This is a genomic window from Burkholderia sp. FL-7-2-10-S1-D7 (assembly GCF_001524185.1).
Taxonomy (GTDB): domain Bacteria; phylum Pseudomonadota; class Gammaproteobacteria; order Burkholderiales; family Burkholderiaceae; genus Burkholderia; species Burkholderia diffusa.
The window spans coordinates 57,672-115,342 of sequence record NZ_LOWY01000072.1 but is presented as its reverse complement, the minus strand read 5'-3'; the positions used below and the strand labels follow the sequence as shown (position 1 = coordinate 115,342).

Annotated in this window: 48 protein-coding genes and 1 riboswitch (2 of these 49 cut by a window edge); of the genes, 24 read left to right on the top strand and 24 right to left on the bottom strand. The window is 68.4% G+C overall.

Annotated features, from left to right (window positions below):
• Positions 1–556, bottom strand: the 5' portion of a protein-coding gene (locus tag WS75_RS22000) for a 3-hydroxyacyl-CoA dehydrogenase NAD-binding domain-containing protein (protein WP_059683127.1). Its footprint begins 362 nt before the window's first position; the window shows 556 of its 918 coding nt (coding positions 1–556); the start codon lies at positions 554–556; its stop codon lies off the left edge, out of view.
• 239 nt (positions 557–795) lie between these two features.
• On the opposite strand from WS75_RS22000, the gene WS75_RS21995 reads away from it, so the two are divergent.
• Positions 796–1,236, top strand: coding sequence for an Hsp20/alpha crystallin family protein (locus tag WS75_RS21995; protein WP_059683125.1), 441 nt, complete (start codon positions 796–798; stop codon positions 1,234–1,236).
• Positions 1,237–1,263: 27 nt separating this feature from the next.
• The gene (locus tag WS75_RS21990) at positions 1,264–1,692 is read left to right on the top strand and encodes an Hsp20/alpha crystallin family protein (protein ID WP_059683123.1); all 429 of its coding nucleotides are present in this window, start codon (positions 1,264–1,266) and stop codon (positions 1,690–1,692) included.
• Positions 1,693–1,805: 113 nt separating this feature from the next.
• Here the strand turns inward: WS75_RS21990 and WS75_RS21985 are convergent, their stop codons facing one another.
• Positions 1,806–2,108, bottom strand: coding sequence for a TFIIB-type zinc ribbon-containing protein (locus WS75_RS21985; RefSeq protein WP_059683121.1), 303 nt, complete (start codon positions 2,106–2,108; stop codon positions 1,806–1,808).
• 84 nt (positions 2,109–2,192) lie between these two features.
• Positions 2,193–2,948, bottom strand: coding sequence for a TerC family protein (locus tag WS75_RS21980; RefSeq protein ID WP_059683119.1), 756 nt, complete (start codon positions 2,946–2,948; stop codon positions 2,193–2,195).
• Positions 2,949–3,056: 108 nt separating this feature from the next.
• Here WS75_RS21980 and WS75_RS21975 point away from each other — a divergent pair, with 108 nt between their 5' ends.
• Entirely contained in the window at positions 3,057–3,950 is an 894-nt protein-coding gene (locus WS75_RS21975; protein WP_059683117.1) for a LysR family transcriptional regulator, read from the top strand.
• Between the two features lie 128 nt (positions 3,951–4,078).
• Positions 4,079–5,218, top strand: a complete 1,140-nt coding sequence (locus WS75_RS21970) for a DUF2242 domain-containing protein (protein WP_059683114.1) — start codon at positions 4,079–4,081, stop codon at positions 5,216–5,218.
• Positions 5,219–5,489: 271 nt separating this feature from the next.
• On the opposite strand, the gene WS75_RS21965 is transcribed toward WS75_RS21970, so the two are convergent.
• Positions 5,490–6,410, bottom strand: a complete 921-nt coding sequence (locus tag WS75_RS21965) for a pyridoxal-phosphate dependent enzyme (RefSeq protein WP_059683113.1) — start codon at positions 6,408–6,410, stop codon at positions 5,490–5,492.
• A 171-nt stretch (positions 6,411–6,581) separates the two neighbouring features.
• On the opposite strand from WS75_RS21965, the gene WS75_RS21960 reads away from it, so the two are divergent.
• A complete protein-coding gene (locus tag WS75_RS21960) occupies positions 6,582–7,493 on the top strand; it encodes a LysR family transcriptional regulator (RefSeq protein WP_059683111.1) in 912 nt (303 codons plus the stop codon).
• 504 nt (positions 7,494–7,997) lie between these two features.
• Positions 7,998–9,203, top strand: a complete 1,206-nt coding sequence (locus WS75_RS21955) for an MFS transporter (protein ID WP_059683234.1) — start codon at positions 7,998–8,000, stop codon at positions 9,201–9,203.
• Positions 9,204–9,300: 97 nt separating this feature from the next.
• Here WS75_RS21955 and WS75_RS21950 read toward each other — a convergent pair whose 3' ends face one another.
• The 9 genes from WS75_RS21950 to WS75_RS21910 all read right to left on the bottom strand — a co-directional run bounded on the left by WS75_RS21950 (position 9,301) and on the right by WS75_RS21910 (position 20,360).
• Positions 9,301–10,731: a purine-cytosine permease family protein gene (locus WS75_RS21950; RefSeq protein WP_059683109.1), complete on the bottom strand. Its 1,431-nt coding sequence runs from the start codon at positions 10,729–10,731 to the stop codon at positions 9,301–9,303.
• 315 nt (positions 10,732–11,046) lie between these two features.
• Positions 11,047–11,724, bottom strand: a complete 678-nt coding sequence (locus tag WS75_RS21945; protein ID WP_059683232.1) for an SOS response-associated peptidase family protein — start codon at positions 11,722–11,724, stop codon at positions 11,047–11,049.
• Between the two features lie 167 nt (positions 11,725–11,891).
• Positions 11,892–12,521, bottom strand: coding sequence for an NAD(P)H-binding protein (locus WS75_RS21940; protein WP_059683107.1), 630 nt, complete (start codon positions 12,519–12,521; stop codon positions 11,892–11,894).
• Between the two features lie 293 nt (positions 12,522–12,814).
• Complete coding sequence (gene lpdA, locus WS75_RS21935; protein WP_059683105.1) at positions 12,815–14,206, bottom strand: dihydrolipoyl dehydrogenase; 1,392 nt, start codon at positions 14,204–14,206, stop codon at positions 12,815–12,817.
• Positions 14,207–14,211: 5 nt separating this feature from the next.
• Positions 14,212–15,549, bottom strand: a complete 1,338-nt coding sequence (locus WS75_RS21930) for a dihydrolipoamide acetyltransferase family protein (RefSeq protein WP_059683103.1) — start codon at positions 15,547–15,549, stop codon at positions 14,212–14,214.
• A gap of 1 nt (position 15,550) precedes the next feature.
• Positions 15,551–16,594 carry an alpha-ketoacid dehydrogenase subunit beta gene (locus tag WS75_RS21925; RefSeq protein ID WP_059603485.1) on the bottom strand — a complete coding sequence of 348 codons (1,044 nt, stop codon included), beginning with the start codon at positions 16,592–16,594 and terminating at the stop codon, positions 15,551–15,553.
• A gap of 2 nt (positions 16,595–16,596) precedes the next feature.
• On the bottom strand, positions 16,597–17,829 hold the full coding sequence (locus WS75_RS21920; RefSeq protein WP_059683101.1) for a 3-methyl-2-oxobutanoate dehydrogenase (2-methylpropanoyl-transferring) subunit alpha: 1,233 nt from the start codon (positions 17,827–17,829) through the stop codon (positions 16,597–16,599).
• A gap of 411 nt (positions 17,830–18,240) precedes the next feature.
• On the bottom strand, positions 18,241–18,867 hold the full coding sequence (locus WS75_RS21915; RefSeq protein WP_059683099.1) for a flavin reductase family protein: 627 nt from the start codon (positions 18,865–18,867) through the stop codon (positions 18,241–18,243).
• Between the two features lie 344 nt (positions 18,868–19,211).
• A complete protein-coding gene (locus WS75_RS21910; RefSeq protein ID WP_059683097.1) occupies positions 19,212–20,360 on the bottom strand; it encodes a porin in 1,149 nt (382 codons plus the stop codon).
• A gap of 1,036 nt (positions 20,361–21,396) precedes the next feature.
• Between WS75_RS21910 and WS75_RS21905 the strand changes: the two genes are divergently transcribed.
• The 7 genes from WS75_RS21905 (at position 21,397) to WS75_RS21875 (ending at position 28,623) form a co-directional block, all read left to right on the top strand.
• The gene (locus WS75_RS21905) at positions 21,397–22,422 is read left to right on the top strand and encodes a LacI family DNA-binding transcriptional regulator (protein ID WP_059683094.1); all 1,026 of its coding nucleotides are present in this window, start codon (positions 21,397–21,399) and stop codon (positions 22,420–22,422) included.
• A gap of 64 nt (positions 22,423–22,486) precedes the next feature.
• Positions 22,487–23,515: an ABC transporter substrate-binding protein gene (locus WS75_RS21900; RefSeq protein WP_059683092.1), complete on the top strand. Its 1,029-nt coding sequence runs from the start codon at positions 22,487–22,489 to the stop codon at positions 23,513–23,515.
• A gap of 16 nt (positions 23,516–23,531) precedes the next feature.
• Entirely contained in the window at positions 23,532–24,356 is an 825-nt protein-coding gene (locus WS75_RS21895) for an ABC transporter permease (protein ID WP_059683091.1), read from the top strand.
• A 10-nt stretch (positions 24,357–24,366) separates the two neighbouring features.
• Positions 24,367–25,263, top strand: a complete 897-nt coding sequence (locus WS75_RS21890; protein WP_059683088.1) for an ABC transporter permease — start codon at positions 24,367–24,369, stop codon at positions 25,261–25,263.
• A gap of 24 nt (positions 25,264–25,287) precedes the next feature.
• Positions 25,288–26,319: an ABC transporter ATP-binding protein gene (locus WS75_RS21885; RefSeq protein WP_059683086.1), complete on the top strand. Its 1,032-nt coding sequence runs from the start codon at positions 25,288–25,290 to the stop codon at positions 26,317–26,319.
• A gap of 38 nt (positions 26,320–26,357) precedes the next feature.
• Positions 26,358–27,182: a phosphodiesterase gene (locus WS75_RS21880; protein WP_059683084.1), complete on the top strand. Its 825-nt coding sequence runs from the start codon at positions 26,358–26,360 to the stop codon at positions 27,180–27,182.
• A gap of 241 nt (positions 27,183–27,423) precedes the next feature.
• Positions 27,424–28,623, top strand: a complete 1,200-nt coding sequence (locus tag WS75_RS21875) for an MFS transporter (RefSeq protein ID WP_059683230.1) — start codon at positions 27,424–27,426, stop codon at positions 28,621–28,623.
• Between the two features lie 21 nt (positions 28,624–28,644).
• On the opposite strand, the gene WS75_RS21870 is transcribed toward WS75_RS21875, so the two are convergent.
• A complete protein-coding gene (locus WS75_RS21870; protein ID WP_059683082.1) occupies positions 28,645–29,829 on the bottom strand; it encodes an EamA family transporter in 1,185 nt (394 codons plus the stop codon).
• A 379-nt stretch (positions 29,830–30,208) separates the two neighbouring features.
• Here WS75_RS21870 and WS75_RS21865 point away from each other — a divergent pair, with 379 nt between their 5' ends.
• Entirely contained in the window at positions 30,209–30,409 is a 201-nt protein-coding gene (locus WS75_RS21865; RefSeq protein WP_082729692.1) for a hypothetical protein, read from the top strand.
• A 42-nt stretch (positions 30,410–30,451) separates the two neighbouring features.
• On the opposite strand, the gene WS75_RS21860 is transcribed toward WS75_RS21865, so the two are convergent.
• From WS75_RS21860 to WS75_RS21850, 3 genes are all read right to left on the bottom strand, one after another.
• On the bottom strand, positions 30,452–31,240 hold the full coding sequence (locus tag WS75_RS21860; RefSeq protein WP_059683079.1) for a molybdopterin-dependent oxidoreductase: 789 nt from the start codon (positions 31,238–31,240) through the stop codon (positions 30,452–30,454).
• 29 nt (positions 31,241–31,269) lie between these two features.
• Positions 31,270–31,902, bottom strand: coding sequence for a cytochrome b/b6 domain-containing protein (locus WS75_RS21855; protein ID WP_059683077.1), 633 nt, complete (start codon positions 31,900–31,902; stop codon positions 31,270–31,272).
• An 88-nt stretch (positions 31,903–31,990) separates the two neighbouring features.
• The gene (locus WS75_RS21850) at positions 31,991–32,242 is read right to left on the bottom strand and encodes a pentapeptide MXKDX repeat protein (RefSeq protein ID WP_059603444.1); all 252 of its coding nucleotides are present in this window, start codon (positions 32,240–32,242) and stop codon (positions 31,991–31,993) included.
• A gap of 258 nt (positions 32,243–32,500) precedes the next feature.
• Positions 32,501–32,617: riboswitch (TPP riboswitch) on the top strand.
• A 124-nt stretch (positions 32,618–32,741) separates the two neighbouring features.
• Between WS75_RS21850 and thiC the strand changes: the two genes are divergently transcribed.
• From thiC to WS75_RS21825, 5 genes are all read left to right on the top strand, one after another.
• On the top strand, positions 32,742–34,673 hold the full coding sequence (thiC, locus tag WS75_RS21845; protein ID WP_059683075.1) for a phosphomethylpyrimidine synthase ThiC: 1,932 nt from the start codon (positions 32,742–32,744) through the stop codon (positions 34,671–34,673).
• Between the two features lie 255 nt (positions 34,674–34,928).
• Positions 34,929–35,144, top strand: a complete 216-nt coding sequence (locus tag WS75_RS21840) for a glycine zipper 2TM domain-containing protein (protein WP_059449419.1) — start codon at positions 34,929–34,931, stop codon at positions 35,142–35,144.
• A gap of 209 nt (positions 35,145–35,353) precedes the next feature.
• Positions 35,354–35,602: a hypothetical protein gene (locus WS75_RS21835; RefSeq protein ID WP_059683072.1), complete on the top strand. Its 249-nt coding sequence runs from the start codon at positions 35,354–35,356 to the stop codon at positions 35,600–35,602.
• A 142-nt stretch (positions 35,603–35,744) separates the two neighbouring features.
• Positions 35,745–36,671, top strand: coding sequence for a DMT family transporter (locus WS75_RS21830; RefSeq protein ID WP_059683070.1), 927 nt, complete (start codon positions 35,745–35,747; stop codon positions 36,669–36,671).
• A gap of 439 nt (positions 36,672–37,110) precedes the next feature.
• Positions 37,111–38,391: an EAL domain-containing protein gene (locus WS75_RS21825; protein WP_059683068.1), complete on the top strand. Its 1,281-nt coding sequence runs from the start codon at positions 37,111–37,113 to the stop codon at positions 38,389–38,391.
• Positions 38,392–38,446: 55 nt separating this feature from the next.
• Here the strand turns inward: WS75_RS21825 and arfB are convergent, their stop codons facing one another.
• Genes arfB through recC form a run of 4 tightly spaced genes read right to left on the bottom strand, consistent with a single transcriptional unit; the run spans position 38,447 to position 48,154 of the window.
• Positions 38,447–38,851 (bottom strand): alternative ribosome rescue aminoacyl-tRNA hydrolase ArfB, encoded by a 405-nt coding sequence (gene arfB, locus WS75_RS21820; protein WP_059683066.1) that lies wholly within the window; start codon positions 38,849–38,851, stop codon positions 38,447–38,449.
• Complete coding sequence (locus WS75_RS21815; RefSeq protein WP_059683064.1) at positions 38,848–41,112, bottom strand: AAA family ATPase; 2,265 nt, start codon at positions 41,110–41,112, stop codon at positions 38,848–38,850. The genes arfB and WS75_RS21815 overlap by 4 nt, the downstream gene beginning before the upstream one ends.
• Complete coding sequence (gene recB, locus WS75_RS21810; protein WP_059683062.1) at positions 41,109–44,819, bottom strand: exodeoxyribonuclease V subunit beta; 3,711 nt, start codon at positions 44,817–44,819, stop codon at positions 41,109–41,111. The genes WS75_RS21815 and recB overlap by 4 nt, the downstream gene beginning before the upstream one ends.
• Positions 44,816–48,154 carry an exodeoxyribonuclease V subunit gamma gene (gene recC, locus WS75_RS21805; protein ID WP_059683061.1) on the bottom strand — a complete coding sequence of 1,113 codons (3,339 nt, stop codon included), beginning with the start codon at positions 48,152–48,154 and terminating at the stop codon, positions 44,816–44,818. The genes recB and recC overlap by 4 nt, the downstream gene beginning before the upstream one ends.
• Positions 48,155–48,335: 181 nt before the next feature.
• On the opposite strand from recC, the gene WS75_RS21800 reads away from it, so the two are divergent.
• A complete protein-coding gene (locus WS75_RS21800) occupies positions 48,336–50,627 on the top strand; it encodes an FUSC family protein (RefSeq protein WP_059683059.1) in 2,292 nt (763 codons plus the stop codon).
• 306 nt (positions 50,628–50,933) lie between these two features.
• Positions 50,934–52,301 carry an amino acid permease gene (locus WS75_RS21795; protein ID WP_059683057.1) on the top strand — a complete coding sequence of 456 codons (1,368 nt, stop codon included), beginning with the start codon at positions 50,934–50,936 and terminating at the stop codon, positions 52,299–52,301.
• Between the two features lie 160 nt (positions 52,302–52,461).
• Here WS75_RS21795 and WS75_RS33750 read toward each other — a convergent pair whose 3' ends face one another.
• The gene (locus tag WS75_RS33750; RefSeq protein ID WP_011884072.1) at positions 52,462–52,623 is read right to left on the bottom strand and encodes a hypothetical protein; all 162 of its coding nucleotides are present in this window, start codon (positions 52,621–52,623) and stop codon (positions 52,462–52,464) included.
• 242 nt (positions 52,624–52,865) lie between these two features.
• Between WS75_RS33750 and WS75_RS21790 the strand changes: the two genes are divergently transcribed.
• The 3 genes from WS75_RS21790 to WS75_RS21780 are packed head-to-tail and all read left to right on the top strand — an operon-like array spanning position 52,866 to position 56,353.
• A complete protein-coding gene (locus tag WS75_RS21790; RefSeq protein WP_059683054.1) occupies positions 52,866–53,909 on the top strand; it encodes a Fe(3+) ABC transporter substrate-binding protein in 1,044 nt (347 codons plus the stop codon).
• Positions 53,899–55,575, top strand: a complete 1,677-nt coding sequence (locus WS75_RS21785; RefSeq protein ID WP_059683052.1) for an ABC transporter permease — start codon at positions 53,899–53,901, stop codon at positions 55,573–55,575. Before WS75_RS21790 ends, WS75_RS21785 begins: the two co-directional genes overlap by 11 nt.
• Positions 55,576–55,579: 4 nt before the next feature.
• The gene (locus WS75_RS21780) at positions 55,580–56,353 is read left to right on the top strand and encodes an ABC transporter ATP-binding protein (RefSeq protein ID WP_059683050.1); all 774 of its coding nucleotides are present in this window, start codon (positions 55,580–55,582) and stop codon (positions 56,351–56,353) included.
• A gap of 80 nt (positions 56,354–56,433) precedes the next feature.
• Here the strand turns inward: WS75_RS21780 and WS75_RS21775 are convergent, their stop codons facing one another.
• Together WS75_RS21775 and WS75_RS21770 are read right to left on the bottom strand one after the other, a co-directional pair.
• Positions 56,434–56,904, bottom strand: coding sequence for an Lrp/AsnC family transcriptional regulator (locus tag WS75_RS21775; RefSeq protein ID WP_006754321.1), 471 nt, complete (start codon positions 56,902–56,904; stop codon positions 56,434–56,436).
• A 286-nt stretch (positions 56,905–57,190) separates the two neighbouring features.
• A protein-coding gene (locus tag WS75_RS21770; protein ID WP_059683049.1) for an NAD(P)-dependent oxidoreductase crosses the window boundary here: on the bottom strand, positions 57,191–57,671 show its 3' portion. 161 nt of this gene lie beyond the right edge of the window; only the last 481 of its 642 coding nucleotides appear in the window; its start codon lies beyond the right edge, outside the window; its stop codon occupies positions 57,191–57,193.

Here is a 57,671-nt window from a genome sequence, read left to right as displayed (position 1 = left end):
CGAGGCGGTTCGCGACGTGGCCGGTCATCTCCTTGTTGAGCACGATGGTCTGCTTGCCGAGCGCGTCGTAGAAATCCTTCACGCGCGCGATCACGTCCTGGCCGGTCGCCTCGCCGCCGACCAGCTCGACGAGCGGGATCAGGTGCGGCGGATTGAACGGATGCGCGATCAGGCAGCGTTCCGGATGCTTCGCGCATGCGGTCTGGATATCGGACGTTTTCAGGCCCGACGAGCTCGACGCGATCGGCACGTGCGCGGGCAGCACGTCGTCCATCTGCCGGTAAAGCGCACGCTTCAGGTCGAGCCGCTCGGGGCCGTTCTCCTGCACGAAGTCGACACCGTCAAGCGCACGCACGAGATCGGCATCGAACGACAGCCGCGCGGCAAGTTCGGCGGCCCGCTCGCCGAGAAACGCAGTCAGCGCGTCGCGCAGCCGCACGTCGGCCTGCGGCGCCGGGTCGGTCGCGACGACGTCGAAACCCTGCGTCAGATAGAAAGCCGTCCAGCTCGCGCCGATCACGCCGGTGCCGACGATCGCGATACGTTGAATGTCCATGTGCGTCCCGTCTCCGAGGTCAGTTGATGCGCGGGGATTGTCGCATCGATTCGCGGCGTCGCGCTGCGGCGACTCAACGTGCGATTGCCCTCTTGAAATCCGTTTCGACGACCTCTAATTACGCGGTGCCGGGCAGCGCCGGTATCGCGCCGCCCCGTTTCAATCCAGCGGAAAACCGCGCGGCGCCTTGTCGTCAGCGCCCGCTGCGTATTCCGCGCTTCACGTGCAGGAGGACCATCATGAGCGATCTCTATTTCGGCAACGACCTGTTCGACGAATTCGCCCGCATCCAGCGCCAGATGGCGGGCCTGTTCGGCGGACTTCCGACCGGCATCCGCGAGGGCCGGCCGAGCGCATTCCCCGCGCTGAACATCGGCGCGACCGACGACACGATCGAAATCGTCGCGTTCGCGCCCGGCATGGCCGCGGCGGACTTCGACGTATCGATCGACAAGGATCTGCTGACGATCAGCGGCGAGCGCAAGCCCGTGCCGCAGCAAGCAGGCGAGGACGTGCGCACGTATGCGCAGGAGCGCTTTCACGGCAAGTTCCGCCGCGTGGTCGAGCTGCCGCAGAACGCCGATCCCGACAACGTCAGCGCCCGCTACGAAAACGGCTGCCTGCTGATTCGCGTCGGGCGTCGCGAAGAATCGAAGCCGCGCGCCATCACCGTCCAGTAACCTCGGAATCACCTTCAGGAGAACGACATGAATACGAACCAGACCCTGACCGAACGCCAGCCCGGCACCCCGTCCGCTGGCGCGACCGCCACCGCCGCCGCCGAGGACGCATCGCGTCGGCCCGCGATCGTGCCGGCCGTCGACATCGTCGAAGATTCGCAGTGCGTCACGCTGCGCGCCGACCTGCCCGGCGTGCCGCGGGAAAACCTCGACGTGAAGGTGCACGACAGCACGCTGACGATCGAAGCCGAAGCACGCATCGACACGCCGGCCGAGTTGCGCGTGCGGCATGCGGAAGTTCGCGCGCCGCGCTTCGTGCGCACGTTCGTGCTGAGTGCGGACCTCGACACGTCGAGGATCGACGCGAACCTGCGCGACGGCGTGCTCACGCTGACGATTCCGCGTCGCGAAGAAACCCGCCCGCGCCGTATCGACGTGAAAGCCGGCGACGCATAAGCGTCTCGCTCCGGTACTGCCCGAGGCCGTACCGACGATGAACAAGCCCCGCCAGGCAATGCCTGTGCGGGGCTCGTTTCACGACGCGCGGCACGCGGCGGGTGCCGGCGGCCTCAATCGAAATCGAACAGGTCGAACACCGACTTCTTGCGACGCCGGCCGTCGTGCCGGTAACGCTCGTCGTGCGAGCGCCCGTCGCGCCCCCAGCCATCGTCGCGACCACGTTGCGCAGGCGCATCGGGTGGCGCCGGCGCGGCGGCGCGGTGTGCCGGCGCGTCATCGGTTTCGCGGGCGATCAGCTTGTCGAGTTCGCCGCGATCGAGCCACACGCCGCGGCACGTCGGACAGTAGTCGATCTCGATCGACTGGCGCTCGGCCATCAGCAGGTCGGGCGTCTTGCAGACAGGGCATTTCATCGCATCTCTCCTTTGCGGGCGAATGTCGTCCGGATTCCGTATGACGCGCGCGAGCCGGCCACTGCCGGCGTCACGCGCGGTGGCTCAGTGGCCTTGCGTGCGTGCCGCGCGCTTCGCCTTCGCACGCCGCGCCAGCATGTTCATGCCTTCGACGAAGGCCGAGAACGCCATCGCCGCGTAGATGTAACCCTTCGGCACGTGCGAACCGAACCCTTCGGCGATCAGCGTCATGCCGATCACGACCAGGAACGACAGCGCGAGCATCACGATGGTCGGGTTGCGGTCGATGAAGCGTGCGAGCGGCTGCGCGGCGAACAGCATCACGCTCACCGCGACGATCACCGCGACGAACATGATCGGCACGTGTTCGGTCATGCCGATCGCGGTCACGATGCTGTCGATCGAGAACACGATGTCGAGCATCACGATCTGGCCGATCGCGGCCCACATCGTCAGGCCGACCGCGCCGCCGGCACCGCCCGCGCCTTCACCGTCGTGCGACACGTGGTGATGGATCTCGGTGGTCGCCTTCCACACGAGGAACAGACCACCCGACAGCAGGATCATGTCGCGCCACGAGAACGCATGGTCGAACAGCGTGAACACCGGTTCGGTGAGGCTCGCGATCCACGCGACGCTGCCGAGCAGCGCGAGGCGCATCACCAGCGCGAGCGCGATACCGAGGCGCTGCGTGCGGGCGCGCTGCGCTTCGGGCAGCTTGTTGCTGAGGATCGAGATGAAGATCAGGTTGTCGATGCCGAGCACGACTTCCATCACGACGAGCGTGAGGAGCGCGGCCCAGACGGCGGGGTCGGCGGCAAGCGTCAGCAGGTAGTCCATGAAAAGGGCCGATACGAAAGTGGAAAGCCAGATGATATGCGGCCACGAACTTCGTAAAAATCAGAGAGAATCTGATTTTTGGTTCGGTTTTTCCGAAATTACGATCCGATGCTCAATTTCCGACATCTGTACTATTTCTGGGTCGTCGTGAAGGAAGGCGGCTTCGCGCGCGCGGCCGCGCGGCTCGACATGGCCGTGCAGACGATCAGCGCGCAGGTGCGCGAACTCGAGAAGGCGCTCGGGCACCAGTTGCTGCGCCCCGCCGGGCGCGGCGTCGCGATGACCGACGCCGGCCAGGCCGCGTTTGCGCGCGCGGAAGCGATCTTCGAGCTCGGGCGGCTGATTCCCGACGAGGTGCGCGCGGCGGCCAGCCAGCCGACCGTGCGGCTCGCGGTCGGGCTCGCCGACGGCATCTCCAAGCTCGCCGCGCACGCGATCCTCGCGCCGGTGCTCGACACGCCCACGCTGCGGCTGCTGTGCCACGAGGGCGAGCACGATGCGCTGCTCGCGGAGCTCGCGCTGCATCACCTCGATCTGGTGCTGGCCGGCCAGGGTGCGCCGTCGGGGTCGAACCTGCGCGTGACGAGCGAGCGGCTCGTCGCGTCGCCGGTCGACTGGTATGGCCCCGCGACGCTCGTCACGCCGGCCGCGCGGCAGCGGTTTCCGCAGTGCCTCGCCGACCTGCCCGTGCTGCTGCCGACCGCCCATTCCGCGCTGCGCTCGCGCCTCGACCTGTGGCTGGAAGGCGAACGGATCGTGCCGCGCGTGGCCGGGGAGTTCGAGGACAGCGCGCTGATGGCCGTGTTCGCGGCGCGCGGCCTCGGCGTGTTTCCGCTCAGCGAACTCGGCGCGAACGACGCATCGCTGCTGCGTGGGCTCAGGCGGCTCGGGCGCGCGGGCGACGTGACCGAGGAGATCCACGCGATCCGCTCGCGGCGCGGCGAACACCATCCGCTGACGTCGCAATTGCTGGCCGCGGCGCGCGGCGCGCCGGCCGCCTGAAGCGAGCGCGACATCAAACGAAACTATAATGACGCCCCGGCCATACGAGATTGCCACGCGCATCGCACTGCCCCGCCGCTGCGCCCGCAGCCCCGCGCGGCATCTCGCCGAGCCTTCTGAAAGACGCCATGCACAACCGATTTCGCCTGTTTTCCGTTTCGTGCGCGCTCGCGGCCGCGACCGTGCTGGCGGCGTGCTCGTCGCCGCCCAAGCCGATCTACCAGCAGGAGCAGTTCGACGCGACGTCCAGCCCGTACGCGCATACGTTCCATTCGAAATCCGACGCGACCTGCGAGGCCGCGCGGCGCGCGCTGCTGAGCCAGGGCTACGTGGTGTCGTCGTCGCGTAACGATGCGGTCGACGGCAGCAAGAATTTCCAGCCGAACAACGACATGCACGTCGTGATCGAGTTTCACGTCGTGTGTGCGGACGCGAATGCCGACGGCTCGTCGAGCATCGCGTACGTGAACGCGGTGCAGGATCGCTATACGCTGAAGAAGTCGAATACGTCGGCGAGCGTCGGCCTCAGCGTATTCGGCTCGCTGTCGCTGCCGATCGGGTCGAGCGACGACGCGCTCGTGAAGACCGCGAGCGAGACGATTCCCGCCGGCGTGTTCTATGAGCGCTTCTTCAATCTCGTCGAGCATTTTCTGAAGATCGATCCGGCCCGCCGCGATCGCGCGACCGTCAAGGCCGCCGAGAAGGAACCCGTCACGCCGCTGCCCGAACCCGCGCCGACGCCGCAGGGCGAACCGATGAAGATGACGACGCCGGTCGTGCCGACGCCGCCCGCCGCGCCGGTGCCGCTGTCGGCACCGGGCGTCGCGCCGGCTTCGGGCACGTCGGCCGCGCCTGCTTCGCCTGCTGCGGCATCGGCTGTGGTCGCGCCGGCGGCGATGCGGGGTGGCGTGCCGACTTCGCCCTCGGCGTCAGCTTCGGCACCTGCGTCGGCTTCGGCCGCAGTCCCGGCTTCCTCCTCGGCATCGGCTCCGGCACCCGCTACGGCGGCTGTGCCTGCTTCGATGCCGGCTCCGGCACCTGCCTCCGTTCGAACGCCCGCGTCTGCCTCGGCACCGCCCTCATCGACGCCCGCCGCTGCCACGCGGGCTGCACCGACATCGGCATCGGCCGCGCCTGCCCCGGCAGCCGCCGCACCTGCCCCCGCGAACGCTGCTCCGGTATCGGCGGACAAGGCGGCCGCGCCCGCTGCCGCCGATCCAGTCGCCTCGTCCGCACCGACCGGTGCCAGCGCGCCGTCCGCGAACTGATCGCGCGACCGTCTCTCCGCGCCGTGCGCCCGTCGCGCGCGGCGCGCCATGTGCACCCTTCCCCGCCGCGCCACGTGATCGTCGTACACCCGAAGGCCGGTTGCGCATGCGCGCCGTAACGTAACCGGCGATCGCGTGCAGCCCGTCGCGGCGGACCGCATGAATGCCGGAGCGTCGGACGCCCGCGATCATTCCCGCCGCGCGATCACGCCGTCGTTACGTCTTCGCCCGCATCGCCGCCCGGCAGCGCCGCGGCACGCGCGCTGCCGCGTTACCGCAACGTCGCGCTCAGCGTCTGCAACTGCTCGGCCGTCACCGTTACGCCGCCGCACACGATCACCGCGATATCCGACGCACAAGCCAGCACCGGCACCGACTGTTCGAGCGCGGCCAGCGCGGCGCCGCACGCCGGCTCGACGACGATCCGGTGCTCATCCACGAACCGCAGCGACGCAGCCACCGCCTGCGCATCCGACACGACGACCGGATGGATCGCGTGCCGCTTCGCCCACTCAACCGCCGCGTCGCACGGCCGCTTCGCGCCGAGCGACGTCGCGATGCTCGTGATCGCCGGCAATTCGACCGGATGCCCCTGCGCGACCGAGCGCGCGTAGCTGTCCGCGCCCTCCGTCTCGACCGCGACGACCGGCACGTCGTGCCAGCCGTTGCGTGCGAGCCCCTCGAGGACGCCGCACAGCAGCCCGCCCCCACCGACCGCGAGCACGACCGCGTCGGGTTTCGGGCCGGCCGCCGCCATCTCGTCGATCATCGTCGCATGCCCCTGCCACAGCACGGGGTCGTCGAACGGATGCACGAACGCGTCGTGCGCGCCGACGGCCGACAGCGCGTAAGCGTTCGCCTCGACCCAGCTCGCGCCGTGTACGACCAGCTCCGCGCCCTCCGCGCGGATCAGCGCCCGCGCGCGGGCCGACGCGGTTTCCGGCACGGCGACGAGCACCGGCACGCCGAGCTCGCGACCGCAATACGCAACCGCGATGCCCGCATTGCCGCCCGACGACGACACGAACCGGCGCGCGCCGGCCGCATGCCGCGCTTCGCACACCGCGCCGATGCCGCGCAATTTGAACGAACCGGACGGTTGCAGCGCGTCGAGCTTCAATCGAATGTGCTTGCCGAGACGGCGCGACGCGATTTGCGAGCGGACATAGGGGGTCTGGATATGAAGCGGCATGGTGCGGAGCACGGTCGGGACAAAGGGAACGCACGCGGCCCGTGACAGGCCCGGCAACGTCGATCATCGTACGGCACACCCGCCATGCTTTTCCAATACCATCGAATGGTGCTTGCTATGCTTGGCAGGCATATCCACCGAATCAAGGCCGACAACCGGAGTCGACACCGCATGCGCCAGATCGAACTGCGTCACCTGCGTTACTTCGTGGCCGTCGCGCAAGCCGGCAGCGTGATGGCCGGCGCCCGCGCGGCCGGCATCGTCCAGCCTGCGCTGTCGCGGCAGATTCGCGAACTCGAGGACGCGATCGGCACGCCGCTGCTGATCCGCCGCGCGACGGGCGTCACGCTGACGGTGGCCGGCGCGAGTTTCCTGCAGGATGCGACGGGCCTGCTCGCGACGTTGCAGGACAGCCGCGAACGCGCGTTGCGCAGCGCGTCCGGCCAGCTCGGCGAGCTGCGCCTCGGCGCGCTGCCGAACTGCCTGCCGCTGCCGGTCGTCGCGAACGTGCTGAAGGCGTTTCGCGACGCGTGTCCGGACGTGAAGCTATCGATCGCGCCGATGCTGTCTGCCGAACAGGCGGCAGCGCTGACGCGCGGCCAGCTCGACGGCGGCATCATGGCGTGGCGCCGAGACGAAGCACCGCATCTGTCGGGCGTGCGGCTGCTGAGCGACCGCTTCGTGCTCGCGATGCCCGCGCCGCCCGGCGGCCGCTTCCGCGCGCCGCGCACGCTCGCCGACGTCGCACACGAGCCATTCGTCTGGTTCGACGCGCAGCGCTCCGCCGCGCACCACCGCTTCCTGATGGCGCAGTGCGAACAGGCCGGCTTCACGCCGCGCATCGCGCAGGTGGGTAGCGACATCCCGACGCTGATCGGTCTCGTGGCGGCCGGCATGGGCTGCGCGTTCGTGCCGGAAAGCGCGTCGCCGACATGCCCGAGCACGGTCCGGCTCGTCGCGCTCGACGAACTCGCGAGCCGCTTCGATATCGAGTTCGTATTCGACGGTGCGGCGGTGCCGGCGTCTCCCGTCGTCGCGCGGTTTCTCGAAGCGGTGCGCGACGCGGCCGGCCAAGCGGAATGATCGATCGCCGGCATGCGCGATCCGCGCGCCGGCGGTGGATTCCGCCTCGTCGCATGGCAGTGGATTCAGCCGGCTTCGTCGTTATCGCGCACTCAACATCCGCTCGGACGGACGAAAAATCTTTCAGATCGAAGGCGAATGACGCCGTCACGTCAGAATTGTTAAATTGGCACGAAAAGAGGCCGTTAAACGTCATTTCGAAAGCCTATGCCCCGAAATATACTGCGCCCGCATCCAACCCTCGTGCCAAAGAGCGGATGCTTTTCGCCCCGGTCACGGTCCCCCTGTGACCGGGGCTTTTTTCGACGGCGAGCCGCGCCGACGAATCGCTGAAACCTGCTCCCCACGGGCCGCACACGCATGCCGCCTCGACTCCGCATTGTTGATATCGAATCAAGATAGTTTCGCCGGAGCGCGGCTTTTTCCGCAAAAGCAATGCAGGCACACTTCACCCTGTCCGCAATGGCCCGGTGCCGTTGCCCAATGCTTGCAGGAGCGCATCGCGTGAACAGCACGACTTCTTCCCCTTCCCGCCCGGGCAGCAGCGCCGCGCTGCCGCTGCTGGCGCTCGCCGCCGGAGCGTTCGGCATCGGCACGACCGAGTTCTCGCCGATGGGCCTCTTGCCCGTGATCGCCGACGGCGTGCACGTGTCGATTCCGCAGGCAGGCATGCTGATCAGCGCGTATGCGATCGGCGTGATGGTCGGCGCGCCGCTGATGACGCTGCTGCTCGCGCGCTGGTCGCGTCGCTCGGCGCTGATCGCGCTGATGTCGATCTTCACGATCGGCAACCTGTTGTCGGCCGTCGCGCCGGACTACACGACGCTGCTGCTCGCACGGCTCGTCACGAGCCTCAACCACGGCGCGTTCTTCGGGCTCGGCTCGGTGGTCGCGGCGAGCCTCGTGCCGCGCGAAAAGCAGGCCAGCGCGGTTGCGACGATGTTCATGGGCCTCACGATCGCGAACGTCGGCGGCGTGCCGGCCGCGACCTGGCTCGGCCAGATGATCGGCTGGCGCATGTCGTTCGCGGCCACCGCGGCGCTCGGCCTGATCGCGATCGCCGGCCTGTTGGCCGCGCTGCCGAAGGGTGAAGCCGGCAAGATGCCGAACCTGCGTGCCGAATTGTCCGTGCTTACGCGCCCTGTCGTGCTCGGCGCGCTCGGGACCACGGTGCTCGGCGCCGGCGCGATGTTCACGCTGTACACGTATGTCGCCCCGACGCTCGAACACCTGACCGGCGCGACACCCGGCTTCGTCACCGCGATGCTCGTGCTGATCGGCGTCGGCTTCTCGATCGGCAACATCGCCGGCGGACGCCTCGCCGACCGCTCGCTCGACGGCACGCTCATCGGCTTCCTCGTGCTGCTGATCATGACGATGGCCGCGTTCTCGCTGCTCGCCCGCACGCATGTCGGTGCCGCGGTCACGCTGCTCGTCTGGGGTGTCGCGACGTTCGCGGTGGTCCCGCCGTTGCAGATGCGCGTGATGCGTGCCGCACACGAAGCGCCGGGCCTCGCCTCGGCCGTCAACATCGGCGCGTTCAATCTCGGCAACGCGCTCGGCGCGGCAGCCGGCGGCGCGGCGATTTCGGCCGGCTTCGGCTATGCGGCGGTGCCGCTCGTCGGCGGGCTGATCGCCGCGGCAGCGCTCGCGCTGGTCGCACTGCAGATGATCCAGCGCCGCCGCGCGCCGGTCGCCGCGCGTTCGTAAGCGCACGGCGATCCGCACGGTGCCGGTGCGCGGCACCGCAATCGGGAAACGCCCGCACCGGGTGCCGGCACGCGGGCGACGCGATGCGTCAGTCAGCTCAGCGCTGAACCTCGCCGCGTTCGAGCGGCAGGATCAGGCGCTCGGGGATGCTGCGTCGCGATGCACGCGCACCGACGTAGTACAGCACGGCCGGCACGACGAGGCCGAGGATCCACGAGATGTCGGTGCCGCCGAGCGCGTCGACGAGCGGGCCCGTGTAGATATGCGTCGACATGAACGGCAGCTGCACCAGGATGCCGACCACGTAGATCGTGATCGCCATCACGTTCCAGCGGCCGTAGCGGCCGTCCGGATCGGACAGCGCCGGCACATCGTAGCGCGAGCGCGTGAAGCAGTAATAGTCGACCAGGTTGATCGCGCTCCAGGGCGTGAAGAACGCGAGCAGGAACAGGATGAACGCGGTGAATTCCTTCAGGAACGAATGGCGGCCGGCGAGCGCGATCAGCGTCGACACGCAGATCATCCCGAAGATGTACCCGAGACGGCTGCGTGACGACACCGCGCCCTTGCCGCGGAAACCGCTGACGATCGTCGCCATCGACATGAAGCTGCCGTACGCGTTGAGTGCCGTCACCGTCACCTTGCCGAACGCGATGGTGAAATACAGCAGCGCAGCCACGGCGCCCGTCGAGCCGAGGCCGACGATATACGACACCTCATGGTGCGCGAACTGGCTGCCGGCCAGCGCGGCCGCGAACACGCCGAACACCATCGCCGCCTGCGCGCCGATCACCGAGCCGAGGCCAACCGCGAGGAACGTGGCGACCGACGACGTCGAGCGCGGCAGGTAGCGCGAATAATCGGCGACGTACGGGCCGAACGCAATCTGCCACGACGCGGACAGCGACATCGACAGCAGGAAGCTCGCGAGCGAGAAGTGCCGGTTCGCGAGCAGCGCGCCGACGTCGTGGTTCGCGAACAGCTGCGCGAACATGTAGACGAAAGCGACGATGCCGATCACGCTCGCGATCCGGCCGACGAAGTGGATCGCACGATAGCCGAACACCGTCAGCACGACGATCACGGCCGCGAACAGCAGGATGCCGGCCGCGTCGTCGACGTGCAGCAGTTGCGCGACGGCCTGCCCGGCGAGCACCGAGCCGCTGGCGGAAAAACCGATGTACATCAGGCACACGAGCACGATCGGGATCATCGCGCCGTAGACGCCGAACTGCACGCGACTCGAGATCATCTGCGGCAAGCCGAGTTGCGGCCCCTGCGCGCCGTGCAACGCCATCACCGCGCCGCCGACCAACTGGCCGAGCAGCAGCGCGACCAGCGACCAGAACACGTCGCCGCCGAGCACGACCGCCAGCGCCCCCGTGACGATGGCCGTGATCTGCATGTTCGCCGACAGCCACAGCGTGAACTGGCTCAGCAGGCCGCCGTGGCGTTCGGCGTCGGGAATGAAATCGATCGAGCGTACCTCGATCAGACCACCGGCTTTTCCACTGGGATTCGTTGACACGGGAAAATCTCCAAGATACTGAGGATCGCAAATGGTTTGGACGAGACGGGGAACGTGCCGCGCCGCCCTTTCGACTCGTCGGGTGCGGCGCGCCGTGGATCGCCGTGGCACGCGCCACGCACGGTCCGCACGCGGGCGCGCAGCCGGCACGACCCGCGCCGAGAGTGCCAGCGGATCATCTTGTATATACAACATGACTGAATATCGGTGATTACCCGGTGTCTGGCCGTTTTACGGATCGCCCGGGAAAACGGAGTGCATCCGATGGTCGGCGGCGTCAGTTGCGCGTATGAAAAATGCAGGGAAAACGAAACCTCAGGTGCCGGCGGGCGACGCCTGATCGGATGCGGCGACCATGTCGCCGGCGGGAAGGAGAGTCAGCATGCGACGCGCAGCCTCGACGTCGCGCGCATGCAGCCATTCGTCGTAGTCGTCGCGGCGCAGGATCACGACGCCCCGCTTCTCGTCGCCGGGCCGATGCATGCGCGCGAACACCGAATGATCGTCGGCATTGACCGTGAGCATCGTCATGCCGATGCGCTCATGGCCATCGGCGGTTTCGTAACGCCGCCAGAGGCCGGCGACGCAGCACGGTTGCCAGCCGTCGACGCCGATCCGGTGCCATACGTTGCGGCCCGTTTCGTAGCACGGCTCGAAGATCCAGCGCGCCGGAATCAGGCAGCGCTGGCCGTTGCGCCAGGCGTTGCCGTAGAGTCGTGACGAACCGACCGTTTCCGCGCGCGCGTTCACCGTATCGAGCTTCTTGCGCTTACGGCCGTTCTCGTCGAGACGCTCGGGCTGCATGAACTTCGGCCAGAAGCCGAACACCGCGCTGACGACCGCGAGGCCGTCGCCGTCGGCACGCGCGATGGGTGCCGCGTAATCCGGATATACGTCGGGCTCCCACGGATCGCGACGATACAGGTCGCCGATGCCGATCCTCAGCTCGCTGATACCCGGGTCTTCATCAGGGGCGCGGTAGTGGGTGCACACGGTTGGGCAGACGATGGACGCGATGTCTTCATCGTAGGTCAGCACGCGCGCCGCATGTCCGCTATTGCGTGGTGTGGCGAAACAGTCTTACAACAGTTCGGCCCGCCAGCGCAGGCCGCTCGTTCGTTCATCCGTGCCGTCGGCGGCGCATCGTCGCCCGTTCCGGTTCAGGCCAACCGTTCCGATCCGATCACATGCACGCCCGGACGCGCCTCGAGCGCGGCGTCGAGCAGCGCGCGGGCAATGCGCGGCGCGGGATTCACGCGCCACTTGCGCGGCAGCAGCGGCCCGGCCGCGCTCAACGCAAGCACCAGCATCCGTTCGCCGAACCGGAATTCGTCGCGGCTGCCGCCGATCAGGCCGGGGCGCACGTAGGTAAGCGACGCGAACCCGATGCCCGCGAGCGCGCGCTCGACCTCACCCTTCACGCGGTTGTAGAAGATGCGCGAGCCCGGATCGGCGCCGAGCGCGGAATTCAGCACGTAGGTCGGCGTGCCGGACCGGTGCGCGAGACGCGCGACCGCGAGCGGATAGTCGTGATCGACGCGGCGAAATGCGGCCTGCGAGCCCGCGACGCGCATCGTGGTGCCGAGCGTGCAGATCACCGCGTCGGCCTGCCACCAGTCGGCCGCCTCGGGCAGATGATCGAAGTCGACCTCCGGCGCGCGCATCTTCGGATGCGGCGACAACGGCCGGCGCGCGAGCACGACGACCTGGTCCACCCGCGCATCGGCCAGCGCGGCTTCAAGGACATGACGCCCGACGAGTCCGGTCGCGCCGACGAGCAACAGTTTCATGGCAAGTCATTCCGTGTGAGGCCGATGAATCGGCGTGGAACCGACACGATGAACGGTCCGCGCGAGAGGGTCAACCGCAACCCGCATCCCGCCCGCCACGCGCGCGTTCCCGCCAGCCTCGGCACGCTCGGCGCAACACCGGTCCAGCGCTTGTCCGCCTGCGAAAACGACGACATGTCGCTGAACCCCAGTTCCGCCGCGATTTTCCTTGATCGACAGCCGCCCTTCGGCGACCAGCGCCTGCATGCGCGTCTTGCGCACCGCATTCGAGGTGTCGCGGAAGCGCGCGGAGATCACACATGCAGCGCATGCCCCAGCGCGCGCAACGCCGCCTCCTGCATCGCTTCGCCGAGCGTCGGATGCGCGTGGATCGTGCCGCCGATGTCTTCGAGCCGCGCGCCCATCTCGAGCGACTGCGAAAACGCCGCGGCCAGTTCCGACACGCCGCGCCCGACCGCCTGCCAGCCGACGATCAGATGCGTGTCGCGCCGCGCGACGACGCGCACGAAGCCATCGGTCGCCTGCAACGTCATCGCGCGGCCGTTCGCCGCGAACGGGAACGACGCGCTGATGCAGTCGACGCCGGCCGCCTTCGCGTCGTCGGGCGACCAGCCGGACGTGACGACCTCGGGATCGGTGAAGCACACGGCCGGGATCGACGCCGGCGTGAACTTGCGGCGGCGTCCGGCGATCAGTTCGGCCACCATCTCGCCCTGCGCCGTCGCGCGATGCGCGAGCATCGGCTCGCCGGTGACGTCGCCGATCGCCCATACGTTGCGCATCGACGTCCTGCATTCGTCATCGATGCGCAGCGCGCGGCCATTGCGATCGAGCGGCAGCGATTCGAGCCCGAAGCCGTCGACGCGCGGCCGGCGGCCGACCGCGACCAGCACGCGGTCGGCCGGCAGCGTCTTCTCCGCGCCGTCGGGCGCCTGCACGCGCACGGCGCCGTCGCTCGCGAGGCCCAGCACCTTGTGGCCCAGCCAGAGCCCGACGCCGAGCCGCGCGAGCGAATCGGCGACCGGCTTCGCGAGTTCCGCGTCGTATGCGGGCAGCACGCGTTCGGCCACCTCGACGATGCCGACGTCGACGCCGAGCTTGCGATAGACGAATCCGAGTTCCAGCCCGATGTACCCGGCGCCGACGACGATCAGCCGCTTCGGCAACGACGCGGGCGACAGCGCCTGGGTCGACGACACGACGTGGCCGCCGAACGGCATCGACGGCAGCGCGACCGGTTCCGAACCCGACGCGACCAACAGGTGCTCGCATGCGATCCGTGTCGTGTGGTCGCCGGCGACGACGTCGACCGTCTTGCCGTCGACGACGCGCGCCTCGCCGTGCAACACGCGCACGCCGTGCTTCTTCAGCAGCCCACCGACGCCGCGCGTGAGCCGCTCGACGATGCCGTCCTTCCACGCGACGCTTTTCGCGATGTCGATCTCCGGCGTGCGCACGCGAATCCCGAGCATCCCTTCGCCGGCCTGCCCGCACGCCTGCTCGAACGCGTCGGCGACATGGATCAGCGCCTTCGACGGAATGCAGCCGATGTTCAGGCACGTGCCGCCGAGCCGTTCGCGCTCGACCAGCACCGTCGGAATGCCGAGCTGCCCCGCGCGAATCGCGGCGACGTAACCGCCCGGCCCGCCGCCGATCACGAGCAACGTGGTGTGTTCGTTCTTCATCGCGCTCACTCCACGAACAGCAGCGCCGGGCGCTCGAGCAACCCGCGCACGGCCTGGATGAATTCGGCCGCATCCGCGCCGTCGACGACGCGATGGTCGAACGACGACGACAGGTTCATCATCTTGCGCGCGACGATCGCGCCGTCTCGGATCATGGGCCGCTCGACGATCCGGTTCACGCCGACGATGCCGACCTCGGGATGATTGATGACCGGTGTCGACACGATGCCGCCGAGCGCGCCGAGGCTCGAGATCGTGATCGTCGAGCCGGTCAGTTCGTCGCGCTGCGCGCGGTTCGCGCGCACCGCGTCGGCGAGCCGCGCGATTTCCGCCGCGATCGACCACACGTCGCGCGCTTCCGCGTGACGCAGGACCGGCACCGTGAGACCGTCGTCCGTCTGCGTCGCGACGCCCACGTGCACCGCGCCGTAGCGAGTGACGACACCGGCTTCGTCGTCGTAGCGCGCGTTGATCTGCGGGAAGTCGCGCAGCGCGATCACCATCGCGCGAATCAGCAGCGGCAGCAGCGTGAGCCGGCCGCGCGTGTCGCCGTGGCGCCGGTTCAGCTCGGCGCGCAGCGCTTCGAGCTCGGTGACGTCGAGCTCCTCGACGTAGCTGAAGTGCGGAATGCGGCGCTTCGCTTCCTGCATCTTGCGCGCGATCGCGCGCCGCAGGCCGATCACCGGCACGTCGGTTTCGTCGTTGCGCTCGTCGTAGCCGCGCGCCTGGGATCCGCGCGCCGCGCCGCCGCCCGTGCGTGCGTACGCATCGAGGTCCGCATGCAGGATCCGCCCGGCTTCGCCGGTGCCGCGCACGTAGCGCAGCTCGATGCCCATGTCCCATGCGCGCTGGCGCACCGCCGGCGACGCGAGCGGCCGTTCGCCCGGCGCGAGTGCCGCGCGGGGCGGCACCGCGTGTTCCGCGCGGCGCGGCTCGGCCGGCACGCGGGACGCGGCAGGCGGCGTCGCCTTCGGTGACGCATGTGTTTCGGATCCCTCATCGATGGACGACGGCTCCGCACGCACATCGACCGCCGCCGGCGACTGCGTCACCTCCGCGCCGGCATCGCGCGCCTTCACGCCCGGCTTCAGGTTGCCGTCGCCTTCGACTTCGAGACGGATCAACTCGCTGCCGACCGCCATCATCTCGCCGATTCGCCCGCCAAGCTCCAGCACCTTGCCGGCCACCGGCGACGGAATCTCCACCGCCGCCTTGTCGGTCATCACATCGGCGAGCGGCTGGTCTTCGGCGATCGTCTGCCCCGGTTGCACGTGCCAGGCCACCAGCTCGACCTCGGCAATCCCTTCGCCGATATCCGGCATCTTGATGACATGAATCCCCATCTCAGGCCTCCATCACGCGTCGCAACGCTTCGCCGACCCGCGCCGGGCCGGGGAAATACGCCCATTCCTGCGCGTGCGGATACGGCGTGTCCCAGCCGGTCGTCCGCTCGATCGGCGCTTCCAGATGGTAGAAGCAGTGCTCCTGGACGAGCGACACCAGTTCCGCGCCGTAGCCGCAGGTGCGCGTCGCTTCGTGCACCACCACGCAGCGGCCGGTCTTGCGCACCGACGCGACGATCGTGTCGAGATCGACCGGCCACAGCGTGCGCAGGTCGATCACTTCCGCATCGATGCCGGTCTCCTCGGCGGCGGCCAGCGACACGTGCACGGTCGTGCCGTACGTCAGCACCGTCAAGTCGTTGCCGGGCCGCACGACGGCAGCCGTATCGAGCGGCACCGTGTAATAGCCTTCCGGCACCGCGCTGCCCGGATGCTTGAGCCACGACGTGACGGGACGCTCGTGATGGCCGTCGAACGGCCCGTTGTACAGGCGTTTCGGTTCGAGGAAGATCACCGGATCGTCGTTCTCGATCGAGGCGATCAGGAGTCCTTTCGCGTCGTACGGATTCGACGGCATCACCGTACGCAATCCGCAAACCTGCGTGAACATCGCCTCCGGGCTCTGGCTGTGCGTCTGGCCGCCGTAGATGCCGCCGCCGCACGGCATCCGGATCGTCATCGGCGCCGTGAACTGGCCCGCGGAGCGATAGCGCAGCCGCGCGCCTTCCGACACGATCTGGTCGGACGCCGGGTAGAAGTAGTCCGCGAACTGGATCTCGCAGACCGGCCGCAATCCATACGCGCCCATCCCGACCGCGGCGCCGACGATCCCGCCTTCCGAGATCGGCGTATCGAACACGCGCGACTTGCCGTACTTGGCCTGCAGCCCCTCGGTGCAGCGGAACACGCCGCCGAAGTAGCCGACGTCCTGCCCGAACACGACCACGTCGTCGTCGCGGCCGAGCATCACGTCCATCGCGGAGCGCAGCGCCTGGATCATCGTCATCGGCTGCGCCGATGCCGTCGTCGTTTCATGTTGCGCCATGATCAGGCTCCCAGTTCCTGGCGCTGGCGGCGCAGATGCGCGGGCAGCTCCTTGTACACGTCGTCGAACATCGAGGCCGGCGACGGAATCCGGTCGTCGGCCAGCGTCCCGAACTTCTCCGCCTCCTTCTGCGCGGCCATCACCTCGGCCTCCAGCTCGGCCGTGAGCGCATCGTGCGCGCTGTCCGACCAGATGCCCTTCGCGATCAGGTGCTGCTTGAAGCGGGCGATCGGATCGCCGAGCGGGAAATGTGCCCAGTCGTCGCTCGGCCGGTATTTGGTCGGATCGTCCGACGTCGAGTGCGCGCCGGCGCGATAGGTCACCCACTCGATCAGCGTCGGGCCGAGATTGCGGCGCGCGCGTTCGGCCGCCCAGGTCGATGCCGCGTAGATCGCGAGGAAGTCGTTGCCGTCGACGCGCAGCGAAGCGATGCCGCAGCCGACGCCGCGCCCGGCGAACGTCGTGCCCTCGCCGCCCGCGATCGCCTGGAACGTCGAGATCGCCCACTGGTTGTTGACGACGTTCAGCACGACCGGTGCGCGATACACGTGCGCGAACGTCAGCGCGGTGTGGAAGTCGGATTCCGCGGTCGCGCCGTCGCCGATCCATGCGGACGAAATCTTCGTGTCGCCCTTGATCGCCGACGCCATCGCCCAGCCGACCGCCTGGATGAACTGCGTCGCCAGATTGCCCGAGATCGAGAAGAAGCCGGCTTCGCGGTCCGAATACATGACCGGCAGCTGGCGCCCCTTCAGCGGGTCGCCTTCGTTCGACATCAACTGGCAGATCATCCGTTCGAGCGATACGTTGCGCGCGATCAGGATGCTTTGCTGGCGGTAAGTCGGGAAGCACATGTCGCCATGACGCAGCGCCATCGCATGCGCGGCGCCGATCGCCTCTTCGCCGAGGCTCACCATGTAGAAGGAGATTTTCTTCTGACGCTGCGCGATCATCATGCGCGCGTCGAAGATGCGGGTCTTGAGCATCGCGCGCATCCCCGCGATCAGGCGCGCATCGTCGAGGTCCGGCGCCCACGGGCCGAGGGCTTCGCCGTGGTCGTCGAGCACGCGCACCAGGCTGCGGGCGAGATGGGCGGTATCCGCCGGCGCAACGTCGATCGGCGGGCGGCGAACCGCGCCTGCCGGCGATAGATGCAGATAGGAAAAATCCGTCTTGCAGCCCGGACGCCCGGTGGGCTCCGGCACATGCAGACGCAATGGCTCTGACAGGCTCATCGTGTCGTCTCCACGCTCGATTGTGTCTCACGCTGATGGAAGCGCGCGGCCGGTTGCCGGCTCACGCGCGAGCTGGCGCACGGATAAGCGCGCCAACCTTGGAAATTTATGCCTTATGGCGCGAAACGTCGATGGCCAACCCGCTCGTTGCGGGTGAGCAGATTTGCCATGGCGGGGTCGATGGACGATCGATGCTGGCGGCGGCGTGAACGCGCGCCGCCCGTGCTGCGCTGCGTCAACGGCCGGTGAAGCGTGCGTGTCGAGGCCGGACCGATCGGCACACCGCGGTCATATCGGACGATACGAAGCAAAAGACCCCGCGAAATCCTGGATCCCGGCGGGGTCTCGGTGCGTCGGGGCGCTTGCGCGCCAGCTTGGCCGGCTGGCCGACTGGCCCCGGCGGACGATGAATCACGCGTCGGGGCGCGCGATGTCGAAGCGGCTGCCGGGCGTCACGTGCACGTAGGCCGATGGGCCGCCGGCGCGCAGGATGATGCCCGCGCCGAACGTGTCGAAGATGCCGTCCTTCAGCAGGTCATGACGAATATGCACGGCGATGACCTCGCCGAGCACCAGCGTCGCCGGTGTCTCGACGCCGCGGTGATCGCGCAGCCGGATCACGTCGGTCACCTTGCATTCGAAATTCACGCCACTTTCCGCCACGCGCGGCACGTCGACGAGGCGCGACGCAATCGCGGTCAGGCCGCCGAGTTCGAATTCGTTGACGCCATACGGCACCGCGGCACAGGTCTGGTTCATCCGCTCGGCAAGGTCGCGCGTCGCGAGGTTCCAGACGAACTCGCCGGTCTCCTGCACGTTGCGCAGGCTGTCCTTCGCGGCGATGCTCGAAAAGCCGATGATCGGCGGACGATAGTTGAACGCGTTGAAGAAGCTGTACGGCGCGAGGTTGAGCGTGCCGTCCGCGCCTCGGGATGAAATCCAGCCGATCGGGCGCGGACCCACGATCGCGTTCAGCGGGTCGTGCGGCAGCCCGTGGCCTTGCGACGGTTCGTAATAGTGGTAGTTCAAATCGGTCATGGCGGGTGGTGTTGAGGCAGGTAAATGGTGTTGAAAGCGCTCGGCGCACGTGCGTGTGCCGGTGACGCACCTGCGTGCGGCGCGACGTGTGTCCCAAGTATCACATGGCCTCACGTTCGTCGCAGCGAAGGGCGCCGCGGGCAGCGTTGCAACGCCGATGCGGGCGGCACGCCCAATGAAAAACCCGCGAGTGCATGGCGTCTCGCGGGTCTCGCCGAGGCCGGCCTCCACACGATCCACCCGTCCGGCACCACTGCAAGAGTAGAACGGCCCGCGATCCTTCACGCTATCGCATGCGGGCCGATGCGGTGACCGGCGAACGGTGCCCGCGAACAGCAGCCATGTCAGAAATGATGCAGTAGCGCGACACGCACGACGTACTGGTTCGGGCCCGACGAGATGTCGGCCGCGCCCGGAACGTACGCGTAGTCGAAGTCGGTCCCGGTGTGTGCGTTCATCGCATGCTGATAGACCCCTTCCACGAATACCGACGTGCGCTTCGACATGTCGTAATTCAACTTCGTGCTCAACTGATGCCACTTCGGATTGAACGAGCCGACCGTCGAGGCGACACGAGCCTGCGTATAGGTGTAAGCCGCGCCGAGGTACAACGCGGGCGTGAAATGATAGAGCCCGTTGACCTCGAAGTTATCGAATTTCCACGCGTTCCATGTGCCGCCGGCCGGCTGCGTCGTCCCGGTGAAATACGCATTGGACGTCGGATCGTACACATCCGCGTGCGAGTATGTGAACCCGACGAGCGCATTCGCAAACGCGTAGTTCACGCCGATGCCGATGTTCTGCTGCGACGACGCATCGAACGTGTTGTCGCCGGTGATCGCGCCGGTCGTATCGGCATTGTGCGCGTTGTTGATCTTCAAATACGACGCGCCGACCGTCAGCCCGCCCTGCTGGTATTGCAGCGCGGCGCCATACAGACGATTGTTCGCAAAGCCGCCCGCCTGATTGCTGAATCCGTACATGGCTTCCGCGGTAATCCCGTGCCATACGGGCGACACGTATTTCACCGAGTTGTTCACCCGGAACGAGTAATCGGTGTTGTCGTTGTCGTAGGGATGCGCAAACAGATAGCCCGTCCAGTTTCCATTCGCGGTGAGCGGCGAGAAAATGTCGACGCTCGGATCGTACTGGCGGCCGAGCGTGACGGTGCCGTAACGCTCCGACGCGATGCCGACGAAAGCCTGACGGCCGAATTCCCGGCCGCCCTGGCTCATTTTCCCGTTGTTGACGTCGAAGCCGCTCTCGAGCGTGAAAATGGCCTGGTAGCCTCCGCCGAGGTCCTCTGTACCCCTGATGCCCCAGCGGCTGCCGTAATCGTAGCCGCTTTGCAGTTGCACGGTACCGTGGCCGCGTGCGTTGCTCGTGTAGTTGATACCGTCCTCGATCTTGCCGTAGAGCGTCACGCTGCTTTGTGCATGCGCGGCGGTGGCAAGCAACGCGGCGGGCACGATGATCCCCCAACGCTTGTTCATGATGATTTACCCCCCAGGTCTCTCGTTTGCTGGTCGCAATGCTTGCGCGCTGCGAATGCGTGCCGCGCCGAGGTATCCCGCGATGCGACGGGCGCAGTGTAATGAGCCGTTTTTCTACTGTTAGTGACCGGCAGCGGAAAGGTGCTCTCCGGAACGGAGACTATTTTTCGGCACGGAAACCGGATAGCACGGTGGTAAAGACCACTTCATCGGGGGCGGCGACGTGCGACGCGTAACAGCTCATGCCCATATGCCGGCATACACCCGCATGCCCTCGGACGTGAATGGCACCCGAGCAGGACCCGAAAACAAAAAACCCGCGAGAAACGTGTTTCTCGCGGGTCTTCCGAACTTCATGGCATCGCAGTGAAGCGAATCTGGTGCCGGGGACCGGACTTGAACCGGCAAGCCAATTAAGGCGGCGGATTTTCGTCACACTGCTTCTTTCAAAGCCGGCGGCGTCGAAACGAAGCCGTTCGTGCGCTGGACTATGCCTTCGCCGTCGCGCGCGGGCGTGATCGCCGCCCGTGCGCCTTAGGCGCCCCCCGTCTAGTCTCTACACCTTCCTCGCTTGAGCTGTACCGCGAGGCTTGGCTCGGCGTTGCCTCGATGCGCACATCAGGGGTTTCGCCGAATTTGAAGGGTTCTGCACCGACCGTTTCCGGCCGGGCACTCAATCGTTTAAGTCCGCTATGTTTACCAATTTCATCACCCCGGCAAAAGGGCGGACGCGATTCTACCATTGCTTGCACATGCGTTAGCGGATTCACGCGCATTGCATCGCGACGCAGCATGTCGGCCCCCGCCGTCTGCGCCCCGATTTATCCGCCGTCATCGACATCGACGCGACACCTTGATCGATTTCGTCCCGCGCCGCAGCATCCGCCGATACAATCGAATCCGCCCCGCTCGCCGGGCGCCAAACGTCAGATGTTTGTATCGTGCCGCTCGCGAAACAGACGTCTCGCGCGTCATCGCGAAGTCACAAACGTTTTCGATAATTTCCCTGCCGAAAACGTTTACATCGCGTAACTTCATGACCCCGACCATCAAGGACGTCGCCGCGCTCGCCGGCTTCTCGATCGCCACCGTCTCGCGTGCGATCAACGCGCCGCACACCGTCAGCCCCGCCACGCTGGCGACGATCCGCACCGCCATCGACACGCTGCAGTTCCGCCCGAGCCCGCTCGGCCGGCAGTTGCGCGGCGAGCGCACGCGGCTCGTCGGCGTCGTCGTGCCGACGCTGTCGAACCCGGTCTTCGCCGACTGCCTGCAGGGCATCGACGAACTCGCGACCGCGGCCGGCTTCAAGCTGATCCTGATGACGACCGAATACGATGCGGCACGCGAGCGCCATGCGATCGAGACGCTGCGCGAACAGCGCGTCGAGGGGCTGATCCTGACCGTCGCCGACGCGGACACGCATCCGCTGCTCGACATGCTCGACCGCGACGGCCCGCATTACGTGCTGATGCACAACGACACGCAACGCCGCCCGTCGGTGTCGGTCGACAACCGCCGCGCCGCCTATGACGGCGTCCGTCTGCTGACCGCGCGCGGTCATCGCCGCGTGCTGATGCTGGCCGGCTCGCTCGCCGCGTCGGATCGCGCACGCCAGCGCCATCTCGGCTACGCGCAAGCACTCGAGGAAGCCGGCGTCGCGACGCTGCCGCCGGTCGAAGTCGACTTCAACGCGGCCGAGTTGCCCGATGCTGTGCTCGCGCACCTCACCGCGCAGGCCACGCGCCCGACCGCCCTCTTCTGCAGCAACGACCTGCTCGCGATGGTCGTCATGCGCGGCCTGCGCCGCGCGGGCTTCTCGATTCCCGACGACCTGTCGGTGCTCGGCTTCGACGGCATCGCGATCGGCGAGTTGCTCGCGCCGCCGCTCGCGAGCGTCGCGACGCCGAACCAGGACATCGGCCGCCATGCATGGCGGCGTCTCGTCGAATGCATCGGCGGCGCGACGATCGAGCGCACGTCGCTGATCCTGCCGCATACGGTGCGCGACGGCGCGACGGTCGCGCCGCCGGCCGCCGACCTTCAGTTGCACCAGGCCTGAACGCGCGCGCCGCGCCATCGCGCACGACGCGACGACCTACCCTTACCCCGCCCGGAGACCCACCGTGTCCTTTCGCCTGACCTCGCTGCTGCGCGTGCTCGCGGCACCCATCGCCTGCGCCGCGCTCGTCGCGTTCGCACCCGCCGCCCACGCCGACGACACCGCGATCTGCTACAACTGCCCGCCCGAATGGGCAGACTGGGCCGCGCAGATCGCGGCGATCAAGCAGAAGACCGGCATCCGCGTGCCGTTCGACAACAAGAACTCGGGCCAGGCGATCGCGCAGCTGATCGCCGAGCAAAAGAGCCCGGTCGCCGACGTCGTCTATCTCGGCGTGTCGTCGGCGTTCCAGGCGAAGGACAAGGACGTGATCGCGCCGTACAAGCCCGCGCACTGGAACGACATCCCCGCGAACCTGAAAGACCCGCAGGGCTACTGGTTCGCGATCCACTCGGGCACGCTCGGCTTCTTCGTGAACAAGGACGCGCTCGACGGCAAGCCGGTTCCGCGCTCGTGGGCCGACCTGCTGAAGCCCGAATACAAGGGCATGGTCGGCTACCTCGATCCGTCGAGCGCGTTCGTCGGCTATGCGGGCGCGGTCGCCGTCAACCAGGCGCTCGGCGGCAGCCTCGACAACTTCAAGCCGGCGCTCGACTGGTTCCGCAAGCTGAAGGCCAACGCGCCTATCGTGCCGAAGCAGACTGCGTATGCGCGCGTGCTGTCCGGCGAGATTCCGATCCTGCTCGACTACGACTTCGACGCGTATCGCGCGAAGTACAAGGATCACGCGAACGTCGAGTTCGTGATTCCGAAGGAAGGCACGATCGCGGTGCCGTACGTGATGAGCCTCGTCAAGGGCGCGCCGCACGACGCGAACGGCAGGAAGGTGCTTGACTTCGTGCTGTCCGACGAAGGCCAGAAGCTGTGGGCCAACGCATACCTGCGTCCGGTGCGCGCGCAGACGCTCGGCGCCGACGTCGCCGCGAAGTTCCTGCCGGCGAGCGAATATGCGCGGGCGAAATCGGTCGACTTCGGCAAGATGGCGGCCGGTCAGCAGGCGTTCGGCCAGCAATACCTGCAGGTGATGCAGTAAGCGCCGGACTCAAGCCATGCTCGACCTGACTTTCCCGCTGCGCTGGCGCGTCGCGCTCGTCGCGCCGGCGCTCGCGGTGTTCGCCGCGTTCTGGCTGCTGCCGATGGCGGCGCTCGTGCAGGTGTCCGCCGACGGCGCGTTCTTCACGCGGTACGCGGCGCTGCTCGGCAACGCGCGTTACATGAAGAGCCTCGGCGAAACGGTCGCGTTGTCGGCCGGCGTCACGCTCGCGACGCTCGCGCTGTCGACGATCTCGGGCCTGCTGCTGGCGCGCCGCGCATTCGCCGGCAAGCGCGTGCTGCTCGCGCTGCTCACCTTTCCGCTCGCGTTCCCGGGCGTCGTGGTCGGCTTCATGGTGATCATGCTCGCCGGCCGGCAAGGGCTGATCGGGATGCTGTCCGCCAAGCTGACCGGCGACAAGTGGGTGTTCGCGTATTCGGTTGCGGGGCTGTTCGTCGGCTACCTGTACTTCTCGATTCCGCGCGTGATCGTCACGGTGATCGCGGCCGCGTCGAAGCTCGACGCGTCGCTCGAGGAAGCCGCGCGCTCGCTCGGCGCGTCGCCGTGGCGCATCTTCGTCGACATCGTGCTGCCGGCGCTCGCGCCGGGCCTGATCGCGGCCGGCGCGATCTGCTTCGCCACCGCGATGGGCGCGTTCGGCACCGCCTTCACGCTCGCCACCGACCTGAACGTGCTGCCGATGACGATCTACACCGAGTTCACGCTGAACGCGAACATCGCGACGGCGGCCGGCCTGTCGATCGTGCTCGGCATCGTCACCTGGGCCGTGCTCGCGCTCGCGCGCCGCTTCACCGGCCACACCGCCGCCGCCGCGGCCTGAGGATTCCTTCATGCAATCGCTTTCCGGTTCGTCGGCGCCGTCGCCGGCACCCGCGCCGTCGCATGCCCACGGCGCCGCACGGCGCGCGCCGCGCGTGTCGGGCGCGCGTGCGATCGCCGCGCTGCAATGGGGCGTCACGCTGCTTTTGTGCGCGTTCCTGATCGTGCCCGTCGTGATGTCGGTGCTCGCGGGCCTCACCGTCAACTATTTCCGCGGGCTGTCGAGCGGCCTCACGCTGCGCTGGCTCGAACAGGTGTGGCAGCAATACCAGAGTTCGGTCGCGCTGTCGCTCGGCGTCGCGTTCGCGACGCTCGCGATCGTGCTCGTCGTCGGCGTGCCGGCCGGCTATGCGCTCGCACGCAGCAAGAACCGCGTCGCCCGCGTGATCGAGGAAGCGCTCGTGCTGCCGGTCGCGCTGCCGGGCCTCGCTTCGGCACTCGCGCTGCTGGTCGTGTACGGCGGCTTCACCGCGTTCCGGATGAGCCTGTGGTTCATCGTGGTCGGCCACGTCGTGTTCACGCTGCCGTTCATGGTGCGCGCGGTCGCGGCGGTTGCCGCCGGCGCCGACCTGCGCACGCTCGAGGAAGGCGCGGCGAGCCTCGGCGCGTCGTTCGTCACGCGCTTCGTCACGATCGTGCTGCCGAACCTGCGCCCCGGCATCGTCGCGGGCGCGCTCGCGGTGCTCACGCTGTCGATCGGCGAATTCAACCTGACGTGGATGCTGCATACGCCCGACACGAAGACGTTGCCCGTCGGGCTCGCCGACACCTACGCATCGATGCGCCTCGAGGTCGGCAGCGCCTACACGATCGTGTTCCTGCTGATGACGCTGCCGCTTCTCGTCGCGATGCAGTGGCTCGGCGTCGATCCGTCCGGCACGCGCGCACTGAAGCGTCGCCCGCGCTGACCCTGCGTTGACTTTCCCGCTCCCATGAAACTCGATTCCACTTCCATCACCCTGACCCGCTGCGCGAAGACGTTCCGCGGCACGCGCGTGCTCGAACCGCTCGACCTGTCGATCGGCGCGGGCGAGACACTCGTGCTGCTCGGCCCGTCGGGCTGCGGCAAGACGACGACGTTGCGCCTGATCGCCGGCCTCGACACGCCGGACGCCGGCGGCACGATCCTGTTCGGCGGCGACGACGTGACCGCGCTTCCGATCGAGCGCCGCCAGGTCGGCATGGTGTTCCAGAACTACGCGCTGTTCCCGAACCTGACGGTGCGCGGCAACGTCGGCTACGGACTGAAGATCCGCAAGACGGAGCCGCGCGCGCTGCGCGAACGCGTCGACGAATTGCTCGCGATGATGCGGCTCGACGCGCATGCGGACAAACCGGTCGATCAGTTGTCGGGCGGCCAGCGTCAGCGTGTCGCGCTGGCGCGCGCGCTCGCGGTGCGCCCGCGCGTGCTGCTGCTCGACGAGCCGCTGACCGCGCTCGACGCGAAGCTGCGCGACGTGCTGCGCCGCGACATGAATGCGCTGCTGCGCGACCTCGGTGTAACGACCGTGTACGTCACGCACGACCAGGCCGAGGCGATGGAGCTCGGCGACCGGATCGTCGTGATGGGCGCGGGCCGCATCGAGCAGATCGGCACGCCGCGCGACATCTATTACCGGCCGGCGAACCGCACGGTCGCGCAGTTCATCGGCACGCTGAACCGGCTTGCGGGACAATGGCGCGACGGCGCGCTCGTGACGACCGGTGGCTCGATCGTCACGCCGCACGCCGCCGACGAGTGGTTCTTCCGCCCGGAGGATGCGCAGCTCGCCGATCCCGCGCATGCGCCGCTGCGCGGCGCGATCGGCGCGTGCGCGTTCCTCGGCGAGCGCACGCGGCTCACGATCGAGCATGCGGCGCCCGATGCGCTCGTCATCGACGTGCCGGGCCGCGTCGAGCTCGCGCGCGGCACGGCGGTCGGCCTCACGATCGCGGCGGAAGGCCTGATCGCACTCGCCGCGTAACGCCGCCCAACGATAACCAGACATTCCGAGGAACGAAGATGCTGCTTGCTCAAATCAGCGATCTCCACATCAAGCGTCCGGGCCAGCTCGCGTACCGGCGCGTCGACACCGCCGCCGCGCTCGCGCGCTGCATCGCGAAGCTGAACGCGCTGGTGCCGCGCCCCGACGCGGTGCTCGTCACGGGCGACCTGACCGACTTCGGCCACGACGACGAATACCGCCATCTGCGCGACCTGCTCGCGCCGCTCGAGATTCCCTATTACCTGATGGTCGGCAATCACGACGATCGCGCGGGGCTGCGCCGCGCGTTCGCCGATCGCCCCGAATTGCAGGAAGGCGAATTCGTGCAGTACGCGCTCGACGTCGGCGCCGTGCGCGTGCTCGCGCTCGATTCGCAGGTGCCCGGCGCGAGCCACGGCGACCTGTGCGACGCGCGCCTCGCGTGGCTCGCCGCACAGCTCGACGCCGCGCGCGACCGGCCGGTGATCGTCGCGCTGCACCATCCGCCGTTCGCATCCGGGATCGGGCACATGGACGCGCTGCGCCTCGCGCCCGCCGCCGCCGCGAAACTCGATGCGCTGCTGCGCGGCCATCCGAACGTGGAACGCGTGCTGTGCGGCCACGTGCACCGGACGATGTTCACGCGCTTCGGCGGCACGCTTGCGTCGGCCGTGCCGGCGCCCGCGCACCAGGTCGCGTTCGACCTGCGCGCGGATGCGCCGTCTGCGTTCCGGCTCGAGCCGCCCGCGTTCGCGGTCCACCTGCATACGCCGGAAGGGGGAATGATGTCCCATCACGTGTACGTGGACGAAGGCGACGGGCCTTATCCGTTCTATGAACCGAGCGGCGAACTGGTCGACTGAAGGCGCGCGTCGCTCGCGATGACGGGCGGTTGCGGGCGGTCGCGGCCCGTTGCGACAGATCACGGCCGATAGCGGCGGATAGCGACCGAAGCGGCCCGTCACGCCCTGGCCGGGCCGCCTGATCGCCTGGCGGCACGGCCGGCAGGATTCACCGTGCTCCGGTATGATCGGCACCCTCGATCGGCGCGCGGCCGACGCCGTGCCGCGCGCCCACGCCGCCCAACTTCGTTCCGTTGCCGCCATGTCCGCCGCCTCCACCGACCGTCCGACCGACGCCGCCTCGCCCCACTATTCGCGCAGCCTGCTGTTGCTGCTCGCGACGATCGCGGGCGTATCGGTCGCGAACATCTATTACAACCAGCCGCTACTCGACAGCTTCCGCTCGGCCTTTCCCGACGGCGCGTCATGGATCGGCGCGGTGCCGACCGCGACGCAGCTCGGCTATGCGGCCGGCATGTTCCTGCTCGCGCCGCTCGGCGACCGTTTCGATCGCCGCAGGCTGATCCTGATGCAGATCGCGGGCCTGTCGATCGCGCTGATCGTGGCCGCGACCGCGCCATCGCTGGCGGTGCTCGCCGGCGCGAGCCTCGCGATCGGCGTGCTCGCGACGATCGCGCAGCAGGCCGTGCCGTTCGCGGCCGAAATCGCGCCGCCGGCCGAGCGCGGGCATGCGGTCGGCACCGTGATGAGCGGCCTGCTGCTCGGCATCCTGCTGGCGCGCACGGCGGCCGGCTTCGTCGCCGAATATTTCGGCTGGCGGGCGGTGTTCGGTGCATCGGTCGCAGCGCTCGTCGCGCTGGCCGCGGTGATCGTGCTGCGGCTGCCGCGCAGTTCGCCGACGTCGACGCTGTCGTACGGCAAGCTGCTCGGCTCGATGTGGCACCTCGCGGTCGAACTGCGCGGGCTGCGCGAGGCATCGCTGACCGGCGCCGCGCTGTTCGCCGCGTTCAGCGCGTTCTGGCCGGTGCTCACGCTGCTGCTCGCCGGCGCGCCGTTCCACCTCGGCCCGCAGGCCGCCGGTCTTTTCGGGATCGTCGGCGCGGCGGGTGCGCTGGCCGCGCCATACGCGGGGCGTTTCGCGGACAAGCGCGGCCCGCGCGCGATCATCTCGCTCGCGATCGCACTGCTCGCGGCTTCGTTCGTGATTTTCGCGCTGTCGGGGACGAGCCTCGTCGGGCTCGTGATCGGCGTGATCGTGCTGGATGTCGGCGTGCAGGCCGCGCAGATCTCGAACCAGTCGCGCATCTATGCGCTGAAGCCCGAGGCGCGCAGCCGCGTGAACACCGTGTACATGGTGTGCTACTTCATTGGCGGCGCGCTCGGCTCGTCGGCCGGCGTCGCCGCGTGGCACGCGTTCGGCTGGACCGGCATGTGCGCGGCCGGCCTGCTGTTTGCCGCGCTCGCCGGCTGGTCCCACCATCGCGGCGCACGGCGCGGCTGAACGCCGCCCCGCGCGCCGGCGTCACGCGTCGGCGCGAGACGCGGCCGGTTCTTCGGCCGCCGGTGGAAGCGTGAATGCTGGCGCGGGATCCATGACCGCGGACGGGTCCACGACGGCAGCCGGTACCGGCACCGCAAGCGATACTGCGGAAGGCGCGAGGATCGGTGCCGGGTCCGGCATCGCGGCCTGTTCCGGTGCGGACGCCGCACCCGCCGCCGATTCGACGGCCACGGTTGCCGCGGCCGATGAAGCGTCGGCCGCCGCGCGCGCCGCGGGCCGGCGCGCGGGATCGAACACGAACGACAGCCCGACGCTGCCGAGAATCGCGACGGTCGCGACCACGGTCGCCATCGTCACCGGCTCGCCAAGCAGCAGCGCACCGAGCGCGACCGCGACGATCGGGTTCACGTACATGCAGCTGCTCGCGATGATCGGGCTGGTGTGGCGGATCAGGTAGCCGTACGCGACGTACGCGGCCATCGTGCAGAACACCATCAGGTACAGGAACGCGAACACCGGCCCCGCCATCACGTGCTCGATGCGCTCGCCGACCAGCCAGGCAACGAGCGTCGAGATCATGCCGCCGAGGCCGATCTGCAGCGACGTCGACAGAAACAGGTCGGACGGCAGCTTGAGCCGCGTCGCGAGATGCGCGCCGCCTGCCCAGAACAGTGCGCCGGCCAGCACGCAGATCGTGCCAAGCGCCGAATTCTGCGCCGCCGCGCCGCCCGAGTTCAGCACGACGATGCCGACCATCCCGAGCGCGACGGCGGCCCACTCGCCCTTCGCGACCGGCCGCCCGGCGACCGCCGCGATCACGGTCGCGAACAGCGGCACCGTCGCCACCATCACCGCGGCCGAGCCGCTGCTGACCGAGCTGATCCCGAGCGCGATCGTGCCGGACGACAGCGCGACGAGCATCGTGCCGACGATCCCTGCATTGCGGATTTCGAGCAGCGTCGGCCATTCGGGCTTGCGACGCAGCGCGAAGATGAACAGACCGATCCCGCCGAGCAGGTTGCGCAGCCCCGACAGCAGCAGCGGCGGGAACGACTGCAGCGCGAAATGCAGGCCGCTGTAGGTCGAGCCCCAGACGAAATAGATGAATACCAGGGCCAGAGCAACACGGCCGCCGCGGCTTTGCGGCAGGCGGATCCGGATCGGCAGGCGGGCGAGGAAATCGAGGAGGCGGTCGAGCGGTGTCATCGTTCAGCCCGCCCGCACGACGTGTCGCGTGCTCCGCTGAAAGACGCCGGCAATACCGGCAAGCGGCCCCGACGGGACCAGGAAGGCGGAGACGAACGTGCGGAACGACATGGCAGTGCGAACGGCGACGAAAGAGGACCGGCAAGCGGCGGCAGAGGGTCGAAAACACGCGCGCAGACGGCTTCGGCCGCCGCACGCTCGGCATTATGGCATCAAGGATTCGAAAGCATCATCGGACCCGTCTGAAAGGATATCGACTGACGTTTCGGCGCGACATTTTTCGGCATCCGGACGAACGGAATCCGGGGCCGGATAGGCGCTGCGTGGATGTCGCGCGGGCTGCCCGGCGCTACCGTGCGCTGACGATCGGGAAGAAACGATGACCCACGAACGCGATACGCATGTCCGGGACGCCAGCGCGGGCCGGCCGGCCGAAGCCGCGACGCGGCGGGGTGTCACTCAGCCGCGCGGGTCCGATCTGCCGCGCGGCAAGCTCAACCTGTTCGGGTTCGACGCGCGCGTGAACAGGGCGGCGGCGGTCGGCCCGCGCGTCGATCTGCCGGTGCGCGAATCCGCGTGACGCACCCGTGAAGCACGGCGGTGCGGGGCCGCGCCCCGCCGCTCACGATCCGCCGAACCAGTTGTACCCCTGATCGACCCAGTAGCCGCCCGGGTAGGTATCGGTCACGAAGATTTCCATGATGTGCTTCGGATTCTTGTAGCCGAGCTTGGTCGGCATCCGCAGCTTCATCGGAAAGCCGAATTCGGGCGGCAGGCGACGGCCGTCGTATTCGAATGCGAGCAGCGTCTGCGGATGCAGCGCGGTCGGCATGTCGATGCTTTCGTAGTAATCGTCCGCGCATTTGAAGCCGACGTATTTCGCGTGCGTATCGGCGCCGACGCGTGCCAGAAACGCGCCGAACGGCGTGCCGCCCCAGCGGCCGATCGCGCTCCACCCTTCCACGCAGATGTGCCGCGTGATCTGCTCCGCGTGCGGCAGCGCATACAGCTCGTCGAGCGTCCACACGCGCTTGCCCGTCACCCGGCCCGACAGCACGAGCTGGTACGTCGATGCGTCGACGTGCGGCACGTCGTCGATGCCGTAATACGCGTTGAACGGGAACGGCCGCGTGATGTCGGCCTCGGTATAGGTCGGCGCAAGCCGCTCGCCGCTGAACAGCCAGGCCTGCACGCGATCGTTCATGCGCGACACCTTCTCGAGGAACGCGTTGACCGACGCGTCGTCCTGCAGCGTGCAGCCGGTCAGCATCGTCAGGCCGCCGAGCGTCAGCACGCGCCGGTTGAAGAGGCGCCGCGACGGCATCTCGAGTTCGCGGCGCACGTCGAGCTCGAGCGACTTGCGGTCGAGCGTCCAGCCCGGTTGACCGCGGTTGTTTCCGGATTTCGACATGATGAGTTCCTTCGCCCGCCGCGTGCGGGTCAGCGACCGCGCAGCATCGCGAGCAGCGAGCGCGGCACCAGCAGCGCCATCGCGACGTGTACGACGAAAAATGCGACGAGCAGCGACATCGCCCAGAAGTGCACGACGCGCGCGTCGTCGTAACCGCCGAACAGCTCGCGCAACAGCGGAAACTGCACGGACTTCCAGATCGTGAGCCCCGACAGCACCAGCACGATCAGATCGACGATCGCGGTCAGGTATGCGGCACGCTGCACCGCGTTGTAGACGCTCAGATCGTCGTGCGGCAACCGGCCGCCGAGCGCCGCGCGCACGTCGCGCCATATCGACGCCGGCGTGACGGGCAGCATCTTGCGCGCGAGGCGGCCCGTCGCGATCGACATCGCGAGGTAGAACAGCCCGTTGCAGACCAGCAGCCACATCGCCGCGAAATGCCATTGGAGCGCGCCGCCCAACCAGCCGCCGAGCGTGATGCCGTGCGCGAACGTGAACGGCGGATAGATCGGCGACGCATCGTAGATGCGCCAGCCGGACAGTGCCATCAGGATCGCCGCGAGCGCGTTGAGCCAGTGGCTCACGCGCACCCACAGCGGATGAATCTTGCGGGCGGGCGGCGTGGCAGCCGTGCGCCCGGCAGCGGGAACAGTTTGCATGATGAAGACTCCCGGAACGTAGCGGCGGTGCGCGATGCGCGGGCGGCCTCGTGTGCCGCATGCGCGGGCCGCGCCCCGCCCGCGTCGGTCAGTTCGACGGTGCCATCTTGTCGCCCGACATCGACTTGCCCATCGCGTCGTGCGACATCGCGTCCTTCTTCATTGCATGCTTCTTCATGGCGCCTTTCTTCATGGCCCCATCCTTCGCCATCGCGTCGTGGCCCATCGCATCCTTCGACATCGACGAACCTTCCTTCGACATCGCGTCGTTCTGCGCATACGCGCCCGTTGCGGCCATGGCGAAACCGGCGACACACGCAGCGATCAGTACTTTTTTCATGACATCTCTCCGAAACATGGGTTTGAGGAGCCGAATAGACGGAGGACGTCGCGGGATATGACAGTCGTTTCGAAATTTTTTTTCAGGAACTGCCGAAACCGCGGCAATGCTGCACCGCGCCGTCGTTGTCAGCCGGGCTGCAGGGCCCTGCGGCGGTGCCATGCGTCGCGGCTTGCGCCGCCGGCGCACCGCCCGCATTGCTGCAACTGCACCGCGGCCGCCTGTTGAAACCGCCGCGAAGCCAGTGTATCGTGTGCGCTGCTAACGCGGGGGTCCTGCAATGCGTTCGGTCAAACAACCGGCATTGCGGGTGAGAAATACCCTTTGAACCTGATCTGGATAATGCCAGCGCAGGGAAGCGTACGGATTTCGCCGCCATCCTTCTGACGAAATCCGCCGCCTCACCAAGCCTCGTCTCCTGCTTAGCTCGAGCCCCACATTCGTCAAGGGCTCCGGGCAAGCGCCGTAGCGCCTGTCCGGCGCTCACACAGGAGATTGCATGAACGCCAATCCGAAGTTTCTGTCCGCGGACGCCCATGTCGACGCCGCTGCCGTCGCCCCGCTGCCCAATTCGCGAAAGGTTTATGTAACCGGCTCGCAGCCCGACATCCGCGTGCCGATGCGTGAAATCACGCAGGCCGACACCCCGACCGGCTTCGGCGGCGAAAAGAACCCGCCGATCTACGTGTACGACACGTCGGGCCCCTACACCGATCCGGACGCGAAGATCGACATCCGCGCCGGCCTGCCGGCACTGCGTCAGCGCTGGATCGAAGCGCGCGGCGACACCGAGGTGCTCGACGGCCTGTCGAGCCAGTACGGCCTCGAGCGCGCGGCCGACCCGGCCACCGCCGACCTGCGTTTCCCGGGCCTGCATCGCAACCCGCGCCGCGCGCAAGCCGGCAAGAACGTCACGCAGATGCACTACGCGCGCCAGGGCATCATCACGCCGGAAATGGAATACATCGCGATCCGCGAGAACCAGCGCCGCGCCGAGTACATCGAGAGCCTGAAGTCGAGCGGCCCGAACGGCGCGAAGCTCGCCGCGATGATGGGCCGCCAGCACCCGGGCCAGGCGTTCGGCGCGGCGGCATTCGGCGCGAATGCGCTGGCCGAGATCACGCCCGAATTCGTGCGCGACGAAGTCGCGCGCGGCCGCGCGATCATCCCCGCGAACATCAACCACCCGGAATCCGAGCCGATGATCATCGGCCGCAACTTCCTCGTGAAGATCAACGCGAACATCGGCAACTCGGCCGTCACGTCGTCGATCGGCGAGGAAGTCGACAAGATGACGTGGGCGATCCGCTGGGGCGGCGACACGGTGATGGACCTGTCGACCGGCAAACACATCCACGAAACGCGCGAGTGGATCATCCGCAACAGCCCGGTGCCGATCGGCACGGTGCCGATCTACCAGGCGCTGGAAAAGGTCAACGGCAAGGCCGAGGACCTGACCTGGGAAATCTTCCGCGACACGCTGATCGAGCAGGCCGAGCAAGGCGTCGACTACTTCACGATCCACGCGGGCGTGCGCCTGCAGTACGTGCCGCTCACCGCGAACCGGATGACGGGCATCGTGTCGCGCGGCGGCTCGATCATGGCGAAGTGGTGCCTCGCGCATCACAAGGAAAGCTTCCTGTACGAACACTTTGAAGAGATCTGCGAGATCATGAAGGCGTACGACGTGAGCTTCTCGCTCGGCGACGGCCTGCGTCCCGGCTCGATCTACGACGCGAACGACGAAGCGCAGCTCGGCGAACTGAAGACGCTCGGCGAGCTCACGCAGATCGCGTGGAAGCACGACGTGCAGGTGATGATCGAAGGCCCCGGCCACGTGCCGATGCAGTTGATCAAGGAGAACATGGATCTCCAGCTCGACTGGTGCAAGGAAGCGCCGTTCTATACGCTCGGGCCGCTGACCACCGACATCGCACCGGGCTACGACCACATCACGTCGGGCATCGGCGCCGCGATGATCGGCTGGTTCGGCACCGCGATGCTGTGCTACGTGACGCCGAAGGAGCACCTCGGGCTGCCGAACAAGGACGACGTGAAGGAAGGGATCATCACGTACAAGCTCGCCGCGCACGCGGCCGACCTGGCCAAGGGGCACCCCGGCGCGCAGGTGCGCGACAACGCGCTGTCGAAGGCGCGTTTCGAGTTCCGCTGGGAAGACCAGTTCAACATCGGCCTCGACCCGGACAAGGCGCGCGAATTCCACGACGAGACGCTGCCGAAGGATTCGGCGAAGGTCGCGCACTTCTGCTCGATGTGCGGCCCGCACTTCTGCTCGATGAAGATCACGCAGGACGTGCGCGAGTTCGCGGCGCAGCAGGGCGTGTCGGAAACCGAGGCGCTGAAGAAGGGGATGGAAGTCAAGGCGGTCGAGTTCGTGAAGACCGGCGCCGAGATCTATCACCGTCAGTAAGTCGGCAAGCGAACGCGGCGGTCCACACCGACCGCTTCGCTTCGTGAAGCACGGCACAAAGCCCGCTTTCGAGCGGGCTTTTTTGCGCGCACGCATCCCGTGTACCCGCCGGCGCACGGGAAACAATTGATTACGAAACCGCTCGAGCCTTAACAAGTCCTTACAACCGCCGCGCGGGACGACGCGTAGATTGAATGCATGCGCGGCCGTCAGGCGGTCGCGCGACCTCCGTTCACTACCACAAGGACAACGATCATGAACCATTCGATTCGGCGTTTTGGGGTATGCGCGCTGCTCGTCGCGACGGTGGCCAGCCTCTCGGCCTGCGATTCGATGACACGACGTCAGCGCGATACCGCGATTGGTGCGGGTGTCGGCGGCGTCGCCGGCGCGGCGATCGGCGGCAACGCGCTGTCGACGCTGGGCGGCGCGGCAGCCGGCGGCATCATCGGCAACCAGGTCGGCAAATAAGCCGGCCGGCTTACCCGGCTGCTGCGCGACGCGCAGCACGTTCCGGCCTGACGGCGTTTCCGCACGGCGGAAGCGCCGTTTTTCACATGCGGCGCCTCAACACGCCGCAGCGGCCCGGAAATGATCCGTTACCGTTTAGCGCACCTTGTCATCGACGAGCGGCCTAAGCTTAAGCATCCGCCGATTGCCGGCTCCGCCGGAGAGACATCATGAACAGGACCCTCGTCGCCGCGGCGCTCGCGTGCACGACGCTCGCCGGCTGTTATTACCCTTACGGCTACTATCCGTCCGGCTATTACGCGGCGGCGCCGGTGCAGCCCGCGCCCGTCTATGTCGATCCAGGCCCCGCGTACTACTATCCGGCCCCCGCCTATGCCCCGGCCTGGGGCGGCTACTGGGGCCCCGCGGTGTCGCTCAATTTCGGCTTCGGTGGACGCCGTGGCTGGCGCCATCATTGAACGGCCGCCCCGGCCGTCCGGCCGGTTCGCGTCGGGGGCGAGCGGATTTCCCGATTCTTGCCATTTCATCCGATCGTGAAACGATGGCACAGGAACGCGGTGTAAGATTCTTCGCATCCCGTCCCCTCGCCCGCCACGCTCGATGTCACCCAAGAACGCCTTTTTGCTGACCGTCCTCGCTGCCCTGTGGGGCGCGTCGTTCCTGTTCATCCGGATCGGCGTCGCCGACTTCGGTGTCGCGCCGCTGATGGCGTTGCGCGTGGGAATCGGCGCGCTGTTTCTCGCAGGCTTCGCGCTGACGCGCTTCAAGCCCGCCGAGCTCGGCGCGCAGCTACGCCGTCGCGCGTGGCCATTGTTCGTCGTTGGCGCGCTGAACTCGGGCATCCCGTTCTGCCTGTTCGCATTCGCCGAACTGACGCTGTCGGCCGGCGTGACGTCGGTGATCAATGCGACGACGCCGCTGTGGGGCGCGCTCGTCGCCTATCTTTGGCTGAAGGAGAAGCTGTCGCTGCCGCGCGCGCTCGGCCTCGTGATCGGCTTTGCCGGCGTCCTCACGCTCGTGTGGGATCAGATCGCGAACGCGCACGGCAGCACCGGCGCCAACGCGACCGCGCTCGCCGCCGCCGCCGCGCTCGGCGCGACGCTGCTGTACGGCATCGCGGCCAACTACACGAAGCGCACGCTCAGCGGCGTCGATCCGCTCGTCAACGCGACCGGCAGCATGATCGGCTCGACCGTGCTGCTGCTGCCGTTCGCGATCGCGACCTGGCCCGCGGCAGCTGTCGGCGCGCATGCGTGGGGCGCCGTGCTCGCGCTCGGCATCGCCTGCACGGGCATCGCGTATTTCATCTTCTTCTACCTGATCGCGCATGTCGGCCCGGCCCGCGCGATTACCGTGACGTTCGTGATCCCGGTGTTCGGCCTGCTGTGGGGCGCGCTGTTCCTCGGCGAACACGTATCGGTCGTGATGGTCGAAGGCTGCGCGATCGTGCTCGTCGGCACCGCGCTTGCCACCGGCGTGATCAAGCGGATTCCCGGGCTCCGGCCGCGCGGCGGTGAAGCGGCCTGAGCGGCGGGCAGGGCCGGCACCCCGCCGGTGCGGGCGCCCCGCGACGCGCCGGCTGCCGATCCTCGAGCGCCCCGCGTCGATCGGTGCGCGACGGCGCATGTCGAGTTTGGCCTGATGCCGATGCAGCCGCCCGGCCTTGCCGCTCTCCCGCATTCTTTGCACGCGATGCACGCGGCACACGCGACGCTGCCGCCGCATACGCGACCGGTGGCCTTGCGTGTCGCGCTCCCGTGCGGAATGCTACGTCCAGCGGTCGGTGTAGCGTTTGCGTCTGGAGTTACCCTGATACGCGCGCGGCACCATTCCCGTTACACTCGGATCACTCATCCGCAGAAGGCGGTTACGATGCCCCACGTTCTTTCGCGTCCACCTGCGCGTGCGACGGCTTCTGCGTGGCGCGCACGATACCGCCCCCCGATCGCCCCAGGGCATCGTTGACATGAAGCCCTCTCGCGACCTCTCGCTCGACTCCCTGCTCGAACGCCTCACGCCGACGCCCAGCGGCTGGATCGCCACATATCGCGAAACGACACTGCGCAGCGTGTTTCAACCCGTGCTGTCGATCACGCACAAGCGCGTGGTCGGCTATGAAGCGCTGCTGCGCGTCGTGGACGAGAACGGCGCGCTGGTTTCGCCGGTCGCGCTGTTCGACAGGACGCGTGCCGCCGCCGACGCGTTGCTGCTCGACCGGCTCGCTCGCTGCCTGCATACGGCCAACTTCGTAGCGCAAGGCATCGGCGACGGCTGGCTGTTCCTGAACGTGACGCCGCGCGTGCTCGATTCGGGCCTCGTGCAGCGCGAATTCGTCGAGGCGCTGTGCCGTCATTTCGCGCTGCCGCCGAACCGCATCGTGCTGGAAGTCGTCGAGCAGCCGTCGCGCGATGAAGCCGCACTCGCCCGCACGATCGACATGATCCAGCATCGGGACTTCCTGATCGCGATCGACGATTTCGGCACCGGATTCTCGAATTTCGATCGCGTGTGGCGCGCACGGCCCGATATCGTCAAGCTCGATCGAACGCTCGTCGAACGCGCGAACGCATCGGCCGACGATCGCCGCATCATGCATCACCTGGTATCGATGCTCCATCAGGCCGGCGCGATGGTGCTCGCCGAAGGCGTCGAAAGCGACGACGCGCTGCAGACGCTGATGGAGGCCGATATCGATTTCGTCCAGGGCTTCCAGTTCGGCCAGCCCGACGCGTCGATCGCGCACGCGAGCGCCGCGGCGCCCGCGATGCTCGACGCCGCGTGGCAACGCTTTATCGCCCGTCGGCATACGCCAGCGATCGCCGAGCAGCCGGGCTTCGACGCGATCGAGCGGCTCGTGCTCGCCGGCGCGGCCGCATTTTCCGCGAGCGGCAGCCTACAGGACGCCGCGCAACGCGTATTCGTGGTGCCGGCCGCGCGCCGGGTGTTCGTCACGGACGAGATCGGCGAACAGTTCCTGCCGTCGATCGGCGCGCGTCCCGAGGACGGCCAGACGAGCGGCACGCGGCTCTCGCCGCTGTTCCCGGAGACGCACAGCAACTGGTCGCGGCGACCGTACTTCCAGCGCGCGATCGCGGCGCCGGGGCGCGTCGCGCTGATGGGTCCGCACTTCTCGCTGACCGAAGGCCGCGATTGCTACACGGCAGCCGTCGCGATTCGCGCGCAAAACCGTCTCGTCGTGTTCTGCGTCGACTTCGTGCTCGACAGTGCGGGCACCGTGATGCGGTAGCGCATGGGGCGGCACGACGCCGCCCGCCATGCCGGCCGCTCGGCCTGTTCTTTCGTCAGTCGATCACCTTCCCTCGTCCGGACTTCACCACGCTGCGGCGCGACTTGTGTTCGAGCCGCCGCTCCTTCGATGCGCGTGTCGGCCGTGTCGCGACCCGCGCACGCGGCGTGAACGCGACGCTGCCGATCAACGCATCGAGCCGCGCGAGCGCTGCGTCGCGGTTTTTCTCCTGGGTGCGGTATTCCTGTGACTTGATCACGACGATGCCGTCGCGCGTGATGCGCTGGTCGGACAGCGCGAGAAGTCGTTCCTTGATGACGGACGGCAGCGACGACGCGCGGATGTCGAAACGCAGGTGAATCGCGCTCGACACCTTGTTGACGTTCTGGCCGCCGGCGCCCTGCGCGCGCACGGCGGTCCATTCGACTTCGGCCGGATCGAGCGTGTAGCGGATCATCATCGCGACGTCTCCTTGCGGCGCCGCGCGAGCGCCTCGTCGACGCGGGCCGCAAGGCCCGAATCGCGTTGCGTGCGTGTCGCGACTGCCTGCGCCAGCACGCGCCGCGGGCCGATCACCTGCACGCGCGTGCGCGCGCGCGTGACGGCGGTGTAGACGAGTTCGCGCGTGAGCACACGGCTGAACGACGCCGGCAGCACGAGCGCGGCCTCGTCGAATTCGGAGCCCTGCGACTTGTGGACGGTCAGCGCGAACGCCGTTTCATGCGGCGGCAGCGCCGCGGGCGACACGGCGCGCGCGGTGCCGTCCGCGCGGCGGAACCATACGCGCAGCACGCCGTGCGCGTCCGGTAACGCGATGCCAATGTCGCCGTTGAACAGCCCGAGCGCATAGTCATTGCGCGTCACCATGATCGGCCGCCCGGTGAACCAGTGTGCGCCGACCGCGAGCGGCACGCGCACGGCTTGCCGCACGTGCGCGGCCACCAGTGCATTGACGTGCTCGGCGCCACGTGAGCCGGTGCGCGTCGCGCACAGGATCCGGAAGCGGTTGAGCGCATCGAACAAAGGCAACGGATCGGGCTGCGCCCCGGACAACGCCGTGCGCAACGCATCGATGTACGCACCGAACCGGCGCGCGAGCCGCTCGACCGTCGACGCCGCAAGCGTCTCGCCCGCGTCGTCGTGAAAGGACGCGGCAGCGGCATCGTCAGCCGGCAACGCGCCGAGCGCGCCCTGCACGTCGCCGCGGCGGATCGCGAGCGACAGGCGGCCGATTGGCGAATCGAGACCGAAGCGGTAATTGCGTTCGAGCCACACGACGCAGTCTGCGAGCGGTGCGGGTGACGGGGCGGCGATGTCATCGGCTCGCGTTGCGGCGGTCGATACCCGTGTTGCCGAACCTCCCGCATGGGCCGGATCGAGCGGCGCGAGCTCGACCGCGTCGAGCCACGCGAGTTCGTCGGCTTCGATCCATGCTGGATCGGTGGCTGCGGAAGCGCCATCGAGGTCGGCGGGTGCAGGTGACGTCGAAGCAGCCGGGGAAACCACTTCGTCCTGCGGGGCGTCGTCGAACAACGACGCCTGGCGCGTATCCACGTTGCGCCGCGCCGGTGGCTTGCGCGCCGCGCTCGCCGACAATGGCGCGGAAGCCTGCGCTTGAGCCGCAACAGCAACTCCCCCCGCCGCCTCGCCGTCCGGCACCGGCAAGGCCGCGACGAAAGCCGCCTCGTCGATCCCGAGCGCATCCGCGATGCGCGTGCGCGCAGCGGCGGTGAACGTCGGCCGTGCGCTGAGTTCGGCGAACACGGCGCCGGCTTCGACCGCGGCAAGCTGATCCTTGTCGCCGAGCATCACGAGCCGGGCGCCCGGCGCGAGCGCGTCGAGCAGATGCGCGGCGAGCGCGACGTCGATCATCGACGCCTCGTCGACCACGATGAGGTCGTACGGCAACGGATTGTCGCGATGATGGCGAAAGCCCGCCGCCCCGCCGCCGCCCAGCAGGCGATGCAGCGTGTACGACGTGTCGGGCAGGCGCGCTGCAAGTTCCGGCGGCAGGTCGCCCGCCCGCGCGTGCAGCGCTTCCTGCATCCGCTGCGCGGCCTTGCCGGTGGGTGCCGCCAGCGCGATGCGCAATCCCGGATGCGCGTCGAGCAGACAAGCCAGCACGCCGACGACGGTCGTCGTCTTGCCGGTGCCAGGGCCGCCGCTGACGATCGTCACGCGTCCTGTCAGCGCAACGATCGCCGCGACGCGCTGCCAGTCCACTTCGCCCGTCGCGGGCCCGAAGTAACGCACGAGACTGTCGCGCAACCGGTCAGGCGACAGCACGTCGCCCGGTGCGGCGACGCCGGCCTGCGCGACGAGCGCATCGGCGAGCCGACGTTCGTAGTCGAAATATCGCGACAGATACAGATGGTCGTGCCGGTCGACGATCAGCGGCCGCTCGTCGCCGCACGCGAGCGTGCCGAACGCCACCACGCCGCTCGCGGCAAGCGCCGCGCGCACGTCGTCGACCGGTTCCTCGTAGCGCTGCGCGAGCGCGCCGAGCGACACGCATACGTGGCCGCCCGCAGTCGCCCGGCTCGCCGCAAACGCGGCACGCGCCGCCCAGCGCGCAGCCGCGGCCGGCGCACCGGCGCGGCGCGACAGGTCGCCGATGCGCCGCGCGAATCCTTCCGCGAGCGCGATGCCGAAATCAGCCGGCTCGGGCAGGCGCGCGACGAGGCCGCCGGTGAATTCGAGCGTATCGTCGGACACGTTCATGCGCGGCCCCCTTCCATCATCCGGTCGAGCGCGTCGACGAGTTCGCGCGCGGGCCGCCGCGCATGCACGCCGGCCGGTTCGCCGGCACTGCGCCAGTCCGGCCGCACGCCACGCACGAACAGGTACAGATAGCCCGCGATATGCGTGTCGTAGTCATAGTCGGGCAGCCGCCCGCGCAAATAGCGATGCAGCGCAACCGTATAGAGCAGCGCCTGCAGGTGATAGGCATGATTGGCCATCGCGACGTCGAGCGCACGCGGGCCATAAGCGTCCGGCGTATTGCCGAGATGGTTCGACTTCCAGTCGACGATCCAGAAGCGGCCGTCGTGTTCGACGATCATGTCGATGAAACCCTTGATGAAACCGGCGAGCACGCCGGCGTCCAGCGCAACGTCCGGATAGCCGTGCGCGACCAGCAGCCGGCGCAGCGCGCCCAGCTCGAGCGACGGCGCCGGGAACAGGAAACCCATCTCGTCGAGCCGCTTGGCGGGATCGAGATCCGCGAGCCGCATGCCCGGCACGAGCTCCGTGCGCACGACATTGTCGACGAGCCGCGCCATCATCGCGGGCAGGCGCGTCGCGAGTTCGGGCTCGGCCTCGACTGGCCGGTCATGCAGCGCGCCGAGCGCCGCCTGGTGCCACGAATCGGGCTCGGTGAACCGGCTGAGTTCGAACAGGCGGTGCAGACACTCGCCCGCTGCCGCGCCGCGCGGAAACACGAGGATGTCGTCGTCCGGCGGTTCGACCTCGACCGCGACGGTGTCGGCCACGGCCAGCGCGCCGTCCGGCGCGACGGCGGCAAGCGCATCGTGATCGGGCCGCAGATCGTCGTCCGGCACGACCGCGACGCCCGCCTCCTCGCGCGCCATCGACGCGGTCAGCGAACTGAAGCTCGCCATCCGCCATGCGTCGCGCAGCACGCGCGTCGCATGGCGTGCGGCGAGCGTCTGCGATGCATCGTGGCCGGCAGCCAGCCGCTCACGGCGCGCCGGCACCGGCAACGGTGCAACGCTCACGGGCCCGCCCGCGAGCGCTTGCCACGCGGCGTCGAGCGCCGCTTCGTCGGGCGGCTCGTCGAGCCACGCGTCGAACGACTGGCCGGCCCCGGCCACGAGCCAGTTCAGCACGCTGCGCCGCGCCTCGCGGGTCGAGCGCGACGACAGATAAGGCCCGGCGACGAGATAGCACCGATAGACCGCGCGCGTGAGCGCCACGTAGACGAGCCGCGCGCGTTCCGCCGCCTGTTCGCGCAACGCCTGGCGCGCGGCATGCTCGGCGGCTTCGTCGTCGCACCCGTAATGCAGCACGGCGTCGCCCGCATCGTCGTGATACTCGCGCGCGTCGGGCAGCGCCGACGCGGGCGGCTCGCGCAGCCCCCCGTCGTTCAGGAACGGACAGAACACGACCGCATATTCGAGGCCCTTCGACTTATGCACGGTCACGATCTGCACGAGGTTGCGATCGGATTCGAGACGCAGCTGCGCTTCCTCGCCGCCGCCGTCGAGCCGTTGCGCGGCAAGCCAGCGCAGCGTCGGCGCGATACCCGGCTGCGCGGACGCGCGCGCTTGCGTCAATTCGGCCAGGTGGTTGATGTCGGTCACGCGGCGTTCGCCGTCGGCGCCGGCCATCAGCCGCTCGGCGATCCGCAGCTCGCGCGTGAACGTGCGCCACATCACCGCGAAGCCGCGTTCGCGCCACAACAGCCGATAGCGCGAGAAGCGCTCGACCCAGCTCATCGCGTCCGCACTGTCGGCCGCTGCGCGCGACACATCGCCGTCGCCCTGCTCCATCCGCCACAGCGCCCCCGCATCGAGGCCGAACCAGTCGGCGGCCAGCGCCGCACGCAAGCGCCGCAGGTCGCCCGGCGCATCGATCGCCGCGAGCACGCGCTCGAGCTGCTCCGCATCGCCGGTCGAAAACACGGACGCCTGCGCGAGCTCGACGCTGCCGATGCCCCACGCGGCGAGCACGCGCTTCACGAGACTCCCCTGCCGGTGCGTCTGCACCAGCACCGCGACGTCGCCCGGCGACAGCGGCGTATCGCCGAGCCGCACATGTCCTTCGCGCGCGCCGCGCATCAGCCGGGCGATCTCGGCCGCGCACGCCTGGGCGGCCTGTGCCTGCGCGTCGCGCTTGAGCAGCGTGCCGTCGCCGCCGGGGAGTGCCCAGATACGGAAATCGCCGGATGGGCCCGGATCGGTTCCGTCGACGAACGGAGCGCGCACGCGCGTGCCGGCGCGCACCGCGTAATAGTCGAGCCCGTCGAGCACGAACGCACGCGGGTTCGACATGAAGAAGCGATTGCACGCATCGACGACCGCCGGTGTCGAGCGCTGGTTGACCGCGAGCGTGTAGCACGCGCTCGCACTTGCCCGCGCGGCGAGATACGTATGCAGATCCGCCGCGCGGAAACTGTAAATGGCTTGCTTCGGATCACCGACGAGAAAGAGCGGCCCGCCCGGCGCGAAGATCCTGTTGAAGATCGCGAACTGCAGCGGGTCCGTATCCTGGAATTCGTCGATCAGCGCGGCCGGATAGCGCGCGCGCAGCGTCTCGGCGAGCCACGGATGCGCGTGCGACGCGTGATACAGGTTCGCAAGCAGATCGTCGAACGACACGACGCGGCGCGTACGCTTGCGTTCGGCCAGTTCGCCCGGCGCGGTGTCGAGCCAGTCGGCGACCAGCGCGAGCCAGCGCGCGCGCTGCGCGGCCTCGGCGGCGGCCACCGCCGCGTCGAGCGCGTCGGCCACGTCGAAGAACGGGTGTTCGGGGGTCGCACCGCCCTTTTTCGTCGCCTTCGTGAGCGCGGTGCGCGTGAGCTTGAGCGCCGCCCTCGGTATCGCGGCAGCCGCGTTGCCTTGCGCGAAATGCGCGGACCACGCGCCGAGCGCATCGGCAACCGCGTCGGGCTTGTGCGAACGCTGATTGAGCACGGGCTGCGCGGTGCGCAGCAACGCGTCGATCGCATCCCGCTCGTCGGCCCACATCCGCGCGGCCTCCGCGAAGCATTCGACGGCAGCGGCCTCCGCCGATGCGTCCGGTTCGACGACGCCGTCCCAGCGCAGCGCGGCGAGCGGCTTCTTCAGCCGCCGCGCGAGCTGGGCGTCGAGCGCGGCCGGGCCCGCGCCCGATTCGACGAGCCACGTCGCGAAGCCGGGCCAGCGCGCGGCCATCGGCTCGACGCGCGTGCGCCAGAAGTCCGCCGCGAGCTCGAAGCGCAGCGCCGCGTCGTCGGCCTGCATCTCGAACGCGAACGGCATCGCAGCTGCGAACGGCGCCTCCTGCAGCGCGCGCTGGCAGAACGCGTGGATCGTGTGAATCGCCGCTTGGTCGAATGAGCGCAGCGCACGCCGGATCCGCTTCGCGGCAGTCTCGGGGTCGAGCGCGCCGGCTTCGCCGAGCGTCGTCTCGAGCAGGCGCGCGACGAACGGATCGCCGCCGTCGTCACCGGTATCGAGCGCATGCGCGAGTTGCGCCAGCCGCCCGCGGATCCGCTCGTGCAGTTCGGCCGTCGCCGCCTTCGTGAAGGTCACGACGAGGATTTCGTCCGCGCCGAGATCCTTCTCCAGCAGCAGGCGCACGTAAAGCGCGCAAATGTTCCACGTCTTGCCGGTGCCGGCCGACGCCTCGATCTGGTTGACGCCGTCGAGCGGACACGCGAACACGTCGAGTTCGAGCGCCGCCTGCGGCTGGGATGCGGCGCTCATGCGACCTCCTTCAGATGTTCCAGCATCGGCTCGAACACGAGCCGCGCGAGTGTGCCGAACGGCTCGTCGAGCGACGGATGCGCGCCGCGCCACGCGATCGCGATCGCCGGATCGTCGGCTTCGCTCACCACGCGCTCGTTGATCCAGACGCTCGCGGCCTTCGCCTCGCCGTCGGAAACGCACGCCCACGCACTGCGCGGGAAGAACCGAAGCGGCATGCGCCGCCCCGCGCGAAACAGCGCGGCGAGCGGCGCGAGGCGCTCGAGCGGTGCCGCGACCGGCGTGAGTTCGAACGCGCCGCCGCTGCCGAACCACAGCGTGCGGCGCGGACCGTCGGGCGCCACCGCGCAGTAGACAAGGTGCGCGAGCCACGCGGACAGGTAGTCGCGCGCGCTCGGCCGTGCATAGCGATAGATGATCTGGCCCGCCGGCGTCAGGCGATTCAGCGTGCCGTGCAACTCGAGCGGCGCACTCACCGCATCGCCCGACAGCATCGCGTCGTCGGCACCGAACAGCGCCTGTTCGGTGTCGGGCCATGCAGGCGCGATCGCGAGCGTGAATGGCCGCCGTTCCATGCCGTCGGCCAGCGCACGCCGCACGTTCGACGCAAGCTGCGTCATCGAGCCGAGCGCCTGGTCGCGCCAGACGGCGCCTGTCGCGCCGCCCGGCAGTTCCGGGCTGGCGTCGGCGATGCGCAGCGCGTGATCGTGCACGCCGCCTTCATCCGATTCGATCAGAAGCGGCAGCACGCGCTCGGCGAGCGCGTCGCTGCCCGCGAAGTCGAGTGCGAACGGCTCCGTATCGAGCAGTTCGGCCTGCGCGTCGGAAAGCACGATGCCGAGCCGCGCGCGCAGCAGCGCGCGGGCCGGATGCCGCCAGAACCGTTCGAATTCGCTGAACGCGACGGGTTCGACCGGCTCGGCCGGCAGCGGTTGCGCGAAGAACGGCTGCTCGCGCGTGGCATCGCGTGCGGATTCGGCGGCCAGCAGTGCCGCGAGCGTCGCGCGCTCGGCGTCGTACGAAGCCAGTTCGCTGCCGGGCCGGAAATACTCGGCCGCGAACGGTTGCAGCGGATGTTCGACGATGAACGCGCGCCGCGCGGCATCGACGGCGTCCGGCGGGGCGTCCGCGCCGGCCGTGACGAGCGCGAGATGGTCGAGCAATTCGTCGACGAGCGCCGCGGGCGGCAACGGCGCGTTGTCGCGAATGCTGCGCCCCGTATAGGCAATCAGCAGCCGATCGCGCGCGGCGAGCAGCAGGTCGAGGAACAGGTTGCGTTCGTCATCGCGGCGCTGCCGGTCGCCGAGCTTCGGCAACACGGCCATCAGATCGAACTCGTCCGCGCGAGCGAGGCTCGGCAGCACACCGTCGTCCATGCCGAGCAGGCACACGACGCGGTATGGCAGCCCGCGCAGGCTCGTCAGCGACGAGAACGTGACGCCGCCCCACGGCACCCCGCCGCGCGCCGGATCGTCGAGCGCGGTTGCCAGCCCCGCGCGTACGACGGCCGCGGGCAAGGCTTCGTCGGGCGCGCCTTCCTTCATCGCGGCGAGCATCGCGTCGAGCGCGTCGCGCACGCCCGACAGCGCATCGGCATATGCGGCACCGGAGTCGAAGAACCGCGCGAGCGTGTCGGCGAACAGTTCGCTCCAGGCGCGCGGCGTGTGCGCGTCGGCGAGCCGTCGCGAGAAGCCGTCGAGATCGTCCGTGAAGCGCGCGAGCCGGCCGAGCAGTTCGGCCTCGCTGCCGGTCGCCGCCTCGATCGGCAGCCACGCGCCGACCGGTGCCGCGCCTTCCGGCATCGCATAGCCGAGGAAGAGCCGCGCGAGCGCATCGGAAAACGTATGGCGCGGCGCAGGCACCGCCGCATCGTCGCTCACCGTCGGCGACAGCCCGCGCCGCGCGCCTGCGGCCGCGAGCCAGGTCTGAACCGTCTCGAGCGCGGCTGCGTCAATGCCGTAACGGGCCGCCACCGCGTCGACGCGCAGCCATTCGACCAACTCAGGCGCGCCGACCTGCCGATCCGGCAACGCGAGCCATTCGAGCAGCACGCGCGCCACCGGGTTCGCCTGCGACGGCGGCAGGCCGGTGATCCGGTAAGGCACGCGCGCGCCGCCGGCGCCCGCCGTGCCGAACACGGCATCGATCAGTGGCCCGGCCGCCGCGAGATCGGCGACCGCCACGAGCACATCGGACGGCTGCAGCGTCGCGTCCGCATCGAACCACGCGAGCAGGCGGTCATGCAGCACCTCGAGCTGGCGCGCGAGGCTGTGGCACACGTGTACCTCGATCCCGCGCTCGGCCGGCGCTTCGCCGAGCTCGGCCTCCGGTTGCAGGTCGAGGATGGCGTTCTGCACGCGCGCGAGCCAGGTCGGCGCGGGATTCCCGATGAAACGCGACGCATCGCCTGACGCGGCGCTTTCAGTCAGTTCGTGCAGCATGTGCAGCTGCGCCTGCGTCTGCCGGCCCCACTCCGCGAGCAGCGGATGGCCGACTTCCTGATAGTCGAGCCGGCCGGCCGCATCGAGCGCTTCGGCATGCGCGGCGGTGACGATGTCGAACCAGAATTCGCGGCACGGATTGAGCGCATAGACGCGCACGTCGATCCAGCGCGACAGCTCGCGCAGCAGCGCGACGTGCAGCGGCGGCATTGTCGGCAGCGCGAACACGTTGACCGATTCCGGCCAGTCGGCACGCGCGACGGTTTCGAGATCGAGGTTGCGCGCCTCCACGAGGAAGCGATGCGCGGGTGGCGTGCCGCTGTCGCTCAGCTCCGCGAGCAGCGCGCGCCACAGCGCCGCCTGCCAGTGCTCGTCGTCCCGTGCGGCATCGCTGATTCCGCGCGGCGCGGCGTCGCCCGCGAGCACCGACTCGCCGGCCTGCCATGCGGCCAGCCATTCGGGCCGATAGGTCAGGTAATGATCGAGCACGGCCGCGACGCGCTGCGCGAGCTCGTAGCGCATCGCGTCGTCGGACGCGGACAGATACGCAGCCAGCCGCGGCGACGCGAGCCACGGCGCGCTGCCCGCGCCCTGCGCGAACAGCCGGTAGCAGCGCCACACGAGGCGATCGGGTGCGAACGGCGAGCGCGCGGGCACCGTCAGCACGCGGCCGATCTGTGCCCACAGCCATTGCGCGAGATACGTGAACTCGACGTTCGCGCACACGCCGTGGCGCGCGGCGATGTCGAGTTCCAGACGGCGGCGCAGCGCCGCGCTCGGTACGATGACCTGTTGCGGCGCCCACGGGCCGTTGCGGGCCGGGAACGCGGCCAGGTCGTCGAGCAGCGCGTCGGCCAGCGTTTCGTGACGGTTCGAATAGAAGAGATGGAGCATGAAGCGAGTGTCGGAGCCTCGCGCGGGCCAGGCCGTGCGAACGGGAGCACCAAGGATAGCAAAAGGACCGTCGCGGCGAACCTCGTCCGAAAGGCCAGGTTTTGCGGACCGCGAAATACGATAGACTCGTCGCCAGTCAATACGCCGCTCCGGGCGTCTTCGTCTGTCATTCAGCTCATCGATGCGCTATTCGGTCGAAATCAGAAAGTTTTTCTACAGCCAGTACTTTTTCGGCGGCCTGCGGATCGCTGTCGGCGTATCGCTGCCGGCCGTGCTGTGCCTGATCGTGTTTCACAACCGGGAGCTCGGCTTCACGATCTCGACCGGTGCGCTCGGCGCGTGCGTCGTCGACATGCCGGGCCCGCTGAAGTACAAGCACAACGAAATGCTCGCGTGCAGCGTGATCGGCTTCCTGGCCGCGCTCGCGACCGGCCTCGCCACGCCGAACATCTTCGCGCTGTGGCTGACGATCGTGCCGCTCACGTTCGTGCTGTCGCTGATCGTCGTCTACGGCAACCGCTGGCCGCAGATCAGCTTCGCGACGCTGTTCATGATGGTGATGACGCTCGAGGAGAATTTCACGCCGCTGCAAGCGTTCGTCAATGCCGGCTGGATTCTCGCCGGCGGTCTCTGGTACACGTACTGGGCGACGCTCGTGTCGCAATGGCAGGCGCGCCGGATCGAACAGCAGGCGCTCGCCGAAAGCCTGTTCGCATGTGCCGACTACCTGCTCGCGCGTGCGCAGTTCTACGATCTCGATGCCGATCTCGACGAGTGCTATCGCAATCTCGTCGCGAAGCAGATCACCGCGGTCGAAACCCAGGAAACCGCGCGCGACATCGTGCTGCGCAACCTGCCGAAGCTGCGCCGCGGCAAGCTCGACCCCGGCCGCACGATGATGTACAACCTGTTCATCAACAGCGTCGACCTGCACGAGCTGTTCGTCGGCGCGCACACCGACTACCCGCTCGTGCGCAACACGTTCGGCGGCTCCGACCTGATCATTTTCTATCGCGACCTGATCCACAAGGCGGCCCGCGACCTCGAGGAAATCGGCCTCGCGGTGCTCGAGAATCGGGCGCCGCATTCGCGGATCAGCGTGAAGGCCGAACTGCGCGCGATCGAGTACGAGATCGAGCTGATGCGCAAGAAGAACTTCCCGGCCACCAACGCGGAAGCCTACGCAGCCGTGCTCGCGACGTTCCGGCGCATCTGGAGCGCGACGCGCCTGATCGACCGGATGCGCCGCAACCTGTCGGGCCATGCCGATCCGCAGCAGACCGAACTGAAGATCGACAAGGCGCTCACGCGCTTCCTGCAGCGGCGCCGGATGTCGCCGCTCCTGATCTTCTCGAACCTGAACATGCGCTCGCCGAGCTTTCGCCACGCGCTGCGCGTGACGATCGCGGTCGCGGTCGGCTTCTGGCTCGGCCGGCTGCTGCCGCTCACGAATGCCTACTGGATCGTGATGACGACCATCATCATCCTGAAGCCCGGCTACTCGCTCACCAAGCAGCGCAACGCTCAGCGTATCGTCGGCACGCTGATCGGCTGCGCGGCGAGCATCGCGCTGATCTACACGGTCAAGGAACCGCACCTGCTGATCGCAATCATGTTCGGGTCGATGGTGATGAGCTACAGCCTGCTGCTGTTCAACTACGCGGCGAGCGTCGTGTTCACGTCGTCTTACGTGCTGCTGATGTTCCACCTGCTCGCGCCGGGCAGCATGCGGATCATCGGCGAGCGCGCGATCGACACGGTGGTCGGCTGCATGATCGCGATCGCGGCGAGCCGCCTGTTCCCGTACTGGGAATACCGGCTGATGGGCAAGCTCGTCACCGACATGCTGACCTCGACACGCAGGTATTTCGAGGCAGTGTGGCGCGCCGGGCGCGGCGTGTCGCCACCGCCCGTGCCGGCCGCCGACGGCGCGGCGGTCGTGCCGGTCGTCGCGGCGGCAATCGAGACGCCGGCCACCGCGCTCGACGACGACTACCGCTACCGCCTCGCGCGCAAGGACGTGCACATCGCGTTCGCGAACCTCGGCCAGGCGTTCCAGCGGATGATGATCGAGCCGAAGGCGCACCAGCGCTTCGTGCCGGAGCTGAACGACCTGCTCGTGCAGACCCACGTGCTCGGCGCACAGATCACCGCCGCCGCGCCACTGATCCGGAGCGCATGCGCGGCCGACGAGAACATCGTCCACGACGATGCGTTGCGCCGCGGCCTGTCCGCCGTGCTCGAGAACCTCGAGAAGGCAGAAGCCGGCGAGCCGCCGCCGGCCGACCAGCTCGATGCGACGAAGCAGATCACCCGCGACCTCGACGCGATGGTCGTGTCCGCGGAAAAATCCGACGCGGTCGGCGCCGAGCTCACGCACGACCTGAAGGTGCTCGCGCACCAGTGCAAGCAGATGCTCGCGTCGTCGCAGCTGATCCGCAAGGACGCGAGCGTCATCCGCCTGCCCGCATGACGCCATGACGCCATGACGTCGTTGCGCCACCGGCCGCCCGCGCACACAAGCGGGCCGGCCGGCAGCGCTCCCACGCTCCCGCAATACCCTCCCGAAGCATGGTCCGCACGCCCCTTACGGCCCACGCGCCCGCTGCGCGATGGCCCCACCTTCGATTGCGCCGGTTGCGCCAGTCAGGGAATACCCGATTCCGGTCACATGGCCCGGCTTGTTATCATGCCGGCACGCTTAAGTTGTATATACAACTCGAACCAGCCGGGCCGGCCACGCTCACCCGGTCTGTCGCATAACGATTTCGGAGACTCAATGAAGAACTTGCAGCGCCATCTGAGCGCGCGGCACATCCGCTTTCTCGCACTGGGCTCGGCGATCGGCACCGGCCTGTTCTACGGCTCGGCGTCCGCGATCCAGCTCGCGGGCCCGGCGGTGATCCTGGCCTACATCCTGGGCGGCGCGGCTGTCTACATGGTGATGCGCGCGCTCGGCGAGATGGCCGTGCGCGAGCCCGTCGCCGGCTCGTTCGGCCACTATGCGACCGAAAACCTCGGCCCATTCGCGGGCTTCGTCACCGGCTGGACCTACACGCTTGAAATGGTGATCGTCGCGATCGCCGACATCACCGCGTTCGGCATCTACATGGGCTTCTGGTTTCCGGATGTCCCTCAATGGATCTGGGTGCTCGGCGTCGTCGCGGTCATCTGCGGGCTGAACCTGTGCCATGTGAAGGTGTTCGGCGAGCTCGAATTCTGGCTGTCGCTCATCAAGGTCGGCGCGATCGTCGCGATGATCGGCGGCGGCGTTGCGATCCTGCTGACCGGCATGCATTTCGGCCATTCGGCCGACGTGCCGACGTTCGCGAACCTGTGGAACCATGGCGGCTTCTTCCCGAACGGGATCGGCGGGTTGATCGCGTCGCTGTCGGTCGTGATCTTCGCGTACGGCGGCATCGAGGTGATCGGGATGAGCGCCGGCGAGGCCAAGGATCCGGAGCGCGTGATTCCGCGCGCCATCAACGCGGTGCCGGCGCGCATCCTGTTGTTCTACGTGCTGACGATGGTCGTGCTGATGTCGATCAGCCCGTGGACCGGCGTCGGCAGCGACGGCAGCCCGTTCGTGCAGATCTTCTCGGCGCTCGGCGTGAAGTCGGCCGCGACCATTCTCAACCTCGTGGTGATCAGCGCGGCGATCTCGGCGATCAACAGCGACATCTTCGGCGCGGGCCGGATGATGTTCGGGATGGCACGGCAGGGCCAGGCGCCGCGCGTGCTGATGAAGACGTCGCGGCACGGCGTGCCATGGGTCACCGTGCTCGTGATGGCCGGCGCGCTGCTGATCGGCGTGGTGCTCAACTACCTGATGCCGAAGGACGTGTTCCTGGTGGTGGCCGCGATCGCGACGTTCGCGACCGTGTGGGTGTGGCTGATGATCCTGCTGTCGCAGGTCGCGATGCGCCGTCGCCTGTCGAGCGCGGAAGTCGCGGCGCTGAAGTTCAAGGTGCCGCTGTGGCCGGTCGCACCCGCGCTGACGATCGCGTTCATGGCTTTCGTGATCGTGATGCTCGGCTGGTTCGAAGATACGCGCGTCGCGCTCTACGTCGGCGCGGCATGGCTCGTGCTGCTCGCGGTCTTGTTCTACGCACGAATCCGCCCGAAATTTGCGCCTGCGTCACGTTGACGCACGGCTGACCCTGCCACGCGGCGCGCCGGCTTCGGCGCCCACGCCCGTCCCGGCGCGATGCCTCGCGCCGCGCACCACTTCCACGCTTCCTGCCGTTCCTGCGCATCGCTGGCGGCCCGACCGGGCTGCCCAGCGATCATGCGCATCCGCGCCGGCGTCAGTGCGACGCGGCGCTCGCGGCCTCGGCCGGATGGGCCTCGTCGTACGCGTGCTTCTGCGAGATCGCGTTATACATGATCGTCCCGATCACGAGCAGCACGGCCACGACGATCAGGATGCTCACGTTGCGGACAGGGTTCTTCTTGCGCTGATCGTTCATGATCGGTACGGCTCCGTCGATTTCGTTGAAGCGGGCATTCTACGCGCTTGCGCACGCGCTGCGACGCCCCGGTAGCGCCCCCTCCTCCCACCTTCCTCCCTGCTTTCCGCAACCTTTCATTTGATAATCATTCCCATTCCGATCTAGAATCCGAAATCTTTCGTTTTGTAATGTTTCGGGTTGCTCGGGCGGCAGGCACGCCCCGGAACGCTTCTTCGTCCGCCTGCCTCATCGGAGTCTTCATGTCGAACCCGCGCACCCGCCTGCTGCCGCTCGCCGGCGCCCTCGCCCTTGCCGCCGCCGCATTCGCGCCACTCGCCCACGCGGCCGAGGAAGTGAGCCTGTACACCACTCGCGAACCGAAGCTGATCCAGCCGCTGATCGACGCGTTCACGAAACAGAGCGGCGTCAAGGTCAACACGGTGTTCGTGAAGGACGGCCTGCTCGAGCGCGTGAAGGCGGAAGGCGCGCAGTCGCCGGCCGACGTCCTGATGACGGTCGACATCGGCAACCTGCTCGACCTTGTCGACGGCGGGCTCGCGCAGCCGGTGCGCTCGAAGGTGCTCGACGATGCGATTCCCGCGAACCTGCGCGGCGCGCAGGGTGACTGGTACGCGCTGTCGCTGCGCGATCGCGTGCTGTACGTGGAGAAGGATCTGAAGGTCGACGCGTTCCGCTACGAGGATCTCGCCGATCCGAAATGGAAGGGCAAGGTCTGCATCCGCTCGGGGCAGCATCCGTACAACACGGCACTCGTCGCGGCGATGATCGCGCACGACGGCGAAGCCGCGACCGAGAAGTGGCTGCGCGGCGTGAAGGCGAACCTCGCCCGCAAGGCGACGGGCGGCGACCGCGACGTCGCGCGCGACATTCTCGGCGGCATCTGCGACGTCGGCCTTGCCAACGCGTACTACGTCGGTCACATGAAGAACGCAGAGCCGGGCACCGATGCGCGCAAGTGGGGCGACGCGATCAAGGTCGTGCGGCCGACGTTCGCGAACGCGAAGAGCGGCGGCACGCACGTGAACATCAGCGGCGCGACGGTCGCGAAGCACGCGCCGCACAAGGCCAACGCGGTGAAGCTGCTCGAGTACCTCGTGTCGCCGGAAGCGCAGGCGCTGTATGCGCAGGCGAACTACGAATATCCGGTGCGCGCGAACGTGAAGCTCGATCCGGTGATCGCGAGCTTCGGCACGCTGAAGGTCGACCCGCTTCCGCTGACCGACATCGCGAAGCACCGCAAGGCGGCCAGCCAGCTCGTCGACAAGGTCGGCTTTGACAACTGACGCAACGTTCGTCCGCACGCGCCGCCGGCCGCTCCGTTCGCGCGCGGGCGGCCTCTGGCTGGGCGCGGCCGTCGCGATCGCGGCGGCGGTCGCGGCGCCGCTCGCGGTGCTGGTCGCCGCCGCGTTCGGCGCCGATCTCGCACACTGGAAGCATCTCGCCGAGTTCGTGCTGCCGCAGGCGCTCGTCAACACGCTGCTGTTGCTCGCGGGCGTCGGCGCGATCGTCACGGTGGTCGGCACCGGCTGCGCTTGGCTCGTCACCGCGTACGATTTTCCCGGCCGCCGGATGCTGACCTGGGCGCTGCTGCTGCCGCTCGCGGTGCCCACCTATATCGTCGCATTCGCCTATCTCGACCTGCTCCACCCGATCGGTCCCGTGCAGGGCGCGATCCGCTGGCTGCTCGGCTTCGACAGCCCGCGCCAGTTCCGTCTGCCCGACCTGCGCTCGCTGCCCGGTGCGATCTTCGTGCTCGGCTTCGTACTGTATCCGTACGTGTACCTGAGCACGCGCGCAATGTTCGTCACGCAGTCCGCGAGTCTTCTCGAAGCCGCGCGCACGCTCGGCGCGGGACGCATCGCGACGTTCTGGCGCGTCGTCGTGCCGCTCGCCCGGCCCGCGATCGCCGTCGGCGTGAGCCTTGCGCTGCTCGAAACGCTGAACGACATCGGCGCATCGGAATTCCTCGGTGTGCAGACGCTCACCGTGTCGGTCTACACGACGTGGATCACGCGCTCCGATCTCGCCGGCGCCGCGCAGATCGCGCTCGCGATGCTCGCGATCGTCGTCGGCATGATCGTGCTCGAACGTTACGGGCGCCGTCGCCAGCGCTACGCGCACGGCCGACGCATGCGTCCGGTCGCACCGCGCAAGCTGACGGGCGCGGCCGCGTGGAGCGCCGCCGCGCTCGGCTGGCTACCGGTGCTGCTCGGCTTCGGCGCGCCGGCCGCATACCTCGCGGTCGAGACCGGCAAGCGGCTGCATCTCGTCGGCGGCGTATCCGCTCAATTGATGACCGGCCTCGCGAACACGCTGACGATCGCCGCCGCCGCAACCGTCGCGACACTCGCATGCGGGCTCGTTGTCTCGTGGGCGGCGCGCGCGCAGCGCGACAGCGCGCGTGCGGGCCCGGCCCGCGTGTGCGCGCGAATCGCGAGCCTCGGCTACGCGGTGCCGGGCACCGTGCTCGCGATCGGCCTGCTGATCCCGTTCGCGGCGGCCGACCGGCTGCTCGGCGCGGCGCTGGGCCGTGACGGGCTGCTGCTGATGGGGTCGGCGGCCGCGCTCGTGATCGCCTACACCGTCCGCTTTCTCGCGATCTCGGCCGGCAGCATCGAAGCCGGCCTCGCGCGCATTCCGCCGTCGCTCGAACACGCCGCGCGCTCGCTAGGCGAGACGGCCGGCGGCACGCTGCGCCGCGTGCACCTGCCGCTGCTGCGGCCCGCGCTCACGACGAGCGCACTGCTCGTCTTCGTCGACGCGATGAAGGAGCTGCCGGCGACACTGCTGCTGCGCCCGCTGAATTTCGACACGCTCGCGACCTGGCTGTATGCGGAGGCCGCGCGCGGCACCTATGAGGAAGGCGCGGTCGCCGCGCTCGCAATCGTGCTGGCCGGGCTCGTGCCCGTGATCCTGCTCGCGCGCACCCGCCACAAGATCGGAGCCTGACACCGTGAACCTGCTCGAACTCGACGACCTCTGCGTCGCCTATGACACGCCGCACGGCCGCCGCACGGTGGTCGACGGGCTGAGCCTCGCGCTGCCGCGCGGCGATATCGGCTGCCTGCTCGGCGCATCGGGCTGCGGCAAGACCACCGTGCTGCGCGCGATCGCGGGCTTCGAGCCCGTACGCATGGGACGCATCGTGCTGGACGGCACGCCCGTTGCGGCGCCGTCGCTCGACGTGCCGCCCGAGCGGCGGCGCATCGGGATGATGTTCCAGGACTATGCGCTGTTCCCGCACCTGAGTGCGGCCGACAACGTCGCATTCGGCCTGCGGCTCATGCCGAAGGCCGAGCGGCGCGCGCGTGTCGCGGACATGCTCGAGCTGGTCGGGCTCGCCACTTCCGGCAACGCGTATCCACACGAACTGTCGGGCGGCCAGCAGCAGCGCGTCGCCCTCGCCCGTGCGCTCGCGCCGTCACCGGAGCTGCTGCTGCTCGACGAGCCATTCTCGAATCTGGACGTCGATACACGGGAGCGGCTCGCGTTCGAGCTGCGCGACATCCTGAAGCGCACGGGTCACACCGCGATCCTCGTCACGCACAATCAGGCGGAAGCGTTCGCGATCGCCGACCGGATCGGCGTGATGAAGGATGGCCAGCTCGCGCAATGGGACACGCCGTACGCGCTGCACCACCATCCGGCCAGTCCGTTCGTCGCGGAGTTCGTGCGCCGCGACGCGCTGGCAGACGAACGCGCACGCGCGCTGTCGCGCGGCCGCTGACCGGGCGACAACGGCGCGCGTTGGCGGCGCACACACGTCACATCCGTGCGCACCAACGCGATCCGTTGCCGTCCCGCGCGCTAAGCCGGCTCGGACAGATCGCGCACCGGCAGCGCGGTCGAATACTTGATCTGCTCCATCGCGAACGACGAGCTCACGTCGAACAGCGGCACCGCGCGGATCAGTTGCTTGTACACGCGATCGTAATCGTCGATGCCGGCCACCACGACCCGCAACAGATAGTCGGTCTCGCCGCTCATCCGATAGACCTCGACGACTTCCGGCATGTCGCGCACGGCCTGCGTGAAGCGCTGCGCCCACTCCTCGGTGTGCTGGTTCGTGCGAATCGCGACGAATACGGTCGTGCCGACACCGAGCTTGCGCGGATCGCACAGCGCGACCTGCGCACGGATCGCGCCGGTTTCCTTGAGCCGCTGCACGCGCTTCCAGCAGGGCGTCTGCGACAGGTTCACGCGCTGCGCGAGCTCCGCGATCGGCAAGGTGGCATCTGCCTGCAACAGCTCAAGCAGTTTGCGATCGATGGCATCCATTTACCCAGTCCCTCGTAGATAGAAATTTTTTCTATGCAACCTGCATGACGGGGAACAATATGGAAACCGTTGCGCGGCGTCGACCGGGATAAATACCAATCAGGCCGGGAAGAATCCGCATCACGCACGATCCCGTGCGCAGCGGCCCATCGATCATCGGCACACCAGACGAAACAGGCGATTCCACCCGTCGAGGTGGAATCGCCTGAAGTCGTTGCGGCTGCGCTGCCTGGCCAGCCGCTCACGACGAATACGGCACCTGCGCGCCGCCTCGCCGTGAGACCGCTCAATACGCGACCGTCGCGATCTCGCGCACGAAGCCGTGTTGCTCGAGCGCATCCACGAACGCGACCGCATAGTCTTCGGCCGAGATCCTGCTGTTGCCCTCTGCGTCCACGATCAGCTTGCCCACGCCCGTGCGGAACGTGCCGGTGCGCTCGCCGGGCGCGATCAGGGCCGCCGGCGCGAAGAACGTCCAGTCGAGATCGCCGACCGTTTCAAGATAATCGAGCGCATCGCGGTGCGCGAGCGCGACCGCCTTGTACGCGTCCGGGAAACCTTCGGTGTCGACCAGCTGCTTGCCCGGCGCAACTTCGAGCGAACCGGCGCCCCCCACCACCACGAGCCGCTTCAGGCCCGCCTGGCGCGTGCTTTCCACCAGCGCCTTCGCCGCGGCGACGATCTTCGCGGGATCGTCCTGCTTCGGGCTGTACGCGCTCGCGACGACGTCGTGGCCCGGCAGCGCGGCCGCGATGCTGGCCGCATCG

Excerpts from the sequence above, each read along its gene's own strand:
- WS75_RS21980 (WP_059683119.1), bottom strand. The coding sequence starts at position 2,948 with ATGGACTACCTGCTGACGCTTGCCGCCGACCCCGCCGTCTGGGCCGCG.
- WS75_RS21905 (WP_059683094.1), top strand. The coding sequence starts at position 21,397 with ATGACCCCGACCATCAAGGACGTCGCCGCGCTCGCCGGCTTCTCGATC.
- WS75_RS21870 (WP_059683082.1), bottom strand. The coding sequence starts at position 29,829 with ATGACACCGCTCGACCGCCTCCTCGATTTCCTCGCCCGCCTGCCGATC.
- WS75_RS33750 (WP_011884072.1), bottom strand. The coding sequence starts at position 52,623 with ATGAACGATCAGCGCAAGAAGAACCCTGTCCGCAACGTGAGCATCCTG.
- WS75_RS21985 (WP_059683121.1), bottom strand. The coding sequence starts at position 2,108 with ATGAAATGCCCTGTCTGCAAGACGCCCGACCTGCTGATGGCCGAGCGC.
- WS75_RS21800 (WP_059683059.1), top strand. The coding sequence starts at position 48,336 with ATGCGCTATTCGGTCGAAATCAGAAAGTTTTTCTACAGCCAGTACTTT.
- WS75_RS21960 (WP_059683111.1), top strand. The coding sequence starts at position 6,582 with ATGCGCCAGATCGAACTGCGTCACCTGCGTTACTTCGTGGCCGTCGCG.
- WS75_RS21995 (WP_059683125.1), top strand. The coding sequence starts at position 796 with ATGAGCGATCTCTATTTCGGCAACGACCTGTTCGACGAATTCGCCCGC.
- WS75_RS21970 (WP_059683114.1), top strand. The coding sequence starts at position 4,079 with ATGCACAACCGATTTCGCCTGTTTTCCGTTTCGTGCGCGCTCGCGGCC.
- recB (WP_059683062.1), bottom strand. The coding sequence starts at position 44,819 with ATGAGCGCCGCATCCCAGCCGCAGGCGGCGCTCGAACTCGACGTGTTC.
- WS75_RS21940 (WP_059683107.1), bottom strand. The coding sequence starts at position 12,521 with ATGAAACTGTTGCTCGTCGGCGCGACCGGACTCGTCGGGCGTCATGTC.
- WS75_RS21930 (WP_059683103.1), bottom strand. The coding sequence starts at position 15,549 with ATGGGGATTCATGTCATCAAGATGCCGGATATCGGCGAAGGGATTGCC.
- WS75_RS21815 (WP_059683064.1), bottom strand. The coding sequence starts at position 41,112 with ATGAACGTGTCCGACGATACGCTCGAATTCACCGGCGGCCTCGTCGCG.
- WS75_RS21795 (WP_059683057.1), top strand. The coding sequence starts at position 50,934 with ATGAAGAACTTGCAGCGCCATCTGAGCGCGCGGCACATCCGCTTTCTC.
- WS75_RS21890 (WP_059683088.1), top strand. The coding sequence starts at position 24,367 with ATGCAATCGCTTTCCGGTTCGTCGGCGCCGTCGCCGGCACCCGCGCCG.
- arfB (WP_059683066.1), bottom strand. The coding sequence starts at position 38,851 with ATGATGATCCGCTACACGCTCGATCCGGCCGAAGTCGAATGGACCGCC.
- WS75_RS21925 (WP_059603485.1), bottom strand. The coding sequence starts at position 16,594 with ATGGCGCAACATGAAACGACGACGGCATCGGCGCAGCCGATGACGATG.
- WS75_RS21825 (WP_059683068.1), top strand. The coding sequence starts at position 37,111 with ATGAAGCCCTCTCGCGACCTCTCGCTCGACTCCCTGCTCGAACGCCTC.
- WS75_RS21880 (WP_059683084.1), top strand. The coding sequence starts at position 26,358 with ATGCTGCTTGCTCAAATCAGCGATCTCCACATCAAGCGTCCGGGCCAG.
- WS75_RS21855 (WP_059683077.1), bottom strand. The coding sequence starts at position 31,902 with ATGCAAACTGTTCCCGCTGCCGGGCGCACGGCTGCCACGCCGCCCGCC.
- WS75_RS21885 (WP_059683086.1), top strand. The coding sequence starts at position 25,288 with ATGAAACTCGATTCCACTTCCATCACCCTGACCCGCTGCGCGAAGACG.
- WS75_RS21850 (WP_059603444.1), bottom strand. The coding sequence starts at position 32,242 with ATGAAAAAAGTACTGATCGCTGCGTGTGTCGCCGGTTTCGCCATGGCC.
- WS75_RS21775 (WP_006754321.1), bottom strand. The coding sequence starts at position 56,904 with ATGGATGCCATCGATCGCAAACTGCTTGAGCTGTTGCAGGCAGATGCC.
- WS75_RS21830 (WP_059683070.1), top strand. The coding sequence starts at position 35,745 with ATGTCACCCAAGAACGCCTTTTTGCTGACCGTCCTCGCTGCCCTGTGG.
- recC (WP_059683061.1), bottom strand. The coding sequence starts at position 48,154 with ATGCTCCATCTCTTCTATTCGAACCGTCACGAAACGCTGGCCGACGCG.
- WS75_RS21965 (WP_059683113.1), bottom strand. The coding sequence starts at position 6,410 with ATGCCGCTTCATATCCAGACCCCCTATGTCCGCTCGCAAATCGCGTCG.
- WS75_RS21790 (WP_059683054.1), top strand. The coding sequence starts at position 52,866 with ATGTCGAACCCGCGCACCCGCCTGCTGCCGCTCGCCGGCGCCCTCGCC.
- lpdA (WP_059683105.1), bottom strand. The coding sequence starts at position 14,206 with ATGAAGAACGAACACACCACGTTGCTCGTGATCGGCGGCGGGCCGGGC.
- WS75_RS21990 (WP_059683123.1), top strand. The coding sequence starts at position 1,264 with ATGAATACGAACCAGACCCTGACCGAACGCCAGCCCGGCACCCCGTCC.
- WS75_RS21875 (WP_059683230.1), top strand. The coding sequence starts at position 27,424 with ATGTCCGCCGCCTCCACCGACCGTCCGACCGACGCCGCCTCGCCCCAC.
- WS75_RS21840 (WP_059449419.1), top strand. The coding sequence starts at position 34,929 with ATGAACCATTCGATTCGGCGTTTTGGGGTATGCGCGCTGCTCGTCGCG.
- WS75_RS21915 (WP_059683099.1), bottom strand. The coding sequence starts at position 18,867 with ATGACCGATTTGAACTACCACTATTACGAACCGTCGCAAGGCCACGGG.
- WS75_RS21975 (WP_059683117.1), top strand. The coding sequence starts at position 3,057 with ATGCTCAATTTCCGACATCTGTACTATTTCTGGGTCGTCGTGAAGGAA.
- WS75_RS21860 (WP_059683079.1), bottom strand. The coding sequence starts at position 31,240 with ATGTCGAAATCCGGAAACAACCGCGGTCAACCGGGCTGGACGCTCGAC.
- WS75_RS21895 (WP_059683091.1), top strand. The coding sequence starts at position 23,532 with ATGCTCGACCTGACTTTCCCGCTGCGCTGGCGCGTCGCGCTCGTCGCG.
- WS75_RS21910 (WP_059683097.1), bottom strand. The coding sequence starts at position 20,360 with ATGAACAAGCGTTGGGGGATCATCGTGCCCGCCGCGTTGCTTGCCACC.
- WS75_RS21835 (WP_059683072.1), top strand. The coding sequence starts at position 35,354 with ATGAACAGGACCCTCGTCGCCGCGGCGCTCGCGTGCACGACGCTCGCC.
- WS75_RS21920 (WP_059683101.1), bottom strand. The coding sequence starts at position 17,829 with ATGAGCCTGTCAGAGCCATTGCGTCTGCATGTGCCGGAGCCCACCGGG.
- WS75_RS21865 (WP_082729692.1), top strand. The coding sequence starts at position 30,209 with ATGACCCACGAACGCGATACGCATGTCCGGGACGCCAGCGCGGGCCGG.
- thiC (WP_059683075.1), top strand. The coding sequence starts at position 32,742 with ATGAACGCCAATCCGAAGTTTCTGTCCGCGGACGCCCATGTCGACGCC.